The sequence below is a fragment of the Mesorhizobium sp. WSM4832 genome, from assembly GCF_055811115.1.
In genome coordinates this window covers 84,912-133,448 of record NZ_JBVVQH010000004.1, presented here as the reverse complement: position 1 = coordinate 133,448, position 48,537 = coordinate 84,912, and the positions used below count along the sequence as shown (strand labels likewise).

At 64.2% G+C, this 48,537-nt stretch carries 43 protein-coding genes and 2 tRNA genes (1 of these 45 cut by a window edge); 17 read left to right on the top strand and 28 right to left on the bottom strand.

Annotated elements, in window-relative coordinates:
* Positions 1–163: 163 nt before the first annotated feature.
* Positions 164–1,741: a trimethylamine methyltransferase family protein gene (locus AC0L2L_RS07665; protein ID WP_473577270.1), complete on the bottom strand. Its 1,578-nt coding sequence runs from the start codon at positions 1,739–1,741 to the stop codon at positions 164–166.
* A gap of 297 nt (positions 1,742–2,038) precedes the next feature.
* Here AC0L2L_RS07665 and AC0L2L_RS07660 point away from each other — a divergent pair, with 297 nt between their 5' ends.
* The 3 genes from AC0L2L_RS07660 (at position 2,039) to AC0L2L_RS07650 (ending at position 6,928) form a co-directional block, all read left to right on the top strand.
* Complete coding sequence (locus AC0L2L_RS07660) at positions 2,039–3,199, top strand: MFS transporter (RefSeq protein ID WP_473577526.1); 1,161 nt, start codon at positions 2,039–2,041, stop codon at positions 3,197–3,199.
* 73 nt (positions 3,200–3,272) lie between these two features.
* Positions 3,273–5,342, top strand: a complete 2,070-nt coding sequence (locus tag AC0L2L_RS07655) for a prolyl oligopeptidase family serine peptidase (protein WP_473577268.1) — start codon at positions 3,273–3,275, stop codon at positions 5,340–5,342.
* Between the two features lie 206 nt (positions 5,343–5,548).
* Entirely contained in the window at positions 5,549–6,928 is a 1,380-nt protein-coding gene (locus AC0L2L_RS07650; RefSeq protein ID WP_473577266.1) for an aspartate aminotransferase family protein, read from the top strand.
* 309 nt (positions 6,929–7,237) lie between these two features.
* On the opposite strand, the gene mmsB is transcribed toward AC0L2L_RS07650, so the two are convergent.
* Both mmsB and AC0L2L_RS07640 read right to left on the bottom strand, forming a co-directional pair.
* The gene (gene mmsB, locus AC0L2L_RS07645; protein ID WP_473577264.1) at positions 7,238–8,122 is read right to left on the bottom strand and encodes a 3-hydroxyisobutyrate dehydrogenase; all 885 of its coding nucleotides are present in this window, start codon (positions 8,120–8,122) and stop codon (positions 7,238–7,240) included.
* A 22-nt stretch (positions 8,123–8,144) separates the two neighbouring features.
* The gene (locus AC0L2L_RS07640) at positions 8,145–9,311 is read right to left on the bottom strand and encodes an isobutyryl-CoA dehydrogenase (protein ID WP_473577262.1); all 1,167 of its coding nucleotides are present in this window, start codon (positions 9,309–9,311) and stop codon (positions 8,145–8,147) included.
* Positions 9,312–9,450: 139 nt separating this feature from the next.
* Here AC0L2L_RS07640 and AC0L2L_RS07635 point away from each other — a divergent pair, with 139 nt between their 5' ends.
* Complete coding sequence (locus tag AC0L2L_RS07635) at positions 9,451–10,056, top strand: dimethylsulfonioproprionate lyase family protein (protein WP_473577260.1); 606 nt, start codon at positions 9,451–9,453, stop codon at positions 10,054–10,056.
* Positions 10,056–11,531 carry a cobyric acid synthase gene (locus AC0L2L_RS07630; RefSeq protein WP_473577258.1) on the top strand — a complete coding sequence of 492 codons (1,476 nt, stop codon included), beginning with the start codon at positions 10,056–10,058 and terminating at the stop codon, positions 11,529–11,531. Before AC0L2L_RS07635 ends, AC0L2L_RS07630 begins: the two co-directional genes overlap by 1 nt.
* Before the next feature lie 136 nt (positions 11,532–11,667).
* Here the strand turns inward: AC0L2L_RS07630 and AC0L2L_RS07625 are convergent, their stop codons facing one another.
* The 4 genes from AC0L2L_RS07625 to AC0L2L_RS07610 form a co-directional block, all read right to left on the bottom strand.
* Positions 11,668–12,087 carry a VOC family protein gene (locus tag AC0L2L_RS07625; protein ID WP_473577257.1) on the bottom strand — a complete coding sequence of 140 codons (420 nt, stop codon included), beginning with the start codon at positions 12,085–12,087 and terminating at the stop codon, positions 11,668–11,670.
* A gap of 77 nt (positions 12,088–12,164) precedes the next feature.
* On the bottom strand, positions 12,165–12,998 hold the full coding sequence (locus AC0L2L_RS07620; RefSeq protein ID WP_473577255.1) for a helix-turn-helix domain-containing protein: 834 nt from the start codon (positions 12,996–12,998) through the stop codon (positions 12,165–12,167).
* A 139-nt stretch (positions 12,999–13,137) separates the two neighbouring features.
* Complete coding sequence (locus tag AC0L2L_RS07615; protein ID WP_473577254.1) at positions 13,138–13,308, bottom strand: hypothetical protein; 171 nt, start codon at positions 13,306–13,308, stop codon at positions 13,138–13,140.
* A gap of 51 nt (positions 13,309–13,359) precedes the next feature.
* Complete coding sequence (locus AC0L2L_RS07610; RefSeq protein WP_473577252.1) at positions 13,360–14,145, bottom strand: TSUP family transporter; 786 nt, start codon at positions 14,143–14,145, stop codon at positions 13,360–13,362.
* A 105-nt stretch (positions 14,146–14,250) separates the two neighbouring features.
* Here AC0L2L_RS07610 and AC0L2L_RS07605 point away from each other — a divergent pair, with 105 nt between their 5' ends.
* On the top strand, positions 14,251–14,682 hold the full coding sequence (locus tag AC0L2L_RS07605) for a TerB family tellurite resistance protein (RefSeq protein ID WP_027167173.1): 432 nt from the start codon (positions 14,251–14,253) through the stop codon (positions 14,680–14,682).
* 1 nt (position 14,683) lies between these two features.
* Here AC0L2L_RS07605 and AC0L2L_RS07600 read toward each other — a convergent pair whose 3' ends face one another.
* The 5 genes from AC0L2L_RS07600 to AC0L2L_RS07580 all read right to left on the bottom strand — a co-directional run bounded on the left by AC0L2L_RS07600 (position 14,684) and on the right by AC0L2L_RS07580 (position 21,028).
* Complete coding sequence (locus tag AC0L2L_RS07600) at positions 14,684–16,306, bottom strand: ABC transporter ATP-binding protein (protein ID WP_473577251.1); 1,623 nt, start codon at positions 16,304–16,306, stop codon at positions 14,684–14,686.
* Positions 16,303–17,172, bottom strand: a complete 870-nt coding sequence (locus AC0L2L_RS07595; RefSeq protein ID WP_473577249.1) for an ABC transporter permease — start codon at positions 17,170–17,172, stop codon at positions 16,303–16,305. The genes AC0L2L_RS07600 and AC0L2L_RS07595 overlap by 4 nt, the downstream gene beginning before the upstream one ends.
* Positions 17,169–18,116 carry an ABC transporter permease gene (locus AC0L2L_RS07590; RefSeq protein ID WP_473577247.1) on the bottom strand — a complete coding sequence of 316 codons (948 nt, stop codon included), beginning with the start codon at positions 18,114–18,116 and terminating at the stop codon, positions 17,169–17,171. Before AC0L2L_RS07590 ends, AC0L2L_RS07595 begins: the two co-directional genes overlap by 4 nt.
* Positions 18,117–18,153: 37 nt before the next feature.
* Positions 18,154–19,635 (bottom strand): ABC transporter substrate-binding protein, encoded by a 1,482-nt coding sequence (locus AC0L2L_RS07585; protein WP_473577246.1) that lies wholly within the window; start codon positions 19,633–19,635, stop codon positions 18,154–18,156.
* 115 nt (positions 19,636–19,750) lie between these two features.
* Positions 19,751–21,028 carry an acetylornithine deacetylase/succinyl-diaminopimelate desuccinylase family protein gene (locus tag AC0L2L_RS07580; protein WP_473577245.1) on the bottom strand — a complete coding sequence of 426 codons (1,278 nt, stop codon included), beginning with the start codon at positions 21,026–21,028 and terminating at the stop codon, positions 19,751–19,753.
* A gap of 262 nt (positions 21,029–21,290) precedes the next feature.
* Between AC0L2L_RS07580 and AC0L2L_RS07575 the strand changes: the two genes are divergently transcribed.
* On the top strand, positions 21,291–21,722 hold the full coding sequence (locus AC0L2L_RS07575; protein ID WP_473577243.1) for a L,D-transpeptidase: 432 nt from the start codon (positions 21,291–21,293) through the stop codon (positions 21,720–21,722).
* 24 nt (positions 21,723–21,746) lie between these two features.
* Here AC0L2L_RS07575 and AC0L2L_RS07570 read toward each other — a convergent pair whose 3' ends face one another.
* The 9 genes from AC0L2L_RS07570 to AC0L2L_RS07530 all read right to left on the bottom strand — a co-directional run bounded on the left by AC0L2L_RS07570 (position 21,747) and on the right by AC0L2L_RS07530 (position 29,308).
* Positions 21,747–22,739, bottom strand: a complete 993-nt coding sequence (locus tag AC0L2L_RS07570; protein WP_473577242.1) for a lipid A biosynthesis lauroyl acyltransferase — start codon at positions 22,737–22,739, stop codon at positions 21,747–21,749.
* Between the two features lie 6 nt (positions 22,740–22,745).
* Positions 22,746–23,774 carry a zinc-binding dehydrogenase gene (locus AC0L2L_RS07565; RefSeq protein ID WP_473577240.1) on the bottom strand — a complete coding sequence of 343 codons (1,029 nt, stop codon included), beginning with the start codon at positions 23,772–23,774 and terminating at the stop codon, positions 22,746–22,748.
* A gap of 38 nt (positions 23,775–23,812) precedes the next feature.
* Positions 23,813–25,084, bottom strand: a complete 1,272-nt coding sequence (locus tag AC0L2L_RS07560; protein WP_473577239.1) for a beta-ketoacyl-ACP synthase — start codon at positions 25,082–25,084, stop codon at positions 23,813–23,815.
* A 74-nt stretch (positions 25,085–25,158) separates the two neighbouring features.
* Positions 25,159–26,346, bottom strand: a complete 1,188-nt coding sequence (locus AC0L2L_RS07555; protein WP_473577238.1) for a beta-ketoacyl-ACP synthase — start codon at positions 26,344–26,346, stop codon at positions 25,159–25,161.
* Between the two features lie 36 nt (positions 26,347–26,382).
* Positions 26,383–26,664, bottom strand: coding sequence for an acyl carrier protein (locus tag AC0L2L_RS07550; protein WP_473577237.1), 282 nt, complete (start codon positions 26,662–26,664; stop codon positions 26,383–26,385).
* Between the two features lie 234 nt (positions 26,665–26,898).
* A complete protein-coding gene (locus AC0L2L_RS07545; RefSeq protein ID WP_473577235.1) occupies positions 26,899–28,044 on the bottom strand; it encodes a slipin family protein in 1,146 nt (381 codons plus the stop codon).
* 347 nt (positions 28,045–28,391) lie between these two features.
* Positions 28,392–28,461 (bottom strand) — tRNA-Arg (locus AC0L2L_RS07540).
* A gap of 2 nt (positions 28,462–28,463) precedes the next feature.
* Positions 28,464–28,538, bottom strand: a tRNA-OTHER gene (locus tag AC0L2L_RS07535).
* 221 nt (positions 28,539–28,759) lie between these two features.
* On the bottom strand, positions 28,760–29,308 hold the full coding sequence (locus AC0L2L_RS07530) for a histidine phosphatase family protein (RefSeq protein WP_473577234.1): 549 nt from the start codon (positions 29,306–29,308) through the stop codon (positions 28,760–28,762).
* A gap of 164 nt (positions 29,309–29,472) precedes the next feature.
* Between AC0L2L_RS07530 and AC0L2L_RS07525 the strand changes: the two genes are divergently transcribed.
* From AC0L2L_RS07525 to AC0L2L_RS07515, 3 genes are all read left to right on the top strand, one after another.
* The gene (locus tag AC0L2L_RS07525) at positions 29,473–30,423 is read left to right on the top strand and encodes an AEC family transporter (RefSeq protein ID WP_473577525.1); all 951 of its coding nucleotides are present in this window, start codon (positions 29,473–29,475) and stop codon (positions 30,421–30,423) included.
* Positions 30,424–30,598: 175 nt separating this feature from the next.
* A complete protein-coding gene (locus AC0L2L_RS07520) occupies positions 30,599–32,056 on the top strand; it encodes an NAD-dependent succinate-semialdehyde dehydrogenase (protein WP_473577233.1) in 1,458 nt (485 codons plus the stop codon).
* A 93-nt stretch (positions 32,057–32,149) separates the two neighbouring features.
* Positions 32,150–33,175, top strand: a complete 1,026-nt coding sequence (locus AC0L2L_RS07515; protein ID WP_473577524.1) for an aldose epimerase family protein — start codon at positions 32,150–32,152, stop codon at positions 33,173–33,175.
* A gap of 45 nt (positions 33,176–33,220) precedes the next feature.
* On the opposite strand, the gene AC0L2L_RS07510 is transcribed toward AC0L2L_RS07515, so the two are convergent.
* Positions 33,221–34,138: a sugar kinase gene (locus AC0L2L_RS07510; protein WP_473577231.1), complete on the bottom strand. Its 918-nt coding sequence runs from the start codon at positions 34,136–34,138 to the stop codon at positions 33,221–33,223.
* 162 nt (positions 34,139–34,300) lie between these two features.
* On the opposite strand from AC0L2L_RS07510, the gene AC0L2L_RS07505 reads away from it, so the two are divergent.
* Positions 34,301–34,744, top strand: a complete 444-nt coding sequence (locus AC0L2L_RS07505; RefSeq protein WP_473577230.1) for a FixH family protein — start codon at positions 34,301–34,303, stop codon at positions 34,742–34,744.
* A gap of 7 nt (positions 34,745–34,751) precedes the next feature.
* Positions 34,752–35,960, top strand: coding sequence for a cytochrome-c peroxidase (locus AC0L2L_RS07500; RefSeq protein WP_473577229.1), 1,209 nt, complete (start codon positions 34,752–34,754; stop codon positions 35,958–35,960).
* Here the strand turns inward: AC0L2L_RS07500 and AC0L2L_RS07495 are convergent.
* A complete protein-coding gene (locus AC0L2L_RS07495) occupies positions 35,957–36,409 on the bottom strand; it encodes an Lrp/AsnC family transcriptional regulator (RefSeq protein WP_027167193.1) in 453 nt (150 codons plus the stop codon). The two genes, AC0L2L_RS07500 and AC0L2L_RS07495, sit on opposite strands and share 4 nt — an antisense overlap.
* Positions 36,410–36,573: 164 nt before the next feature.
* Between AC0L2L_RS07495 and putA the strand changes: the two genes are divergently transcribed.
* Positions 36,574–40,182, top strand: coding sequence for a bifunctional proline dehydrogenase/L-glutamate gamma-semialdehyde dehydrogenase PutA (putA, locus tag AC0L2L_RS07490; protein ID WP_473577227.1), 3,609 nt, complete (start codon positions 36,574–36,576; stop codon positions 40,180–40,182).
* Positions 40,183–40,445: 263 nt separating this feature from the next.
* On the opposite strand, the gene AC0L2L_RS07485 is transcribed toward putA, so the two are convergent.
* Positions 40,446–41,510: an alcohol dehydrogenase catalytic domain-containing protein gene (locus AC0L2L_RS07485; RefSeq protein WP_473577226.1), complete on the bottom strand. Its 1,065-nt coding sequence runs from the start codon at positions 41,508–41,510 to the stop codon at positions 40,446–40,448.
* Between AC0L2L_RS07485 and AC0L2L_RS07480 the strand changes: the two genes are divergently transcribed.
* The gene (locus AC0L2L_RS07480; protein ID WP_473577225.1) at positions 41,487–42,194 is read left to right on the top strand and encodes a TetR/AcrR family transcriptional regulator; all 708 of its coding nucleotides are present in this window, start codon (positions 41,487–41,489) and stop codon (positions 42,192–42,194) included. The two genes, AC0L2L_RS07485 and AC0L2L_RS07480, sit on opposite strands and share 24 nt — an antisense overlap.
* Positions 42,195–42,303: 109 nt before the next feature.
* Here the strand turns inward: AC0L2L_RS07480 and hmuQ are convergent, their stop codons facing one another.
* From hmuQ to AC0L2L_RS07460, 4 genes are all read right to left on the bottom strand, one after another.
* Positions 42,304–42,618 carry a heme-degrading protein HmuQ gene (gene hmuQ, locus AC0L2L_RS07475; RefSeq protein WP_027167195.1) on the bottom strand — a complete coding sequence of 105 codons (315 nt, stop codon included), beginning with the start codon at positions 42,616–42,618 and terminating at the stop codon, positions 42,304–42,306.
* Positions 42,619–42,651: 33 nt separating this feature from the next.
* A complete protein-coding gene (locus AC0L2L_RS07470) occupies positions 42,652–43,524 on the bottom strand; it encodes an energy transducer TonB family protein (RefSeq protein ID WP_473577224.1) in 873 nt (290 codons plus the stop codon).
* Positions 43,525–43,757: 233 nt separating this feature from the next.
* The gene (locus AC0L2L_RS07465; RefSeq protein ID WP_473577223.1) at positions 43,758–44,222 is read right to left on the bottom strand and encodes a hypothetical protein; all 465 of its coding nucleotides are present in this window, start codon (positions 44,220–44,222) and stop codon (positions 43,758–43,760) included.
* A 6-nt stretch (positions 44,223–44,228) separates the two neighbouring features.
* Positions 44,229–46,442, bottom strand: coding sequence for a TonB-dependent hemoglobin/transferrin/lactoferrin family receptor (locus AC0L2L_RS07460; protein WP_473577222.1), 2,214 nt, complete (start codon positions 46,440–46,442; stop codon positions 44,229–44,231).
* Positions 46,443–46,640: 198 nt separating this feature from the next.
* Between AC0L2L_RS07460 and hemP the strand changes: the two genes are divergently transcribed.
* The 3 genes in view from hemP to AC0L2L_RS07445 are tightly spaced (at most 48 nt apart) and all read left to right on the top strand, a layout consistent with a single transcriptional unit that may run on beyond the window.
* Positions 46,641–46,847, top strand: coding sequence for a hemin uptake protein HemP (gene hemP, locus AC0L2L_RS07455; RefSeq protein WP_040981784.1), 207 nt, complete (start codon positions 46,641–46,643; stop codon positions 46,845–46,847).
* 48 nt (positions 46,848–46,895) lie between these two features.
* Positions 46,896–47,957 carry a hemin-degrading factor gene (locus AC0L2L_RS07450; RefSeq protein ID WP_473577221.1) on the top strand — a complete coding sequence of 354 codons (1,062 nt, stop codon included), beginning with the start codon at positions 46,896–46,898 and terminating at the stop codon, positions 47,955–47,957.
* Between the two features lie 10 nt (positions 47,958–47,967).
* A protein-coding gene (locus AC0L2L_RS07445; RefSeq protein ID WP_473577220.1) for a heme/hemin ABC transporter substrate-binding protein crosses the window boundary here: on the top strand, positions 47,968–48,537 show its 5' portion. It continues 318 nt past the right edge of the window; only the first 570 of its 888 coding nucleotides appear in the window; its start codon is at positions 47,968–47,970; the stop codon falls past the right edge of the window.

Genomic DNA, 48,537 nt, shown 5'->3' with positions numbered 1-48,537 from the left:
CCCGCTGGTGGTGTTGTTTTGTGTTGTTTGGGGTAAATCCGCCCGCGCTCTGCATCCCCTGTGGTTGGGGGGTTGTGGTGTTTTGTTACGGCTGGTGGTTGTGGGGGTCGACCGTTCATCAATTCCATACGAATGATCAGCTCATCCAGCCCAACAAAAACGATCAGAAATCCGTCGGCGCGCCGCCTTCGGCGCGGCGCTTCTCGACGAAGTCGTTGAGCTCCTCGCGGATCGCCGGATCCATATAAGGCTCGTCGTAGGAGGCAAGACGTTCCTTCCAGACCTTGTTGGTGCGCTCCATCGCCGTCGGCGAGCCCGCCTCGGCCCAGGTCTCGAAGTTGCGCCAGTCGGAGACGATCGGCGAGTAGAAGGCGGTCTTGTAGCGCTCCTGCGTGTGCTGGGTGCCGAAGAAATGGCCGCCCGGACCGACCGACTGGATGGCGTCGAAGCCGAGCGCGTCCTCGGAGAGATCGAGCGGGGTGAGGAATTCGGCCACCATCTGCAGCAGATCAATGTCGAGGATGGTCTTTTCGTAGGAGCAGCGCAGGCCGCCTTCCAGCCAGCCGGCGCCGTGCATCATCAGATTGCCGCCGCCCTGGATGGCGCCCCACAGCGAAAAGACGCTTTCATAGGCCGCCTGCGCGTCGACCGTGTTGGCGGCGCAGGTGTTCGACGTGCGATAAGGGATGTTGTAGCGGCGGGCGAGCTGGCCGCCAACGAGCTGCGCCTTCATGTATTCGGGCGTGCCGAAGGCCGGCGCACCCGACTTCATGTCGACATTGGAGGTGAAGCCGCCATAGCCGACCGGCGCGCCCTTCCTCACCATCTGCGCGAAGGCGATGCCGGAGAGCGCCTCGGCGTTCTGCTGCACCAGCGCGCCGGCGACGGTGACGGGCGCCATGGCGCCCGAGAGCGTGAACGGCGTGACGATGACGACCTGACCCTTGCTCGACATCTGGATGATGCCTTCCATCATCGGCACGTCGAGCTTGAGCGGCGAATTGGTGTTGATGATGGTGAAGACCGACGGTTGCTCGAGCAACTGCTCGTGGCTGATGCCGCGCGCGATGCGGGCGATCTCGATGCCGTCGACGTTGCGCTCCTTGCCGAGCGAGTAGATGTGGAAGACCTTGTCGGTCAGCATGGCGAGGTCGCGGATGCATTCGAGGTGCCGGACCGAGGGATGGATGTCGATCGGCTCCACCGGATAGCCGCCGGTGCAATGCAGGATGTTGTGCATCTGCGCCAGGCGCAGGAAGTTGCGGTAGTCGGCCTGGTTGCCGGGCCGGCGACCACGGTCGAGGTCCGAGCAGTTGGGCGCCGAGGCCATCATCGACAGGATGACGTTGTTGCCGCCGAAACGCAGATTGTGCGCCGGGTTGCGGGCATGCATCGTGAATTCCGACGGGCAATGTGAGACGAGCTCGAGGATCATGTCGCTGTCGAAGCGCACGCGCTCGCTGCCTTCGCGCACATCGGCGCCATGTGCTTTCATGATGCGGCGGGCTTCATCATGCAGGACGTCGACGCCGATTTCCTTGAGCACGCGCAGCGAGGCGAGGTGGATCGATTCCAATTCGTCGTCGGAGACCAGCCTGGTCGGCGTCAGCGGGTTCTTCAGCTGCCGGAAGGCGGGCTGCTCGAAGGCAGCCGAGCCGCCGGCGCGCTTGCCGGCGCGGCCGCCACGGCGGGCGCGATCGGTAGCCACTGTCGGTTCGGCTGGATGGAGGGCGGCAGTCATGGGAAGCCTCGTGAGGATGCGAATTGGCGGCATAATGGACTGGCGGCCAGGTTGCCGGTGAGGAGGCGGCGACCACTAGGGCGAGGGAAGCGACATGCCGGAAGGGCAGGCGGTTGGCTCGCCAAGTTGCCGCTCCTACCCGGGGCAATTGCTGGACTGCACGCGCTGCTGGTGGCCGTTCTTCGCAGCGCAGATGCTCCTGACAGCAAGTGGCTGGAATATGCGCTTTCGCCGCCGGTTGGCTCTTACGGCTGTCATTGGTAGCGGCTAAGCCTCCAGGCGAATGGAGCAGGAATGATGGCTCTGGCGAAATCACAGACCGGCGAGACGGTGCAGTGGGCCGCGATCACCGGCGTGATCGCGACCGTGTCAGTGTTCGCCATCGCGCAAGGACTTTCCTATCCGCTGCTCAGCTTCATCCTGCAGCGGCAAGGCGTTTCGCCTGCGGTGATCGGGCTGTCGGCGGCGATGACGCCGGTTGGGTTCATCCTCTCTTCACCGCTGATCCCGGGATTGGCGCACCGGTTCGGGGCAGGGCGGACCGCGCTCATTTGCGCCGCGCTCTCGGCGCTGGTGCTGGCGCTGATCGGCTGGATGCAGGATGTCTATCTGTGGTTCCCGCTGCGCTTCCTGATCGGCGTGGTGACCAACCCGCTTTATGTCTTGAGCGAAATCTGGGTGATCGCGCTGGCGCCCCCGGCGCGGCGCGGGCGCGTCATGGGCGTCTATTCCACCATCATCTCGGCCGGCTTCGCGGCCGGGCCGCTCTGCCTGCTCGCCGTCGGCACCGAAGGCTGGCCGCCTTTCCTGGTCGGCATCTTCGCCTTCCTGTTCTGTGGCGCCTGCCTCGCGGTCGTGGTGCGGCGATTGCCGAAGGTCGAAGAGGCCGAAAACAAGGTTTCGGTGCTGGGCTTCATACCGCTGGCCTGGCTGCTTCTGTCGGCGGTTGTCGTCGCGGCCGGTTTCGAACAGGCGATACTGGCGCTGCTGCCGGTCTATGGCACGCATCACGGCATTGCCGAAGCACGCATGTCGGCGCTGCTTTCGGTGATGATCGCGGGCAACATCGCCATGCAGGTGCCGCTCGGCCTGCTTGCCGAAAAGCTGACGGCGCGCCTGGTGCGCTTTGGCTGCGTGGCTGTGACCGTCCTTGGATGCGTGCTGTTGCCGGCGCTGATCGATACGCCGCTGATCTGGGCCTGCGTCTTCATCTGGGGCGCCGTTTCCTACGGCATCTACACGATGTCGATCATCGAGCTCGGCGAGCGTTTTACGGGTTCGGCGCTTGTCGCGGGCAACGCCGCCTTCTCGCTGATGTGGGGCCTCGGCGGCATCATCGTGCCGCCGCTCACCGGCGGCGTGATGGATGTGATCGGCGCCGCGGGGTTGCCGGTCACGCTGGGTGCGATCTGCGCGGCGCTGGCGGCGACGACGGTCGTACGCAGGCGGGTTTTATAGTCAGTCCCGCCGCGGCTCTTGAATATCAACGCAGCGAACGCGATGTAGGCGGGGCCGCGAGATGGAGACCCGCATGACCAGCACGATGACCAAAACACAGACCGAATCGGCGGCGGACGATCCCTTTCTCTGGCTGGAAGACCGCAACAGCAAACAATCTCTCGATTGGGTCCATCGCCAGAATGCGCAGACTGTCGCCGAACTGCAGGGCGATCCTTCCTATCAGCCGGCATTCGAGACTGCGCTCGACTTGATGACCGCCGAGGACAATATGCCGGTTGGGGCGGCGCTGGCCGGTTACGTCTATAATTTCTGGCAGGACAAGACCAATGCGCTTGGCCTGTGGCGCCGCACGCCCGTCGCTTCCTACAAGACCGCCAAGCCGGACTGGGAGACGATCATCGATTTCGATCAGCTTTCGGCGAAGGAAGGCGTCAAATGGGTGTTCGGTGGAGCGAGCCGGCTCTATCCCGATTTCAATCGATGCCTGCTCTACATGTCGCCGGACGGCGGCGACGCCAGCGAGATGCGCGAATTCGACATCGACACGAAATCCTTCGTCGATGACGGTTTTCGCGCACCGGCCTCCAAGTCGGGCTTTTCCTGGCTGGACCGGGACACGGTGATCGTCTCGGCGGCTTTCGAGGAGGAAGACAAGACCCAGTCAGGCTATCCACGCGTGATCAAACTCTGGCGGCGCGGCACCAAGCTCGAGGAAGCGCCCCCGATTTTCGAAGGCGAGAAGCACGACCTCGCGGTCGGCGGCGGCGTCGAATATGACGGCGACAAGCGGCATGTGCTGCTCGGCAAGACCATCGACTTCTTCGCCTCGCATAGTTTTCTGCGGCTGGCTTCGGGCGAGAACCGGTGCATTCCGCTGCCCGACGACGCCACCGATACGGCGATCTTCAAGGGCCAGTTGATCTTCGGCGTGCGCAGCCCGTGGACGGCGCCCGACGGCACGCGCTGCCTGCCCGACGGACTCTATTCGGTCGATTTCGACCGTTGGATCGACACCGGTGCGTTCGGTCCGTTCCAAACCGTGCTCGAACCGGCGCGTCGTGTTTCGATCGCCGGGCTTGCAAGGACGCAGGAGCGGCTGTTCATCAACCTGATGGACAATGTGCGCGGCAAGGTCATCGCCTGCGACCGCACCGCCGATGGCTGGTCGCTAAAGCCGGTGGCGCTGCCCGACAACGGCAATGTCGGCATCAGCCATGTCGAGCGTGTCGGTTCGAGCGTGTCTTTCTCCTTCACCGACTTCCTGACGCCGAGCTCGATCATCTGGTCGGACGACGATGGCGAGACGCTGCAAACGGTGAAATCGCAGCCGGCCCGCTTCGATGCCTCGCCTTATGTTTCGGAGCAGTTCGAGGCGCGCTCGAAGGACGGCACGATGATCCCGTATTTCGTGGTGCGGCGCCGCGACCAGAAAGGGCCGGTACCGGCGCTGCTCTATGGCTATGGCGGCTTCGAAGTGCCGCTGCTGCCCGGCTATGCCGGCATTCGCGGCAAGCTCTGGCTGGACAAGGGCAACGCCTATGTCCAGGCCAACATCCGCGGCGGCGGCGAGTTCGGCCCGGCCTGGCACCAGGCGGCGCTCAAGGGCAAGCGCCAGAACGCCTTCGACGATTTCGCGGCGGTGGCGCAGGATGTGGTCCGGCGCGGCATCACCACGGCGGCTCAGCTCGGCATCCAGGGCGGCTCGAATGGCGGCCTGCTCACCGGCGCGTCGCTGACACAGCGGCCGGAACTGTTCGGCGCCGTCATCATCGACGTGCCGCTACTCGACATGCTGCGCTACACGGAATTGCCGCCCGGCGCCTCATGGATGGCGGAATATGGCGACCCGTCGAAGCCGGAGGATGCGGCCTGGCTTGGCGCTTATTCGCCCTATCAGCACGTCGCGGCGAATGTTGCCTATCCGCCGGTGCTTCTGATGACGTCCACTGCCGACGACCGCGTCCATCCGGGACATGCGCGCAAGATGGCGGCGCGTCTGCAGGAGGCAGGTCACGGCAGGACGCTGTTCTTCGAGGAGACCGAAGGCGGCCATGGCGGGCGCGGCGATCGCCGGCCGCAGGCGGCACAGACGGCGATGCGCTACATGTTCCTGCAGCGGGCGCTGACCGGAACGGCTTGAATTCCAGGCCCGAGGCGGCATAAGCTGCCGTCATGGTCTATATCAGCACATCGGGCGCCTTCGGGGTTGCGGTGACGCCGTCACCGCGGACCCTTCGCGCCGAGCTGTTGCGGCTATGCGCCCGCATCGGTTATTCGCCGCCCGCCTTCCTCTGACGAATCCGCCCCGGCCGTTGCCGGATTGATTCAAGAGGAAAGATCAAATCCATGACTTATCAGAACTATTCGCTGAAGCAGCTTCAGCAGATCGATGCCGCGCATCACCTTCATCCCTTCACCGACCACAAGGAACTGCGTGAAACGGGCTCGCGCATCATCACCCATGCCAACGGCCCGTTCATCTACGATGCCGACGGCACGGAAATCCTCGACGGCATGGCGGGCCTTTGGTGCGTCAATGTCGGCTATGGCCGCGACGAATTGGCCGAGGCCGCTTACGCGCAGATGAAGGAGCTGCCTTACTACAACTCCTTCTTCAAGTGCTCGACGCCGACGCCGGTGCTGTTGTCGAAGAAGTTGGCGGAGCTGGCGCCCCGGCATGTCAGCCAGGTTTTTTACGGCTCGTCCGGCTCGGAGGCCAACGACACCGCGCTCAGACTCGTCCGCCACTACTGGGCGCTCGAAGGCAAGCCCGAGAAGAATCGCGTCATCTCGCGGAAGTCGGCCTATCACGGCTCGACGATTGCCGGCACGTCGCTGGGCGGCATGGAGCCGATGCACAAGCAGCTCGGCGGCGCCGTGCCCAACATCGTCCATGTGATGATGCCCTATGCCTATGAGCTCGCGCTGCCCGGCGAAAGCGACCATGATTTCGGCATCCGCGCGGCAAAGGCGGTCGAGGACGCGATCCTCGAAGCCGGCGCCGACAAGGTCGCCGCCTTCATCGGCGAGCCGGTGATGGGCGCCGGCGGGGTCAAGATCCCGCCGATGAGCTACTGGCCGGAAGTCGAGCGCATCTGCCGCAAATACGATGTGCTTTTGATGCTGGACGAGGTCATCACCGGCTATGGCCGCACCGGCGAGTGGTTCGCGGCACAGACTTTCGGCATCGAGCCCGACACCATCACCACCGCCAAGGCGCTGACCTCCGGCTACCAGCCGCTGTCGGCGCTGCTGGTCGGCGACCGCGTGGCCAAGACGCTGGTCGACAAGGGCGGTGAGTTCTATCACGGCTACACCTATTCCGGTCATCCGGTAGCCTGCGCGGTGGCGCTCAAGAACCTCGAGATCATCGAGCGCGAAGGATTGGTCGAGCGCGTCAAGAACGACACCGGCCCATATTTCGCGCAAGCACTGCAGGAGCATCTTGCCGGCCACAGGCTAGTTGGCGAGGTGCGCTCGATCGGCCTGATGGGCGCGATCGAGATCGTCAAGGACAAGGCGACCAAGGAACGCTATTTGCCGTCGGGAAGTGCTGCGGTCATCGTGCGCGACCATGCGGTCGCGCAGGGCATGATGCTGCGGGCCACGGGCGACACGATGATCTTGTCGCCGCCGCTGATCTGGACGCGCGACACGATCGACATGGCCTGCGAGCGCATCGCCAAGGCGCTCGACCTCGCGGATGCCGATTTGCAAAAGCGGTAATTGGACTTCGGGCGCTCTTCGAACAGGGGCGCCCGCTCGATCTTCGATGTCCCAGAAACGCAAAAACCGCGTCCCGACGGGAACGCGGCTTTGCCAGATACACATGGCATTTCGCTACAAGAATACTTGCGAAACTTACGGGCTCCGGTACGCGAGACCTGATCCGGAGCGCCGGGCGGACGCGATGTCCGCCTCGCAATCCGTTTTAAAGGCACATCGTTACCGGTGAGTTAGCGAGACCTTAAGCAAATCTAAATTTGCCGGCTTCGTACCGGCAAATTCTGAAAATAACCTTTGAAAAGCAGTGGCTTACGCCAGGTTACCGCGCAGGAAATTAATAATACCGGAAAAATCGGCGCCGGCGTGCCCTTGCGCGTTGAACAAGCCATAAAGCTGTGTGGCTTCGGCGCCGAGCGGGGTCACGGCGCCGGCGCCAAGTGCTGCTTCCTGCGATAATTTCAGGTCTTTCAGCATGAGCGCCGCGGCAAAGCCAGGCTTGTAGTCGCGGTTGGCCGGCGAGGACGGAACGGGGCCGGGCACCGGGCAGTAAGTGGTGAGCGACCAGCACTGGCCCGACGACGTCGAGGCGACGTCGAACAGCGCCTGGTGCGACAGGCCGAGCTTTTCGGCCAGAACGAAGGCTTCGGCGACGCCGATCATCGAGATGCCGAGGATCATGTTGTTGCAGATCTTGGCGGCCTGTCCGGCACCGTCGCCGCCGCAATGGACGACGCGCCCGGCCATCGGCTTCAGGACCGGCTCGGCGGCCGCGAAAGCATCATCGGAGCCGCCGGCCATGAAGGTCAGTGTGCCGGCCGTGGCGCCACCGGTGCCGCCGGAAACCGGGGCGTCAATCGATGGCAGGTTGTGTTTGGCGGCAATGGCATGGGCCTTGCGCGCAGAGTCTACATCGATGGTCGATGAATCGATGAACAACGCGCCTTTCTTCGCCTTGGGCGCGATATCCTCGTAGACCGACAACACATGCTTGCCGGCCGGTAGCATGGTGATGACCACATCTGCGCCTTTAACCGCCGCAACGGCGTTAGCCATGACAGTTACGCCATGCTCCCTGGCGACCGTGAGATTCTCAGGCACGAGATCGAACCCCTGCACGGTGTGCCCCGCCTTGACCAGATTGGCGGCCATCGGATTGCCCATGTTGCCAAGGCCGATAAAGGCAATCGTTGCCATTGTTTTCTCCTGAATTAAGCCGTCAGCGCCCGATCAGCGCCCGCGCGATGATGACTCGCATGATCTCGTTGGTGCCTTCGAGGATCTGGTGGACACGCAGGTCGCGCACCAGCTTCTCGACGCCGTAGTCGTGCAGGTAGCCATAGCCGCCATGCAGTTGCAGCGCCTCGTTGGCGATGTCGAAGCCGATATCGGTGACGAAGCGCTTGGCCATTGCCGACCATTTGCCGGCGTCCGGCGCCTTGCGGTCGAGCTTCGAGGCCGCGGCGTAGAGGAAGATGCGGGCCGCCTGCAGCTCCGTCTCCATGTCGGCCAGCCTGAACTGCAGCGCCTGAAACTGGTTGATCTTGGACCCAAAGGCCTTGCGCTCGGCCGTATAGGCAAGGGCCTTGTCGAGCGCCGACTGCGCGCCGCCCAGCGAGCAGGCGGCGATGTTGAGCCGGCCGCCATCGAGCCCGGCCATGGCGATGCCGAAGCCGGCGCCTTCCGCTGCAAGCAGGTTCTCGGCAGGGATCTTGCAGTCCTCGAAGATGACCTGCCGGGTCGACTGCATGTGCCAGCCCATCTTGTGTTCGTTGGCGCCGAAGGAGAGCCCGGGGGCATCCTTGGGCACGACGAACGTGGAGATTCCCTTCGGACCGTCGGCCCCGGTACGCGCCATCACCACGTAGAGGTCGCTGTCGCCGGCACCGGAGATGAACTGCTTGGCGCCGTTGAGCACATAGTCGCCGCCGCTTTTCGTCGCCCGCGTCTTCAGCGCGGCGGCATCTGAACCCGAGCCGGGCTCGGTCAGGCAATAGCTCGCCAGCCATTCCATCGAGGTCAATTTCGGCAGGAGGCGCTGGCGCTGCTCATCTGAGCCGAAGCGGTCGATCATCGAGGCCGCCATGTTGTGGATGGAAATGAAGGAAGAGAAGGCCGGATCGGCGTGGGCCAGCGCCTCGAAGATCAGCACCGCGTCCAGCCGGCCGAGCGCCGAGCCGCCGACATCGTCGCGGACATAGATGCCGCCAAGGCCGAGCGGTCCTGTCTCCCGGATCACATCGGCGGGGAAGTGCTTTGCGCGGTCCCAGTCGAGCGCATTGGGCGCGACGCGGTCCGCCGCGAAGGCTTGGGCCATCTCCTGGATCGCGCGCTGTTCCTCGTTGAGTTCGAATTGGCCAGCGCCCGCATCGACTGTCGCGTCCATGGCGTGCTCCCTGTCGTTTCAGGCCTTCTGGCCTGTCGTTTTTGGCTTTGCGCGCCGTTCAATCTAGACCAATGATGCCGCCGCGCAACCCGGCTTGCTGCGGACCGGCTGTGCGTGAAATGACGAACGGAGCTCTTGGGTGTCGACAATTTTCGATGAGTTGCTGGACCGGTTTCGCGATTGTCTCGCCGGTATCGACAGCGCGATGGTCGCGGGCGAAGCCGCGCGCATTGGCTGGGATATGCCTGCCCGTTCCCTCGAACCGCGCTCGCTTGGCTGCCTTGGCCATCTCGACCGCATCGCCGGGCTTGCATCGGCGGACACCAAGCCGCTCACCCGGTTCGTTGCCGACCATCGCAATGAGCTACGCTGGGGGCAAACCTATACCGCCGCCGATTTCGGGCAGGGCTTCATCGACAATTACGGCTGGCTAGAGGTGTTCGGCACGCGCGGGCATTTCGTCAATGACGAGGTCGCGGCCGGCCTGTTGGTCCTCGGGCCGGACATCGTCTATCCCGACCACCATCACATCGCCGAGGAAATCTACATCCCGCTGACCGGCGGCACGCAATGGCGGATGGGCGAGGGCGATTTCCACATTCGCGAGGCCGGAGAGGTCATTCGCCACGCCTCCAACGTCAATCATGCCATGCGCACGGGCAAGGAACCGCTGATGGCGCTCTATATCTGGCGCGGTGGGCCGCTGGCGCAAAAGTCGACTATTGGCTCAGGAGGCCGAGGCTGATGGCCAGGGCGATCATGCTGCAAGGCACTGGCTCGGATGTCGGCAAGACCGTGCTGGTGGCGGGGCTTTGCCGCGCGGCGCGGAATCGTGGGCTGAAGGTCAGGCCGTTCAAGCCGCAGAACATGTCGAACAATGCCGCCGTCGCCGACATTCCCGGCGACGACAAGGCCGCCGCCGGTGAAATCGGCCGCGGGCAATGGCTGCAGGCGCTGGCCTGTGGGGTTCGTCCGACGGTGCATATGAACCCTGTGCTGCTCAAGCCACAGAGCGACATCGGCTCGCAAGTGGTGGTGCAGGGCAAGGTGTATGGCGAGGCGCGGGCGCGCGACTACCAGGCGATGAAGGCCGGGCTGATGGACGCTGTTCTCGATTCCTGGGCCAAGGTGGGCGAGGGCGCCGACCTGGTCATCGTCGAGGGCGCCGGCTCGCCAGCCGAGATCAACCTCAGGAGCCGCGACATCGCCAATATGGGTTTTGCGACGCGCGCCAATGTGCCGGTGATCCTGGTCGGCGATATCGATCGCGGCGGTGTCATTGCCTCTGTCGCCGGCACACATCTCATCCTGCCCGAGGAAGACCGGCGCATGATCGCCGGCTATCTGATCAACAAGTTTCGCGGCGACGTTTCGTTGTTTGACGACGGGATAGACGCGATCGGGAAATTCACCGGCTGGCGCTGCTTCGGCGTCGTGCCGTGGCTGAAGGCCGCCGGCCGGCTGCCTTCCGAGGATTCCGTCGTGCTCGAACGTCTCGCTTCCGGCGAGAAACGAGCGCTGAAGGTGGCGGTGCCGATGCTGGCGCGCATCGCCAATTTTGACGATCTCGATCCGCTCAAGGCCGAACCACAGGTCGAGGTGGTGTTCGTGCCGCCGGGCAAGAAATTGCCGGAAGATGCTGGGCTGGTGGTCATTCCCGGCTCGAAATCGACCATCGGCGACCTCCTCAAATTCCGCGAGAACGGCTGGGATCGCGATCTTGCCGCCCATCGCAAGCGCGGCGGTCATGTCGTCGGCATCTGCGGCGGTTACCAGATGCTCGGCCGCGCGGTGCGCGATCCAGACGGCATCGAAGGCAGCGTGACCGAAGCCGAGGGCCTCGGCCTGCTCGACATCGAAACGGTGATGGAGCCTGAAAAGACAGTGCGCAATTCAAGCGCGCATTCGGTACAGTTCGGCCTGCCGCTCGAGGGCTACGAAATCCATCTCGGCCGCACCACCGGCCCGGACACGGCGCGGCCGTCGGCGATCCTCAACGGCGTCGAGGACGGTGCGATTTCCGCCGATGGCAAGGTGATCGGCACCTATCTGCACGGGCTGTTTTCCGCCGACGCTTTTCGCGCCGCGTATCTGGAGAGCCTTGGTGTCGGGGGAGGCGGCATCGACTACCGCGCCGAGGTCGAGAAGGCGCTGGACGAGGTCGCGGCGGAGTTGGAGAGGCATCTCGACCGCGACGCGATTTTTGCGCTGGCTCGCTGATTGCTCGATTCAGAGGCTTTGACGAGTCGACTTCGATGCATTGATGGAGTCGCTGCCTTGGCGATTGGCTGCAACGCCCGTCCCGTGGATGACGAAGTTGGGTCGCTTTCGCCAACCTTGAGCGTTGGCGGAGGACTCAACCGTTCTCCCCGGCCTTCGGCCAATATGTGCCGAACGACCAGACATTGCCTTCCGGATCGAGGCAGATGAACTCGCGGCTGCCATAGTCGCGGTCGATCAGTTCCTGGATGATCTTGGCGCCCGCCTTCTTCGCCTTGGCATAGGCGGCATCGGCGTCATCGACGGCGATATAGATCGACTTGCCTCCACCACCGCCGGGCTCGCCGACCATCTTGCCGTAATCGTCGTCGCGCGCGGTGCCCAGCATGATCATCGAGGAACCGAAGGTCAGCTCGGCGTGGTAGATGATGTCGCCCTCGCCATAGCGGGCGCGGACCTCGAAGCCGAAGGCCTCGCAGAGCCAGTCGATCATTGTCGAGGCGTTCCTGTAGCGAAGGGCCGGATAGAGGCGGGGTGCTTCGTTTGCTGCGGACATGACAATCTCCCTGTGTCGGTTGATGAATGCCAGTCTGCGCGAAGGCGGATTCCGCGTCTTGAAGAAATGTTACCTGCCTACATCAACGCGGTGAGCGCGGTCGGCGTTTCGCCGGCAAGCTGGCGGAATTCGCGAACCAGATGCGCCTGGTCGGCATAGCCGCAATCGGCGGCGATGCCGACCCAGCCATCTTCTTTCTGTTTGGATAGCGAGAGCGCGCGGTTGAAGCGCACGATGCGCGACAATGTCTTCGGGCCTATGCCGATCGCGTCGGTGAATTTTGCCGCCAGATGCTTGCGGCTCCAGCCGATCTCGCCCGCGATCGCCGTAATGCGCGTGCGGCCGCCCGACGCGATGACCGTCTTGTAGGCCCAGGCGATTTCCGGCGAAAGCGCATTCGCCTCCACAAGGCGGCCAGCGATGAAGCCCTCGGCTATGTCGAAGCGCGTGTCCCAATCCGACGCCTCGCCAAGCCGCTCGCGCAGCGCGATGCCGTCAAAGCCCAGCGCATCGTCCAATCCGATCATGCGATCCCGCAACTCGCTCATCGGCAGGCCGAAGAATTGCCTGGCGCCAAGCGGCGTGAAATTGACCTGGACACAGCAGGAGCCGCCGAAGGATTCGATCATCACCGGACCGGCATAGAGGCCAGCGGCGAAGCTGGCGTAGCGGTCGTTGTCGCCCGGGGGGTGGCCGAGCCCGATCGCGAAGGCGTCGGCAAAACTGATCACCAGCGGCACGGTGAGCGAGGCATATTCGACGATGCGGAAATGGCCGGGACATATCTCGCGATAGCCGCAGATATCCGTGACGATGCCGTTGAGCGACACAGGAGCAGCGCGCCGGACCATCTCAAAGTGAAGAGCTGGGGACCGATTGTCTTGCCGATGGCGCTCTGTCTCGTCGGACATGGCGCCAGCCTATCAGACTACGTTCTCAAAAATCAAAAGCGCCCCGCAAGGCCGGGCGCTCCGAGTTGCCTGAGATTGCCTAAAGTGATTCACGCAATTCCGGACGGAAAACCGCTGCACACTTTTCCTGGAATTGCTTTCAAGCGCCGCGCATCAGGCAGCCGGCGGCGAGCACGATATAGGCGATGAGCATGATCCACACCGCCGCGAGAGGAATGAATGCAAGAACACCAACAGCGGCGAGAAGGCCGATGATGGCAATGACCAACGAAATAATGAACACGAGCTGGGTGGGTGCACTGAGATTCATGTCTATCCCTCCAACATGATTCGCAACGCACGAACTGTACCAGCAGGAGCCTCACACACCAATGAGCTGTCGCAATGGATTGGCCGGGTCGGCCAGCAGCTTGATCGCCAGCGCCACGCACACGATCACCAGCAACGGTTTGATCAGCTTCGCGCCGATCCGGATGGCCAGGCTTGCGCCGACACGGGCGCCGATGAATTGCGCCACGCCCATCATCAGGCCGATCTTCCAGTCGATGACGCCGACGGCGGCGAAGATAATGAAGCCGCCGATGTTGGAGGCGAAGTTGAGCAGCTTGGTGTGCGCCGTCGCCTTGAGCACGCCATAGCCGGCGAGCGTGACGAACGCGAGCATGTAGAAGGAGCCGGCGCCGGGACCGAAGACGCCGTCATAGAAGCCGACCAGCGGCGGGATGATCAGCCCAAACAGGAAGGGCGACAGCCGCTCGGCGCGGTCGACGTCGTCCATGTTCGGCTTCAGGGCGAAGTAGAGCGCGATGGCAATCAGAAGCAGCGGCAGCAGGGCGCGCAGGAAATCGCCGGGCACGACCGTCGCCAACAGGGCGCCGACCGCGCCGCCGACAAGCGCCAGCAGCGCCGACGGCAGCTGGCGGCGCAGGTCGACCTGGCCGTTGGCGGCATAATGGATGGTGGCCGAGCCGGAACCGAACATGCCCTGCAATTTGTTGGTGCCGAGTGCTGCGACCGGCGAAAAGCCGGCGAGCAGCAGGGCCGGGATCGTGATCAGCCCGCCGCCGCCGGCGATCGAATCGACTAAGCCGGCGGCAAAGGCGGCTGCGATCAGTATCAGGACGGTCTGCAGGCTAAGGTCGATCATCGGGGAGGGTCGCGAGGAGGGAGGCCGCAGCTTCCATCACGCTCTCCCCGTTTGCGCAAGAGCAATTCCACGCTAACAATCAGGTGGAATCGCAAAGGGGAGCTGATGGCGATGGCGCTGCTCGATCAGATACGTTCGATCTTCGACGGTGACCCGGGTGTGCGCAAGGTGGCGGACGACCCTGTGCTGTCGGCGGAACTTTTGATGCTGTTCCGCATGATCCTGGCCGACGGTTCGGTCTCGGAGAGCGAGATGGTTGTGTTCCGGCGTATCTGCAAGGAAGCCTTCGGCATCCCGGAGACCTCGATCGACAGCGTCGTCGAATATCTCAACGATTTTGGCTACGAGACCAACGGCTCGCAGGCGATCGCGCTGTTCCGCGACCTCGATGTCGAGCGTCGGAAACTCCTTGCGCGCCACATGGCCGAGATCGCCAAGGCCGACGCCAAGCTCGCCGAAAGCGAGGTGAAGCTTCTGCGCCGCACGCTTGACCTGCTCGATATCAGCCCCGTCGATTTGGTGAAGCCGGAGGGCTGAGCTACCCCTGTTCCTGCATGCGCCGCGCGATGGCGCGATGAAGGTCGGGTGCTGCAGCGACCAACGCCTGCGCCGCTTCCGAGCGGGGATGGTCGAGCACGTCGGCGGTCCGGCCGCGCTCGACGATTTGGCCCTCGTGCATCACCAGCAACTCGTCGGCCATTGCGCGGGCGACCGTCAGGTCGTGGGTGATGAAGAGATAGGCGATGCCTAGCTTCTGGTTGAGCTCGGCGAAAAGATCGAGGATCTGGGCGCGGATCGAGACATCCAGCGCCGAGACCGGCTCGTCGGCCACCACCAGTTTCGGCCGCGTGATAATGGCGCGGGCGATCGACAGGCGCTGGCGCTGGCCGCCCGAGAATTCATGCGGATATTTGTCCATGTCGCGCGGGCCGAGACCCACCTCGTCGAGCGCATGCGCGACCATCTCGCGGCGTTCCGTTTTGGACGGCTGCTTCTCTAGAAGATGCAGCGGTTCGGCTATCAGTTTCTCAACCTTCTGGCGCGGGTCGAAGGAGCCATAAGGATCCTGGAACACGACCTGCATGTCGCGCCGGGCCGGCCTTAGCGCCGACTCCGGCTTGCCCGTGATGGCCTCGCCGCGAAATCGGATCGTGCCCGCCGTCGGCTTGTCCAATGCCAGGATCATGCGGGCGAGCGTGGACTTGCCGCAGCCCGAACGGCCGACGAGCGCCACCGATTGCGCAGGCTCGATAGTCAGCGAGACATCGTCGACGGCGCGGATCGGCTGCGCCGGCCGCAACAGGGACTTGCGTCGACCCGGATAATCCCGGCCGACGCCTTCGACCTCGAGCAAGGGCTTTGCCGACCCGGCAAGGTGCGGTTTCGGGCGCGCCGGCACATGCATGGAGGCAAGCGCCAGCTCACGCGTGTAGGGATGCTGCTGCTCGGACAGCGTGCGCGCGGTGTCGCCGGCCTCCGTCACCTCGCCATGGCGCAGAATGGTCAGGCGACTGGCCATCTCGGTCACCACGGCAAGGTCGTGCGAGATGAGCAGAAGGCCCATGCGGTTTTCGCTGACCAGATCGCGCAAAAGGTCGAGGATCTGCGCCTGCAGCACCACGTCGAGCGCCGTCGTCGGCTCGTCGGCAATGAGGAGCTTCGGCTTCAGCGCGCAGGCAATGGCGATGACGACGCGCTGGCGCTGGCCGCCGGACAGTTCATGCGGGTAGCGCGACATTGGGAACTTCGCTTCCGGCAGGCCCACGCGGTCGAGCATTTTTCGCGCGCGTTGCTCGGCTTCGGCGCGGCCGGCCTTGGTGTGCCAGCGAATGCCTTCGGCGACCTGTTCGCCGATGGTCTTGACCGGGTTGAGCGCCGTCATCGGCTCCTGGAAGACCATGCCGATATCGTCGCCGCGCAACGCGCACATCTGATCCTCGGTTGCGCCAAGGAGGTCGATGCCGTCGAAGGCGACGCGGCCTTCGGCGCGCGCCAGATGCGGCAGCAGCCGCATGATTGTCAGCGCCGTCATCGACTTGCCGGAGCCGGATTCGCCGACCAGGCCGACCACCTCGCCGGGCGCGATTGTCAGCTCCACGCCTTTGAGGATCGGTGTGGCGCCGATCGCCAGCGACAGGTTCTCGATCTCGAGCAGGCTCATCTGCGCCGCCGCGATTTCGGATCGAGGATGTCGGCGATGCCGTCGCCGAGCAGGTTCAGCCCGAGCACGGTGATGACGATCGCCATGCCGGGAAAGATCGCCATCCAGGGCGCGGTCACCATGCGCGTCTGCGCATCGAACAGCATGCGGCCCCAGCTCGGCATCGGCGGCTGGGCGCCGAGGCCGACATAGGAAAGCCCGGCTTCGGCCAGGATGCCCAGCGCGAACTGGATCGTGCCCTGGACCAGCAGCAGCGTCACGATGTTGGGCAGGATGTGCTCGATGCTGATCCGCGTCATTCCCTTGCCGGCGGCGCGCGCGGCGAGGATGAATTCGCGCGGCCAGATGGCCAGCGCGCCGGCGCGGGCGACACGGGCGAAAACCGGGATGTTGAAGATGCCGATGGCGATGATGGCGTTGACGGCGCCCGGACCGAAGATCGCGGTGATCATGATTGCCGAGAGCAACGCCGGAAAGGCGAAGACGAGGTCGTTGACGCGCATCAGCGCCTCGTCGGCCATTCCGCCGCGCGCGGCGGCGAAGGCGCCAAGCGGCACGCCGATGCCCATGCCGATGCCGACCGCGACCAGCGCCACGGCGATCGAATTGCGGGCGCCGACCATGATCATCGACAAGATGTCGCGGCCGAAATGGTCGGTGCCGAACCAATGCACCTGCGAGGGACCTTGCGTCTTGTCGGCAATCACCAGCCTGGTAACGTCGTAAGGCGTCCAAAGGAACGAGACGAGCGCGACGGCCACGATCAGCAGCGTGATGACGAGCCCGATCAGGAAAGAGCGGTTGCCGAAGGCCTTGGCCAGCACGCCGGCAAGGGTTTCTTCGGGCAGCTCGATGCGCATGGTCATTGCCGGCCTCGCAGGCGCGGATCGACGACGGCGTAGGAGAAATCGACGATGAGGTTGATGAGGATCACGGCGGCGACCAGCAGCATGACGATGCTCTCGACCACGATCAGGTCGCGCTGGGTGATGGCCTGGAAGATCAGCCGGCCGAGGCCGGGCAGGTAAAAGACATTCTCGATGATGATGGTGCCGGCGAGCAGGAAGGCGAATTGCAGGCCGAGGATAGTGAGCACCGGGATCATGGCGTTGCGCAGCGCGTGGCGCCAGAGCACGGCGCGATAGGGCAGGCCCTTGGCGCGAGCGGTGCGGATATAATCTTCGTTGAGCACCTCGATCAGCGCCGAGCGAGCGACGCGCGCCAGGATCGCCGCCTGCGGCAGCGCCAGTGCCACGGCCGGCAACAGCAGGGACTTCAACGCCGTCCAGATACCGGAACTCCAACCGGGAAAACCGCCGGCGGGGACCAGATGCAGCCACACGGCAAACAGGTAAATCAGCATCAGCGCGAACCAGAAATTCGGCACGGCGACGCCGAGCTGGGCGGCGCCCATGGCAAGCGTATCGCCGGCCCGGCCCTGGCGGCTGGCGGAGAACACGCCGACGGGAATGGCGATGATGGTCGAGAGCGCCAGCGCAATCAGCGCCAGCGGCAGGGAAACGGCAATGCGTTCGCGCACCAGGTCGATGACAGGCACCGAATAGGTGTAGGAGCGGCCGAAATCGAGGCTGAGCAGCCCGCCCGCCCAACGCAGGTAGCGCAGGACCAGCGGCGCGTTCAGCCCCATCTGGTTGCGCAGCTGTTCAACCTGATCGGCGCTGGCATTCAAGCCAAGCATCAGGCGCGCCGGGTCTCCGGGCAGGATCTCCATGACAGCGAACACCACCATCGAGGCCAGCACCAGGGTGAGGGCCGCGATGATGAGGCGTTTTACGAGGTAGGCGGTCATGGGAAGCGATCGGGCGATCGCGCCTATCGGCCAACCCTCAGTCCGTCCATTTCACCTTGGTCAGGTCATCCGCCTCGATCGGCCAGTTCGTCCACATGCCCTGCAGCTTAGCGTCCCAGACGCCGATCTTCGGCAGCTCGAACAGATAGACGGCGGGCACGTCGTGCGCGAGAATCTTCTGTGCCGCGCCCAGCAGCTCCAGCCTCTTGTCCTTGTCAACCGTGGCGCCGAGCTCCTTGATGACATCGTTGAACTTCGGATTGTCGTACTGGAAATAGTAGCCGGGCCGCGAATAGATATCGATGTCGTTTGGCTCGACATGGGAAACAATCGTCAGGTCGTAGTCTTTGTTGGTGAAGACCTGGCTCAGCCACTCCGCCCATTCTACCGGAATGATCTGCAGATTGACCCCGATGTCCTTCAGTTGGGACTGAATTACCTGGCCGCCGTCGCGTGCATAGGGCACGGGCGGCAGCTTGATCGTGGCCGAGAAGCCGTTCTCCAGCCCGGCTTCCTTCAGATACTCCTTGGCCTTGGCGATATCGTGCGGATAGACGCCGGTGAGATCGACATAGCCCGCATCGCCTGGCGAGAAATGAGAGCCGATGGGTTTTCCAAGACCGTTCGAGGCTGCGTCGATGATGGCACTGCGATCAATCGCCGAGGCGAGCGCCTGCCGCACCGCAAGCTTGTCGAAGGGCGGCTTCTTGTTGTTGATCGACAGGATTGTCTCGCCCTCGGTCGAGCCGACCACGACGCTGAAGCGCGGATCGGACTGGAGCTGCTCGAGCGCGTCTTGTGCGGGCATGTTGGCGAAAGCCTGGATGTCGCCCGAGAGCAAGGCGGGGACAGCCGCGGCGGCGTCGGGAACGATGCGGAATGTCGCCTTGTCGAGTGCGGCGGGTGTACCCCAGTAGTCCGGGTTCTTGACGAGCGTGATCTCGGAACCCTTGGCCCAGTGATCGAGCTTGAACGGACCGGTGCCGATCGGCTTGTCCTTATTGCCGTCGGCCGATCCTTTCCCCACGATCACCGCCGCAACCTGGCCCATGTCGTAGAGGAAATTGCCCTGCGGACCCTCGAGGGTGACCTTGACTGTCGCTGGATCGACCGCCGTGACATCGGTGATGTGCGCAAAGAGCGGCTTTTGCGGATTGAGCGAATCCTTGGCGCGCGCCCGGTCCAGCGAGAATTTCACGTCGTCGGCGCCGAAGGCTGAGCCATCGTGGAACTTCACGCCGGAATGCAGCTTGAACGTGTAGACCTTGCCGTCGTCGGAGACGGCCCAGCTCTCGGCGAGACCGGGCTGAACCTGGCCGTTGTCGTCGATGCGCGTCAGCCCTTCAAAGACATTGGCATAAGTGATTTCGCCGATGGCCGCGGCCGCGCCGGCGGTCGGATCGAGATGCGGTGGCTCGAGCACGATGCCGAGCGTGAGATCGGTGCGCGCGGCAAAGGCCGACGTGGCGGCGGCAAGCGACAGCACAGCCGCGGCCAGGATGGTCTTCCACAGTTTCATCGCTGAACTCCCATTGCTCAAACCTGCTCAAGCCGGCGGATAGAAGCGTGATTTCGCGTGCGAGTAAATTTCGTTTCGTGCTGCCCGGCGGCGCCAGGCGGAATGTTTTTACCTGTCATCCGGTCGTGCCGCGTAAGAGCACATTGAGACCGATCGCCATTACCTTGGCCGATTCCACCATGTCGGCGATACCTACCCATTCGTCCGGCCGGTGGGCGAGGTCAAGAATGCCGGGGCCATAGGCGATGCAGTCATAGAGGTGGCCGATGCGCGCGACATGCTTCTGGTCGTAGGTACCGGGCGAGATCACGTAGTCGGGCTCGCGGTCGAACACCTCCATGATCCCTTTTGCGACAGCCTTCACCACCGGAGCGTCGCGCTCGGTCATCAGCGGCAGCACCTCCATCAGGTCGCGGATCTCGTAGTCGAATTTTTTGCGCTCCCGCTTCAGCCGCTCGAGGATATGGGTGACTTCGCCTTTGACGGTGGCGATGTCCTCTTCCAGCAGGAAGCGCCGGTCGATGGTGAGGCGGCACCAGTCCGGCACGTTGGGCGAAGGGAGCCCCGGCCGGAAATCCTCGGTCTGGCCGCCATGGATCGAGTTGATGTTCATCGTCGAGCGCTTGGCGCCTTCCGGCACCACCGGCATGCGCGTCATCTTGCGATCGAGCGCCGGGAATAGCTCGTCCTCGAAAGCCTGCAGGACGGCGCCCATATGGCGCACGGCATTGTCGCCGAGGAACGGCATCGAGCCATGCGCGATCTCGCCCTTGGTCTCGATCTCGGCCCACCAGACGCCACGATGACCAAGGCAGATGCGATCCTTGTTCAGCGGTTCCGGGATGATGACGTGGTCGACCTTCGGCTTCGAGAAATAGCCGAGCCCTGCCAGATGGGCGACGCCGCCGAAACCGCCCGATTCCTCGTCTGCGGTGCCCGATATCTCGATGGCGCCGGGAAAGTCGGGATAGACTTCCATGAAGGCTTCGGCGGCGATGACCGAGGCCGCCAGACCGCCTTTCATGTCGCAGGCGCCGCGACCATAGACCCTGCCGTCCTTCACCACGCCGGCAAAGGGATCGACGGTCCAGCCGTCGCCGGCCTCGACCACGTCGATATGCGAGTTGAAATGCACGCAGGCGCCGGGCGAGCGGCCGTCGAAGCGGGCGACGACATTGACGCGCGGATAGCGATCGCTGTCGCCGGGCGCGCCTTCGGCGCGGATGAACTCGGTTTCGAAGCCAAGCTTCCTGAGACGCGCGCCGAGATACTCGGCGCATGGCCGGTAGGCTTCGCCTGGCGGGTTGACGGTCGGGAAGCGGATCAGGTCAGCGGTCAGCGCAACGAGGTCGTCGACCCTGTCCTCGACCGCCTTGAGAAGTCGTTCATTCATCCGGCGGATTGAAGAAGGAACGCGGCGCTTTTGCAAGCGACCAGTCGTTCATTGCCACACGACGATCCCGGCATGGCCCAACGCTCGTGCCTAAACTCCAGAGGGTGCGTGTCGCGGCGGCAACTATGCCGGGAAAATCGTTCAAATTCATCGTATTGGATTGGCGAAATCGTCAAGGAGTGTGTGGTACTTAACGCAACTGCCGGCAAAAAGATGGAAAAACCGCGCGAATGGCAGGGGGCAATCAAAGGGGTTTGGTCGCATGAAAAAGTTCGTTCTCATGGCAACCGTGCTGGCAACCGCGTTGTTCGGCATGTCTATCGCAAGTCGGGCCGCCAACCTGGTGGCCAATATCGACGTCTCGTCGCAGACCATGACCGTCACCAAATACGGCCAGGTGCTCTACCGCTGGAACGTGTCGACTGCGCGCAAGGGCTACTTCACGCCGCGCGGCAACTACCGGCCGCAATGGACGGCCCGGATGTGGTATTCGCGCAAGTATGACAACTCGCCGATGCCCTATTCGGTGTTCTTCCACGGCGGCTACGCCATTCACGGCACCGGCGCGGTCAGAAATCTCGGGCGGCCGGCGTCGCATGGCTGCGTGCGCCTGCATCCGGCCAACGCCGCGACCTTCTATGCGATGGTCAAGGAAGCCGGCTTCGGCAACACGCGGATCGTCGTCGCCAACTGATCCCGAGAACGCAAAGCCGGCCAGTTACCGGCCGGCTTTGGCCTTGGCCTGTCCGCGCTTGCGGCGGCGGCCGCTGATTTCCCAGCGCTTGTGGAACCACATCCACTGGCCGGGGTCCTCGCGCACCCAGCGCTCGACGACATCGGTGAGAAGCTGGGTGGCGGCATCGACGTCGACGCTGCCGTCTTGAGTGCGCGGCAAGGTCAGCTTGTCCTCGACTTCCAGACGGAAGCGGTTGCCCGGCAGCCGGACGCAGCGCGCGGGGTAGACATCGCAGTCATAGTGGCGGGCGAGTATGCCAAGCATCGGATTGCTCTGGCATGGGCGTCCGAAGAAAGTCGTCTCCACACCGCCTGAAAATTTCTGATCGACCAGCACCCCGATATTGCCGCCATTCTCCAGGATCGCGGCAAGGGCGAACGACGCACCGGTGGAGGAGGGCAACAGCGCACCCATCGATGAGCGGCGCGTCGAATGGATGTAGTCGGCGAGGTAGGGGTTGTTCGGCGGGCGAAACAGCGCCGTGATGTTCATGCCGAAAGTGGCTGCGGCCACCGGCAGCAGCTCGAAATTGCCGAGATGGCCGGTGAACAGGATGTGCGGCTTCTTCTCGCCGGCGATTTCGGCGAAATGCTCGACCCCGCGGACCTCGACCCGGCCCGGCTTCGAAGCGTTCGGATCGAAGTCGAACAGCGCGTCGAGGAAGATGTACTCGGCGGCCAGGCGAGCCATGTTGCCCCACATGTCGAGCGCGATGGCCTCGATCTCGGCGTCGCTCTTTTGCGGATAGGCAAGGCGCAGATTGTCGACCGCAACCCGATGCCGGCCGACCAGCGGACCGATGCGGCGGGCGGCGCGGTCGGCGAAGTTGAGCGCGCTGTCCGGCGGCAAAAGACGCAGCAGCGAGAGCATCACCATGGCAAGCCTGGCGACCAGCCAGTGCTCCAGCTGGCGCAGCCGCCGGCCGTAGCGGAACATGAAGTCCCGGCGGGCTTTCCTGAACACCTTGCCGACCATCTTGCTTCAGGAGACGCGCAGGATGATCTTGCCGAACACGTCGCGGCCTTCCATGCGCTTCAGCGCAGTGTCGATACCGTCGAAGCCGACTTCGGTGTCGATGACCGGCGCAACCTGTCCCGCCGCCATCTTCTGCATGGCATTGGCCATGTTCTCCATGCGGCAGCCGAAGGATCCGAGCAGCTTCAGCTGCTGCTGGAAGAGCTGCATCAGGTTGATTTGCGTCGACACGCCGGAGGTCGAGCCGCAGGTGACGAGGCGGCCGCCGCGCTTCAAGCATAGCATCGAGCCGGCAAAGGTGTCGGCGCCGACATGCTCGAACACAACGTCGACGCCCTTTTTCTTGGTCAGCTTGCGCACCACGCCTTCGAAACGATCCTCGCGGTAGTTGATGACTTGGTCGGCGCCGAGCGCCTTCGCCTTGTCGATCTTGTCGTTCGACCCAACCGTGGTGATGACCGCGCAGCCCATCTTCTTGGCGAGCTGGATCGCTGCGCTGCCGATGCCGGAGCCGCCGGCATGGACAAGTATGGTCTCGCCCGGTTCCAGCTTCGCGTTATCGAACAGCATATGCTCGACCGTGCCGAAGGTGACGGGCGCGACCGCCGCGCCGATTTCCGTGACGCCGGGAGGGGCGGGCACCAGGAGGCGCGCGGGCAGGTTGATCTTTTCCTGGGCAAAGCCGTCAAGGTGGAAGCCGTGGACGCCCGATACGTGCTCGCAGAGATTGTCGCGGCCTTCGCGGCAGGCACGGCACAGCCCGCAGGTGCGCGCGCCGTAGATCGACACCAATTGTCCCGGCAGGAGATTGGAAACGCCCGGTCCGACGGCCTCGACCTCGCCGGCGGCTTCGGCGCCGACGACCAGCGGCAGCTTGCGCTTGGCAAAAGCCATGCCGCGCCAGCCCCAGACATCGATATGGTTGAGCGCCACAGCCTTGATGCGCAGCGTCACTTCGCCGAGTGAAGGCGGCGGGGGCGGCGGCAGGTCCACCGTTTCGAGACGGCGGTCCTCGATAAGTTGCAATGCGCGCATTTGGCCTGTCGGTATTGTGGAAGCGGAAAAACGACCGCTTAGACCGGTTCCCGCGCCATGACAAGGCAAGTGTTCTGGCCGCCGAAGCCGAAGGAATTCGACAGAACCGTGCCGACTTCGGCGTTGCGCTTCTCGTTCGGCACGACATCGAGCACAATGGCGGGATCGGGATTGTCGTAATTGATCGTCGGCGGAATGACGCTTTCGCGCATGGTCATCAGCGAGAACGCGGCTTCCACCGCACCGGCGGCCGACAGCGTGTGGCCGATCATCGACTTGTTCGACGAGATCGGCATCGAGCCGATGCGCTCACCGAACACGGTCGACAGCGACAGGTGTTCCATCTTGTCGTTTTCCGGCGTCGAGGTGCCGTGCGCGTTGACGTAGTCGATCTCGTCTTCGCCAAGGCCCGCATCGGCAAGGGCGGCACGTACGGCCGCGATCGCCGGCGAGCCGTCGGGCTTGGAGCGGGTGCGATGAAAGTCGTCGGCCTTTTCGCCGCAGCCGCGCATGATGCCGAGGATCGTCGCGCCGCGCGCAAGGGCCGCTTCCAGCGATTCCAGCACCAGCGCGCCGGACCCTTCCGCCAGCACAAAGCCGTCGCGGTCCTTGGAGAAGGGTTTTGATGCCTTCCCGGGGATATCATTGTGGGTGGAAAGCGCCGAGAGCAGCGAGAAGCGGATCAGCGCCTCGGCGGTGGCCGAGCCGTCGGCGCCGATCGACAGCGCCTTGTCGCATTCGCCGCGCTGGATTGCCTCGACGCCGAGCTGGATGGCGGTGGCGCCGGAGGCACAGGCCGTCGAGAGCGTGATCGGCAGGCCGCGCGTGCCGAAGCGGTCGGCGAGACGGTCGGCGATCGAGCCGAACTGGGTGGTGTCGAAAATGTCGAGTTGCTTCAGGCCGCGCGCGACCCTGAGCAGCCTTTCGGCGCCCGCATCCTGCTTGTCCGAATTGTAGAGCGAGAAACGGTCGGCCCAGTCGAGTTCGACCGGCGGCGAGGCCAGGAACAGCGGTCCGCCGAAATCGCCCGAATCCAAACCAGCTTCCGAGACGGCCTCCTGGGCGGCGGTTTCCGCCAGTTCGTAGGTGAGGTGACTGGCACCCTTCGAACTTGACGGCAGGAAGTCGACCATGCCGGAAATGCGCGTATTGAGGTGATCGACCGGAAAGCGGGTGATCGGGTGGATGCCGGATTTGCCCGAGGTCAGCGCTGTCCAATTGTCTTTTTTGCCGATGCCCAGCGACGTCACGACGCCGATGCCGGTCACGGCGACGATCGGCCTGCCCATGTGGTCGCGGAGATTGGCCATGCTTTGTCTGCCTCGTTATCGAGCAATTCCAGGAAAAGTGTGTAGCGGTTTCCTGGAATTGCGGAAAAACCGTTCTAAGCGGCTTTAACCAGCCCCAGGCCCTCGAATTGGTGATAGCCGATTGCGGTTGCAAGGACGGAATTTGGGGCGCCTTCGAATGGGCGCTCCACTGTGGCATCGAAGACAGGGTAACCCGCCCTGCGGTCGACGGCCATTGCCGCGAGCGCAACCGCAAAGGGGAATTGGGCTTCCTTCATATGTCCGGTCAGCGTCGAGAAGGCGCGCACGGCGAGCGACGGATTGGCGTCGAGCACCGCCTTTTCTGCGGCCGTGGCTGCGTGGGCGCCGGAGGCGGCGGAAATCGTAAGCAGTTCGCCGTCGGGAAGGGCCGCCTGTTTCAGCAGCGCGGCGATCTCTGCGTTCAACTCGCCGTGCCGGCGCCTGGCGCGGCCGGACAGGACGGGGCCAAGCTCGGCGTAGATCTTGCGGCCCCTGCTCTTCGCGTGCTCGCGCTGCTCCAGCACCAGGAAGGCGCCGCCGGAGCCCGTCACCACGCCGCCGCCTTCGCTGCCCTGGCGTTGCCAGACCGGCTTCCAGGCACCGCGATGCAGGTAACCGGCGAGCTCGTAGCCAAGCAGCATGTCGTAATGCGCGGTCTGGAAGGCGCCGCCGACCAGCACATGGGTCGACTGGCCGGAACGGATGCGCGCGGCCGCCGTCTCGACGGCCGAGACGCCTGCGCCTTCCTCGCCCATGAAGGTGCGGGAGGAGCCGGTGACCTTGTGGACGATCGAGATGTTGCCGGCGAGCAGGTTGGAGAGCTGGGCGAGGAACAGCGTCGGCCGCAATTCCGTTGTCAGTTTCTCGTTGAGCAGCACGTCGCGGTCGTTGCGGCTCTCGGAGGCCGCAAGGATCGCGGCGTCCACGGCCTCGTCGCGCTCGCCGCCGCCGGCCGCCACCACCATGTCCATGGTCGCGCAAAGCACGTCGTTACCCTTGATGCCGGCGTCGTCCAGCGCAAGGCCGGCGACATAGGTGCCGAGGCGCTGCCAGGTTTCCATCTGGCGCTGGTCGCCGCGCTTGGCGATCTGCAGGTTCCAGTCGATCTCGGGCAAGGGATGAATGGTATAAGGCGCGAAGCGCTCAGCCTCCAGGACAGGCTCAAGGCCGGGCTGTGTAAGCTTCCGCCAATGCGCGTCCGGGCCTTCTCCCAGCGAAGAGACAAGGCCTATGCCGGTGATGACGACGTCGTGGGAACTCATGGGCGCCTGTTATGGGGGGACGGCTGCTGTTGTGGGTCAGGCGGCCTTGGCCGCGATCAGGGCGTCGATCTTGGCGCAAAGGTTCTTCATGACGAAGTAATCGTCGGTCGACGCCTTGCCGTCATTGACCTCCTGCGTCCACTTCTCGAGCGGCACCTTGATGCCGAATTCCTTATCGATGGCGAAGACGATATCGAGGAAATCGAGGCTGTCGATGCCGAGGTCGTCGATGGTGTGGCTTTCCGGCGTGATGGTGTCGATATCGATCTCGCTGGTGTCGGCAATGATCTTGGCGACTTTCTCGAACGTGGTGGACAAGGGCTCTTCCTTCGGTTGCGGGCGGAATCTGTCCGCATCTTGTTTGGGCGCTGTCTAATCGGTTTTTCCCGGCAGGAAAAGGCCTGATGCGCCGGGCGCAGATGGGTAGCGGGCTTGGGAAACGCAAGAAGGGCCGCCGGTCGGCCCGGCGGCCCTTCCATTTAACGTCGCGTCAGTCTTTGTTTCGATGCATGTCACTATCCCAAAACCGGAACCACTTTTGGGCGACATGCATCAGCTGTCGCGGAGCTTGACCAGATCGTTGAGCAGCCCGCCCGTCCCGTTGTGGACGGTGAGCCGCTCGACCTTTCCGGCGATGGCTTCGAGAGCCTCAAGCTCCTTCAGCCGCAGCATCACCGGGTTCTCGGCCATTACCTTGGCCGTGTTGAGCAGCGAACGCGTGGCGTTCGTCTCCTCACGGCGGCGGATGACGTTGGCCTCGGCCTGCTTTTCGGCCGAAACCACCTGGTTGAGGATCTCGCGCATATCGCCTGGCAGGATGACATCCTTGAGGGCGATATCGCTGACCTCGACGCCGATCGCGGCCATGTCTGCACGCACCTTGGCCGCCGCCTCATCGTCGACCGTCACCTTCCTGTCGAGGATCTGGTCGAGCGTGAGCGCGCCAAGCGTCTTGCGGAAGGCATACTGCAGGGCGCGGTAGAGGGCTTCCGAGAAGTCCTTCACCGTGCTCACCGCCTTGACCGGATCGACGACCCGATATTCGGCGGCGATGTTGATACGGATCGTCACGCGATCCCTGGTCAGCATTTCCTGCCCGGCGACATCGAGCGACTGGCGCTTGATATCGACGACCTTCACCTGCACCATGCGGCCGACATTCCAGAAGGCGTGCACGCCCGCTTCAAGCGTGCGGGCAAGCACGCCGTCCACGAACAGCAGCCCGACCTGACCGTCGACGACCGGATGGACGGACATCAGTTCCGTCTTCCGGGCCTGGCCGAGGCGGCGCATGACCGGCGGATCGATCGCTAGTTCAACGGCCGTTTCGACCAGCGTCACCTTCCACGGCCCGGCATCGGTCCACAGCACGAGCTTGTGGTCCGGAGCCAGAATGGCGTGCAGATTGCCGTCGCGCTCGATGACGGCGATGTCGGTGCGCCCGGTGCGAACGACGGTGAAGTGACGCTCGGCCACGTCCGGGAGCTTGTCGAACAATGCCTTCTCGTACGCCGAAACGAATTCCGGGTTCTTCAGGTCGTGCCTGGAGATTTCCAGGTTGCCCCGCCGGTTGGCGAGCCAATGCTCGCCCGGCATCAGGACAGCCTGGATCTCGCCCTTGTGGAGGGCGACGGCGCGTTCGTTTTCCTTCACGAGGACGCGCTGGCGTCCGAGAAGCTTTTCGAGAATGGTCTTCATTGTCTTGCTCCTGTCGGGCATGGCCCCATGCGAGGCGTCACGTCATGCGTCGATCATCCTTTCGTTTCTCGTTTCACGTCGTCGTACTTCATGTTCCCGGGGCACGAATGATCCGGGGACCGGTGGCATCGATCCGCAGCGGGCCTTCGGGAGCGGATCGCGGGGCGGCGAAGCGGGCGCCGAAAGCCGAAGCTTCCCTTGCCGGCCGCGCCGCGCCTTGATCGTCACCGCGGGCCTGGCCGCGAGCCAATGGCGCAGGACATCGCGGGCGGGCGAGGCCGAAGCCCTGCCGTCCTTGAAGTCCCCGCATTCCGGTCCCCGGACCGTTTTTCAGATGGCTTAACAGGCCAGTGGAGAAGGAATCGAACCTTCGACAATCAGATTCGGGGTCTGACGCTCTAACCAAACTGAGCTATCCGTGGTGCTGATGAAGGGACTCGAACCCCTGACCTCCGGACCCAAATCCGGCGCTCTAACCTCTGAGCTACATCGGCGATCCCAACACCCGAAACGGCTCCGTACACAGCGCGGCAAAGCCGGCTGCGCGGGCGGAGGCGAAAGCTCCAACCGTTGTGCTCGCTTCGGTTTTCGTGACCGGGAGCGCGCCTATAGACCCTGCGACGGGTTGTCGCAAGCGGCATTGTCACAGCGGATTTGCGGCGTCCTTTGGTTGTGGCAATTTAGCCACAGCACTGATCGGTGCAGGCTGATGCCGTCAGAAAGTGACGCGGCCGAGCACCTTGAGGCCATCGCCTTCCGGCGCCACCACCACGGCTTCGCCCTCGCGTGGCGCTACGCCGGTGAGCGCCTCGATGTCTTCGAGATGCGTGACGAGCACCAGATTGTCGGAACCCGAATAGCCGCGGATCTCCTTCATGATCGCAGCGATTTGCGCGGCTTTCTCGGCGGGGTCGACTTTCAGCAGATCGAGCGGCGCGAAGGGCTGCGGCTCGGACTCGAAAGCGATGCGGGCGGTGTCGAGGCAGCGGCAGTAGCGGCTTGAGAGCACGTGATCGATCGGGGCCGCGCGGGCCGCGAACAGCGCGCCGATGCGGCTTGCCTGCTGCTTGCCGCGCTCCGACAGGTTGAGCTGGGTCGCGCAATTGTCGATGGCGAAATTCGCCGGGTCGGCAGCGCCGGTGACGAAGGCGTGGCGAAGCAGCACGACATGGCCGCCATCACGCAGCAGCGCCCAGCCGGCGTCGGTCGCGTGGGCAAGGCTCGGAGCAGCAAGGAGAAAAAGCGCCAGAGCAATTCGCAGCATCAGAAGTCCTTTGGCGGCGGCCCGGCGGGACCAAGGCCGTGATTGGCATATAGGGACCGCAAAGCCGGACGGAAAACAAGCGGAGGAGCTGGCAAATGGTGCGCGGCGCAATTGCACGGCGGCCAGGGCTCGCCTATCACGGGAAAAATGTCTCCGCCCAAAAGATGACTCCGCTCACAGAAACCGTCCTTTTCGTCTTCAGCCTTGTGGCGCTCGGCTATCTGGCCGGGTTCACCGGCTATTTGAAGCCGGCAAGCGGGGAGGGCATTTCCGAATTCGCCATCAACGTGGCGATGCCGCTGCTCCTGTTCCAGACGATGGTCAAATCGGACTTCCACGGTGTGACGCCGTGGTCGCTGTGGGGCGCTTATTTCGCGGCCGCCGCCATCACCTGGGCGGCGGGCCACCTGGTCACGACGCGCGTCTTCGGCCGGGACGCCCGCGCCGGTGTCGTCGGCGGCGTGTCGTCGGCGTTTTCCAATGTCGTGCTGCTCGGCGCGCCCTTTATCCTCGGCATATTCGGAGCAGATGGCTTTGAGGTACTGTCTCTGCTGGTGGCGGTGCATCTGCCGATCATGCTGATGGCCTCGATCGTGCTGTTCGAAGTGTTCGGCCGCGGCAGCGGCGAACACGTGCATCCTTTGCGCGTTATCCGTAACTTCCTCAGGCGGCTGTTCGTCAATCCGTTGGTCATCGGCATTCTGGCGGGGCTTGCATGGCGCATCACCGGCGTGCCGCTGCCTCGTGTCGCCATGCGCCTGGCCGATGCGCTGGCCGGCACGGCGGGGCCGGTGGCGTTGTTCGGCATGGGGCTCAGCCTGCGCCGCTTCGGCATTTCGGGCAATGTCAGGCCGGCGCTGGCGCTGTCGGTCCTGAAACTGTTCCTGATGCCGGCCCTGGTCCTGGTTTTCGTCTGGCTGCTCGGCCTGCCACCCTTGACGGCCAAGGTGGCGGTGATGGTGGCCGCGATGCCATCCGGCGTCAATTCCTATCTCATCGCGGTGCAGTTCAACACTGGCCAGGCGCTGGCCTCGAACCAGATGACCCTTGCCACGGCAAGCGCGGTGCTGACCACGTCGTTCTGGCTGACGGTGGTCGTCCATATTTTCGGGTAGGCGCACCGGACGCTCGCGCGCTCGATTTCGCTGGCCCAACCCCTATATGCCATCTTGTGATTGCTTGCCCGCCTTTCCCTAGGTAAGAGCAATGCGCCGGCGTGCTGCTCTTGAGCACGCCCCAACAGATATCCAGAAAAACGGCCCGATCAGCGCGCCGAACGGAGGCCAGACCATGCTTCAGAAAACCGCTCATTTCATGCGCCAGGCCAATCTCATCAATGGCGAATGGGTGCAGGCCGACAGCGGCCAGACCATCGACGTCAACAATCCGGCAACGGGCCTCAAGATCGGCACCGTGCCGAAGGCCGGCAGGGCCGAAACCCGCCGCGCCATCGAGGCCGCCGAGGAAGCCTTCAAGAGCTGGCGCAAGACCACCGCGCTCGAGCGCTCGAAGCTCTTGCGCAAGCTGCATGACGCGATGATGGACAATCAGGACGTGCTCGCCGAGTTGCTCACCATCGAACAGGGTAAGTCGCTGTTCGAATCCAAGGGCGAGATCGGTTCCGCCGCGGCCTACATCCTTTGGTTCGCCGAGGAAGGCCGCCGCACCTATGGCGACATCGTGCCGTCGCCATGGGGCGACCGCCGCATCCTGGTGACCAAGGAGCCGGTCGGCGTCATCGCCGCCATCACGCCGTGGAATTTCCCGTCCTCGATGCTGGCCCGCAAGATCGGCCCGGCTTTGGCCGCCGGCTGCACCGCGGTGGTCAAGCCGGCCTCGCAGACGCCTTATTCGGGCCTTGCCTGGGGCGCGCTTGCCGAGGAAGTTGGCTTCCCGAAGGGGGTCGTCAATGTCGTCACCGGTTCGGCCGCCGAGATCGGCGACGAAATTTGCGCCAATCCGCTGGTCAAGAAGATCACCTTCACCGGCTCGACCGAGGTCGGCAAGATCCTGATCCAGAAGTCGGCCTCGACGGTCAAGAAAGTGTCGATGGAGCTCGGCGGCAACGCGCCGTTCCTGGTCTTCGACGATGCCGACGTCGAGCGTGCGGTGGCCGGCGCCATCACTGCCAAGTACCGCAATTCCGGTCAGACCTGCGTCTGCACCAACCGCTTCCTCGTGCAGGCCGGCATCTACGACAAGTTCGTCGAGAAGCTCGCCGCGGCAAGCAACAATCTGAAGGTCGGCTCGGGCCTGGAGGAAGGCGTGCAGCAGGGACCGCTGATCGATGAGAAAGCGGTCGAAAAGGTCGAGGAACTGATCGCCGACGCAACGTCCAAGGGCGGCAAGGTCGTCGCCGGCGGCAAGCGTCATGCGCTGGGCGGCTCGTTCTTCCAGCCGACCGTCATCGCCGGCGCCACCCCGAAGATGCGCTTCATGAAGGAAGAGATTTTCGGGCCGGTGGCGCCCGTATTCAAGTTCGAGACCGAGGAAGAGGCGGTGGCTTTGGCCAACGACACCGAGTTCGGCCTCGCCGCCTATTTCTACACCAGCGATCTCGGCCGCGCCTTCCGGGTCATGGAAGGCCTGAAATACGGCATGGTCGGCGTCAATGAAGGCCTGATCACAACGCCGGAGGCGCCGTTCGGCGGCGTCAAGGAATCGGGTCTCGGCCGCGAAGGCGGGCATCAGGGCATCGACGACTATCTCGACACCAAATATGCCTGCTTCGGCGGCCTCGGGCTCTAACGGCCATCCAGAAAGAGGGGCAGGCGTCCGGCCTGCCCTTGCCGGACGAGGCGCCGCCGGCCTAAACACGGATCTGCAATCGAGGTTTCGGGCATAGCGATGAAAGACGGCGAGGTCTTCGGCACGACACAGGCGGGCGAGGCCGTGCGCCGGTTCACAATCCGGGGCGGCGGCCTCACCGCCAACATCATCGGCCTCGGCGCGATCGTCCAGGACCTACGTCTCGCCGGCCACGATGCGCCGCTGGTGCTGGGCTACGACCGCTTCGAGCCCTACGAGACCGACCGCGCCTTTTTCGGGGCGGTCGTCGGCCGTTTCGCCAACCGCATCGGCGGCGGCCGATTCACCATTGCGGGCAAGCGCTACCAGACCGAGCGCAACTTTCTCGGCAAGCATACGCTGCATGGCGGCTCTGAAGGCTATTTCCACCGGCCATGGAGCGTCTCGCTGCACGGCCGCGATTTCGTGACGCTGACCTTGCACGATCCGGACGGCGCGATGGGCTTTCCCGGCGCGCTCGATGTCACGTGCACCTACCGGCTGAAAATCCCCGGCACGCTCAGCATGGAGCTGACCGCGACCTGCGAGGAGCCGACGCTGTGCAATCTCGCGCAGCATTCCTATTTCAATCTCGACGATGGCGGAACCGGCGACATCCTCGACCATCGGCTGATGCTCAATGCCGGCGCCTACACGCCCGTCGATGACGAGATGATCCCGACCGGCGTGGTGAAGCCGGTCGACGACACTCCTTACGATTTCCGGCAGGCGCGGCCGCTGCGCATGGAAATGGAAGGCGAGCAGCTTCGCTACGACCAGAATTTCTGCCTGGCCTCCAACCGAGGACCGCTGCATCAGGCGGCCTGGGTGCAAGGCGCCAGTTCCGGCGTCGAGATGGAAGTGTGGACCACCGAGCCAGGCCTCCAGCTCTATATCGGCCAGTATGTCGCGCCGACATCGGCGGGACTCGACGGCCGCCGCTACAAGGCGTTTTCGGGCCTCTGCCTCGAAGCGCAGACCTGGCCGGACGCGCCCAACAGGCCCTATTTCCCGCAAGCGACGCTATGGCCCGGGCAGATCTACCATCAGGTGACGGAATACCGGTTCCGTCTGCCCTAAGGTTTGGCAATATTGAAGCGACATCCGCCTAAGCTTCGACAGCGCTTAACTGTCGAAGGCCTTCTTTAGCGTGTCGAACGGAGCGAGCGCGCCGCGAACCTGCACAACCGCGGCGGCGACTTTGTGCGCACGGCGCGCCGCGTCGGCGGGCGCATGGCCGGCAAGCCTGGCGGCGAGATAGCCGCCGTTGAAGGAATCGCCCGCGCCCGTGGTGTCGACAGGGGCAGCCACATGCACCGCGTCAACAGTCTGTGAAGCGCCGTTCAGCGCAATCAAGGCCGGCTGCTCGCCATTCTTGACCACGACCTCGCCGGTCAGCCTGCCAAGGCGCAACGCCGTCGCCTGCGGCGTCGGATCCCCGAACAGCATCTGCTCGTCCGGAAAGGTCGGCAACGCGATGTCGGCCACAGCGAGCGCCTCCAGGATCGCGGCCTGTGCCGCCTCGCGGTTCGGCCAAAGGCGCGGCCGGTAGTTCGGGTCGAAGGCGACGAGCGAGCCGGCCTTGCGGGCAGCCGCTACGGCCGACAGGAGGGTTTTGCGCGCCGCCGGGTCCAGAATTGCCAAGGTGATTCCAGAAAAGTAGACAAGCGCCTGGTTTTCAAGGCTTTTTGCCAGCGCCGCCGGATCGGAGGCGAGCTGGCGCGCCGCCGCGTCGCTTCGCCAATAGGTGAAGGCGCGCTCGGCGCCGGTGAGTGTGATGGCGTAAAGGCCGGGGCGTGCGCCGGTAATGACTGGACTGTAGCCGATGCCTATGCCGTTCTCGGCAAAGAAGGCAACCTGGTCGCGCGAGAAGGGATCGTCGCCGAAGGCCGAGACATAGGTCGCGGGCCGATCCGGGCTCAGCGCGTGCAATGCCCAGAGCGTGTTGAAGGTGTCGCCGGCAAAGCCCATGCGCCAGTTCGAACCGGTGTGGCCCGACAGTTCCAGCATGCATTCGCCGACCGACGCGATACCATTGGTCATGCGGCTTATCCCATCCCTTCCTAAGACCTTGTTGCTGTAGCTTTTTGCGGCGGGCAGCGCCATGCTTGGCGAAGGCTGAATTTTGCGCCAGAAGCGATTTCCCACAGGCAGGGCGGGACGCGATACGCGGCCCGTGACGTTAGCAGCCGAAGAGGAACGGGCTTGGCATCGATATGGCGTTACATTCTAGCGGGTCTTGGTCTGGCTGCCCTGCTGGTCGGTATCGTGGCCGCCGTCTATCTGACGCTGCCGCATCCGGCGTCCGGTCCGGACACCTCACGCTCGAAAAAGACGGCGAACGGCCTTTTCGTCGCGAGCTTCGAGCCGGAGCGCGGCGTGGTTCGGCAAGGCGAGCTGCAATCCTGGCTGCTGACGCTGAAGACCGCCGCCGGCGCGCCGGTAGAGGGGGCGGCCATCACCGTTTCCGGCGGGATGCCGCAGCACGATCACGGCCTGCCGACCAGTCCGCAGGCGACCGATTATCTGGGCGGCGGGCGCTACCGCATAGACGGCGTGAAGTTCACGATGAGCGGCTGGTGGCAATTGCGCTTCGCCATCTCGGCGACAGCCGGTTCCGATTCCGTCGTCTTCAACGTCGTGTTGTGAGCCGGCAATGAGGCGTCTGGCCAACGTCGTAAGCCTGCTGGCTCTGGCCGCTCTCGCCTTGCTGGGCGGCTGCGGCAAGCCTCAGTTCAGCGACGCCGAGAAGAAGACCATCGCGTCGCTGGCGCTGAACACGCTGCCTGCGCCCAAAGCGGACACGACGAACCGGTATGCGGACGTGCCGGCGGCTGCCGCGCTTGGCTCGACGCTGTTCTTCGATGTCGGCATGAGCCGCGACGGCACGGTGTCCTGCTCGACCTGCCACAAGATCGACCGCCAGTTCCAAGACGACCTGCCGCAGGCGGTCGGCATCGGCCACACCAACCGGCGCACCATGCCGCTGGCCGGCGTGGCGCGCAATCCGTGGTTCTTCTGGGACGGAAGGCGCGACAGCCTGTGGGCGCAAGCGCTGACGCCGCTTGAAAATCCGCTGGAGCAGGCCGGCAACCGGGCCGCTTTCGCGCATTACATCAAGAAGCGGTTCGGCGAGCGCTACGAGCGCATCTTCGGGCCGCTGCCCGATCTTTCGACCGTGCCGGCCAATGCCAGCCCGCTCGGCAGCGAGACCGAGAAGGCGGCGTGGAACGCCATGCCCGCCAGCCAGCAAGAGGACGTCAATCGCGTCTATGCCAATGTCGGCAAGGCGATCGCCGCCTTCGAGCGCTCCATCGAACCGCAGCAGACGCGCTTCGACCGCTTTGCCATCGATCTCGCGACAGGCGCAGCGCCGCAAGGCCACGCTGCTTTCTCGCCGGAAGAGATTCTCGGGTTGAAGCTGTTCATCGGCAAGGCCAATTGCGTGACCTGCCACAACGGCCCGCGCTTCACCGACAATTCCTTCCACAACACCGGTGTGCCGCCGGTCGACGGGCTGCCGCTGGACCGTGGCCGGGTGGATGCCGTGGCGCAAGTTCAGGCCGACCCGTTCAACTGTCTCGGTAAATTCCGCGACGGCGATGAAAGCGCCTGCCGCGAGTTGCGTTTCATGGTGAAGGACGGGCCGCAAACCGTGCGCGCCTATAAGACGCCTTCATTGCGAGGCGCCGCAGGCCGACCGCCTTACATGCATGCCGGGCAGTTCTCGACGCTCGACGAGGTGGTGGCGCATTATTCAAAGGCGCCGCCTGCCGTTGAAGGCGTCTCGGAAGTCCATCCGCTCGATCTGTCCGACCGTGAGCGGGCGGCCCTGGTGGCGTTCCTCAAAACGCTGTCGGATTAGCGGTCCTTCACGGTCTCCATTGCCACGAAGGTCGAGGTCTGGGCGACATGGGGCAGGGCCGAGATGCGCTCGCCGAGCACGCGGCGATAGGCGGCGATGTCGGTGGTGCGGACCTTCAACAGATAATCGAAGCTCGACGCCATCATGTGGCATTGCTCGATTTCCGGCACAGCTTGCACCGCGCGATTGAAGGCATCGAGCGCTGCCGAGCGCGTGTCGGACAGCTTCACCTGAACGAAGGCGACATGGCCTTCGCCCATGCGTTCGCGGTCGATGACGGCGCGGTAGCCTCTTATGTAGCCGTCCTTCTCCAACCGCTTGACGCGTGCCTGCACCGGCGTCTTCGACAGGCCGACCTTCAAAGCCAGTTCAGACATCGAAAGCCTGCCGTCGCGCCCGAGCGCGGACAGGATGTTGCGGTCAATGCGGTCCAATTGGTCTTCGGTCATCGAAATCGTGGTCGAAATGAGACGGCTCTGGCCCATATGATAGATCGGTCGGACTATCTTGTCGATTTCTTTGGACCGACTGAAATCCGCAGCTGTGCTAGCTTGCGGCAATCGGTCCGGCAGTGGCCAGACCGCTCCCTAACGCTTGCTTTCATGGACCCGACATGCCGCTCGACGCCATCCGCCAGCAGATCCGCGCCAATTATTTGCCCGACGAAGATGAGGCGATGAAGCGGCTTTCAGCGGCGGCCGGGCTTTCGGGAGAAGAGCGAAAGGTGATCTCGGCCCGCGCGGCCGATCTGGTGCGCGCGGTGCGCGGCTCGTCCGACCCCAGGCTGATGGAGGTCTTTCTCTCGGCCTATGGCCTGTCGACCAAGGAAGGCGTGGCGCTGATGTGTCTCGCCGAGGCGCTGCTGCGCGTGCCCGATGCCGAGACGATGGACGATCTCATCGCCGACAAGATCGCGCCGCATGACTGGTCGGCGCATTCGGGCGGTTCGAGCTCGATTTTCGTCAACGCCTCGACCTGGGCGCTGATGCTGACCGGCCGCGTGCTCGACGAAGGCGAGGGCGGCATCGAAGGCACGCTGCGCGCCATGGTGAGACGGCTTGGCGAGCCGGTGATCCGCAAGGCGGTCGCGGCGGCAATGCGCGAGATGGGCGAGCAGTTCGTGCTCGGCCGCAGCATCGCCGAGGCGGTCAAGCGCGGCCGGCCGATGACACAGAAAGGCTATCTCTATTCCTTCGACATGCTAGGCGAGGCGGCCCGCACCGAAACCGACGCGCTGCGCTATCACCGGGCCTATGCGGATGCGATTTCCTCGCTCGATTCCGGGTCGAACGGTCCCGACATCCGCTACAATCACGGCATTTCGGTCAAGCTCTCCGCGCTGCATCCGCGCTACGAGGTGGCGCAGCGGGAGACGATGCTGCCGGTGATGGCCGGGCGGCTCTTGTCGCTGGCACTCGCAGCGCGGCATTCGCGCATGGGCCTCAACATCGACGCCGAGGAAGCCGACCGGCTTGACCTGTCTCTCGATGTCATCGAGCGGGTTCTCGCCGAGCCGGAGCTCGCTGGCTGGGACGGTTTTGGTGTCGTCGTCCAGGCCTATGGCCCGCGCGGGGCTTTCGCCATCGACTGGCTCTATGCGCTGGCGAAAAAATACGACCGCCGGATCATGGTGCGGCTGGTGAAGGGCGCCTATTGGGACACCGAGATCAAACGGGCGCAGGCGCTCGGCCTCTCGGGCTATCCGGTCTTTACCCGCAAGGCCAATACAGACGTTTCCTACCTCGCCTGCGCGAAAAAGCTGCTGTCGATGACCGATCGCATCTATCCGCAGTTCGCCACCCACAACGCGCATACAGTCGCCGCCATCCTGTCGATGACGAAGGATCGCGACACCTTTGAGTTCCAGCGCCTGCACGGCATGGGCGAGGCGCTGCATGAGACGGTGCGCAAGGCCGAAGCCACACGCTGCCGCATCTATGCGCCGGTCGGCGCGCATTCGGACCTGCTTGCCTATCTGGTGCGACGGCTCCTGGAGAATGGCGCCAACTCCTCCTTCGTGCACCAGTTGACCGACGAGGAGGTCGAGCCGGAGGAGATCGCGCGCGACCCGCTTGAGGCCGTCGAGACACAGGGTCCCGCCGCCAATCCGGCGATCGCGCGCCCGGCGGCGATCTTCGGCAACGGCCGCCTCAACTCGAAAGGCTTCGACATCACCGATCCGGTGACGCTCGCGGCCATTGATAGAGCGAGGGCGGAGTTCGCTGGAGCGGATCGCTGGCATGCCAAGCCGGTCACGCGTGCCGCCGGCTACGGTAAGCCGCGCCAGATCGTCAATCCGGCCAAGCCGGACGAGATCGTCGGCACGGTGCATGAGGCGGCGGCCAAGCAGGTGGCGACCGCCGTTCGCATTGCCGTCGACGCACAACCGGCCTGGGCAAAGCGCCCGGTTGCCGAGCGCGCCGCGATCCTCAACCGCGCTGCCGACCTCTACGAGGCCAACGCGGTCGAGTTCTTCGCACTGGCCACGCGCGAGGCCGGCAAGTCGCTGGCCGACGGCGTGGCGGAAGTGCGCGAGGCGGTCGACTTCCTGCGCTACTACGCGGCCGAGGCACAGAATGCCGAGGTGGGCACGCAAGCGCGCGGCGCGATCGTGTGCATCTCGCCGTGGAATTTCCCGCTGGCGATCTTCACCGGCCAGATCGCCGCGGCTTTAGTCACCGGCAATTCGGTGATCGCCAAGCCCGCCGAGCAGACGCCGCTGATTGCCTTCCGCGCCGTCGAGATGCTGCGCGCGGCGGGCGTGCCGGAGGATGTCATCCAGCTTTTGCCCGGCGACGGCCCGTCTGTCGGTGGACCTTTGACCGCCGACCCGCGCATCGCCGGCGTCTGCTTCACCGGCTCGACCGAGGTCGCCAAGCTGATTGAAAGGCAGCTGGCGGAAACCGCGGCGCCCGACGCCATGCTGATCGCCGAGACCGGCGGGCTCAACGCCATGATCGTCGATTCCACCGCGCTGCCGGAGCAGGCGGTGCGCGATATCCTCGCCTCTGCCTTCCAGAGCGCCGGCCAGCGCTGCTCGGCGCTGCGCGTGCTCTATGTGCAGAAGGACGTCGAGAAGAAGATGCTGGAGATGCTGAAAGGCGCGATGGAAGCGCTCAAGGTCGGCGACCCCTGGCTGATCTCGACCGACGTCGGTCCGGTCATCGACGACGAGGCTCAAGGTGCGATCAGCGACTACTGCAAGAAGAAGGGGCTGGAGGGCCGGCTGATCGCCAGACTAGAGGCCCCGAAGGATGGTCGTTTCGTCGCGCCGCATGTTTTCCGCGTCAAGGGCATCGAGGAGATGGAGCGCGAGGTGTTCGGCCCGGTGCTGCATGTCGCCTCCTTCGATGCCGACGAGATCGACGCGGTGATCGCGGCCATCAACCGCAAGGGCTACGGGCTGACCTTCGGCCTGCACACCCGTATCGAGGGCCGCGTCCAGCATTTCGTCGACGGCATCCATGCCGGCAACATCTACGTCAACCGCAACCAGATCGGCGCCGTCGTGGGCTCGCAGCCTTTCGGCGGCGAGGGGCTTTCGGGCACCGGCCCGAAGGCCGGCGGACCGCACTACCTGCGCCGCTTCCGCAAGGGGCCGGAGGCCGGCACCGAACTTGGCGAGGGTCACAAGGTGACGGCGACCGAGCTTGCCGACAATCTGCCGGATCCGGCGCTGGGCGGCTGGTCGACGCGGCCGGACCGCGTGGCGATCCTGCGCAAGCATCTGCGCGGCAAGGGCGCGGCTGCGATCGCCGCCGCGGCCAGCCTCGATTCCGGCCAGGTCGACCTGCCCGGACCGACCGGCGAGGCCAACACGCTGTCGCTGGCGCCGCGCGGCCGGGTGCTCTGCCTCGGCCCCGATGCCGAGACGCTGCTTGCGCAGACGATCCAGGCACTCGCGGCCGGCAATGCCGTGCTCGCCGTGGCGCCCGGCGCGCCGGCAGCGCTGTCGGCGCTGACCGGCAAGGGGCTGCCGCTCGCGGCCATCGACGGCCGACCCGATCCGGTCGAGGCGCGCTCGCTGCGTGTCGATGTCGTCGCTTTTTCGGGCACGCCGGAGGCGGCGCGAATCGTGCGCAAGGTGATTGCCGAGCGCTCCGGGCCGATCGTGCCGCTGGTCAGCGAGGTGCTCAATCCGGCGGCCTATGCGCATGAGCGCGCGGTCTGCGTCGACACGACGGCGGCGGGAGGCAACGCCAGCCTGCTGGCCGCGGCCTAGCAAACCGGCAGCCAGAGACACACTGGCCTAGCGACGAAAACTTCCGTGCTCCGCCACGAGAAGCGCTCGTCGTAGCTGCCGTAGATCGAGCGCAAGGTCTGGCATCGGCTCGCCTCGCGCTCCCTGCCTAAACCAGTCAATCGGAAATGTGGGCTCGGCGCGGTCGAGCCCTTGCGCAGAACGCCCCGCGACGGCACGTTATTTCTATCATGCCGGGCGGGGCGCTTTCTGAATGACGACGCCGGGTACTGTTCAGCCCGCATCTATTCGATCGCAAAGTCAATCGCGGCGATGCCAACCACGCCGTAGTCGGCCATCGACTCGAGAACGCCGGTCACGCCGTCAAGATCGACCGTTTGCCGGACGAGCTTGCCGGGGTCGAGGCGTCCAGCTCCGCACATCGCGAGAACCGTATCGTAGCGATGCCCCTGTAAACCGAATCCGCCAACCAGCTTCAGTTCCCTGAGGAGGATCTCGTCGATGGGAAGCGGCACATACCCCTTCTCAATGCTGGTCGTGTGCCCGATCTGGACGTGCCGTCCTCGGCGACGCAGTGAGAGAACGGAGTTGAGACAGGTTTCAGCGATACCGAGGGCGTCGATGGAGACGTGGGCGCCACCATTCGTAAGTTGACGGATCGCCTCGACGGGGTTGGCTTCGGCCGGATCGACGGCATGCTCGGCACCGATTTCCCGAGCGAGCTCGCGCGCGCCCCGGGAAGAATCGACCGCGATTACCCTCGCGCCAAGGGCGACCGCTACCTGTACGGCAGACATTCCCATGCCGCCGCAACCATGGACGGCAACCCACTCCCCAGGTTGCGTTGCTGCCTGGTCGACCACGGCCCGGAACGATGCAACGTAACGGCAACCCAGGCTAGCCGCACTTAGCAAAGGCATGGTCTCCGGCACGCGGACGAGGTTTACGTCAGCGTGGCGAACAACGCTATACTCGGCGAAGGCACCCCAGAACGATACACCTGGCACCAACTGCTCAACGTGCTCGCAGACGTTTTGATGCCCGTCCCGGCACTGCCAACACGTGCCGCAGCCCGGGTTCATGGGATAGACAACGCGGTCGCCGTGCTTCCAGCCCCTCACCTCGCTTCCTATTTCCTCGACAATGCCCGCGAACTCATGGCCGAGCACGAACGGAGGCTGGATTGCGATCCCGCGCCACGCCCAGTCATCGGTCCAAAGATGCCAATCTGTGCGGCATATCCCGTTTGCACCAATCCGAATGACGGCGCCGTCCGGGGGACATTCGGGTTCGGGAATAGAGCGCACCACGAGGGGTTTTCGGAGTTGTTCGATGACGGCGGCTCGCATGAGCAATCCCTTTCTTTGTTGATCACTCAAGAATGCAGTCTTGCACGCGGCAGTCAAGCGATTTATTGTCGATCGACAAAGAAAGAGAAGGAGTCTGGGATGGCTGGCCGGCCGAGAGAGTTTGACCGCGGCGAGGCGCTGGCCAAGGCCCGCGACCTGTTCTGGGCCCGTGGCTACGAGGGTGTTTCGATGGCCGACCTCGTCGGGGAATTGAACCTAGCATCCGCCCGCATCTATGCAGCGTTTGGGTCGAAGCAGGCACTTTTCCGAGAGGCGGTTGGCCAGTATCAAGCGAATGAGGGCGGGTTCGCGCTGCGCGCGCTGGAGGAGGCGCCGAGCGCTCGCGCCGCCGTCGAGCGCATCCTGATGGACGCGATCGAGCTTTACACCCGTGACAGCGACGCGCCGAAAGGTTGCATGATCGTCTCGGCGGCGGTCAACTTCGCTTCGGAGAACGAGGCAGTCCGTGATCTGCTCGCCGATCATCGGCGAGCACAGACTGCAGCCCTCATCGCGCGTTTCCAGCGGGCAGTTTCAGAAGGTGAGCTTGAACCGGATGCAGATGCAGAAGCGCTTGGCGATTTTGTCGCTCTAGCGCTGCACGGCTTATCCGTTCAGGCCCGTGATGGCGTCAGCAGAGAACGGCTGCTGGCGACGATTCCGATGGTGATGGCCGCCCTCTGAGCTTAGCAGCGAAGCCTCGAAAGCTGTAGGTGACCGTTCGGCAATGAGCTACGTGGCGCTCCGTTTTTGCTAGCTGGCGCGAAACAATCTTGTTTGTCGCAGGCCTGTGCTATGCGCCTTCGACGACGGAAAACCCCTCGAACTGGGGGTGGCCGAGATAGTGGACTTTCGAGGTGCCGGCATTGCGATGGGCGGCGCGGAAATTCTCCGATTTCGTCCAGGCGACGAAATCCTCCTGGCTTGCCCAGACCGTGTGCGAGGCAAACAGCGTGTAGCCTTCGGTCTCATTGACCGGACCGCGCAGCAAATGGAATTCCTTGAAACCCTGCATTTCGGAAAGGCTGGAGTCGCGGTTCTTCCAGACGTCCTCGAAGGCTCCTTCCGAGCCGTTCTGGACCTTGAAGCGGTTCATGGCGATATACATTGGCTTCCTTTCGAAATGGACGAATTCCGACGTTTAGGGTGGCGAAGGCCTAAAAGGGCCGATCCGGGCTCTGAACACCCAACTCGACCTCCCGGTCTCGGGTGGAATGGGAGGGAATGGCGCTTGCTTGCGCACCAGGGTCAAAGCGAACTGATCGAGCTCGGCGGAGCCTGAACTTTCGGCAAGCTGCAGGTCGCTGACGCTGCCATCGGCCGCGACGACGAAAACCACCCTGGCATTGTTGCGAGCCTTGGCCTGGATGGATTTCGAAACGCGACGGTTGGCGCGGGCCAGCTTCTTCTGGATTTCACCGCTGTAGCGGGATTCCAGGGCATTGCCGGCGGCCTGTTTCTTGCCCTTGCTGGCGATGACCGGCGCATCCCGCGCATCGCCATCCGCCGCGCCGCGCTGTTCTATGGTTTCGCTTGGCCCCGCCGATCCGGCTGGCGCGCTCGATGTCGCGCTCGCGGCCGGTGGCTGCTCGGGCTCGGCAGGGATCGCTTGTGTGCTCTGCGGCTCGATCGCCGGCGTCGGTTCGCTGCCCGTGAGGACACTTTGGTCGTCCTGGCGCGGCGTGGCGGCCGCCAGTATATCCGGCGTGGCGGTAGGTACCTTGGCGGTGTCCGGCGCAGGCTGAGGCGTCGGCGGCTCGCTTGCCGGCTGCGGCGCCTCGGCCAGCGGAGCGGGCCGCACGGCCTGGCGCTTCGGCGGTTGCGGATCCGGCACCAAGGTGACATCCACCGCGCCGGACGCCTGTTCATCCAGGGCGCTGCCGATGACGTTGGCGCCGGATTGGTCGGCGCCCTCGGCTCGTATCGCGTCCGCAGAATCGAATGTTCCGGCGGGCGCGATCAGAAACGCCGCCGCAGCGGCGCCGTGGAGCAGGCCGGAGGCGATGATCGCCACCGTCCATCTGCGGTCTCCGGCCGATTGCCGCGCCTGCATGAGCGGTTCAGCCGGCGTGATCGCCAGGTCACTGCCTGCGTGGGAGAGGTTGTTGATGTCGTGCATGTCTCGCGCCGAGACCTGCCGCGCGCGATATGGGATTGTCAAATCAAGATCGGTTGCCGCCCATGGCGGCGGACCGGATGCAGGCCACGCCATGGCGTCATGCGGGAGGGCCGGATGCAACCCCACCTCTATATGCCGAAAGCGATGGCGGTCCTCGTCGACGTCTTCAGCGCGCGCATGCAGGCCGCCGGCTCGAGGCCGTTGCCGGCGCATTCGGTCGCGCTGTTGATCAGCACGCGGCTGAGTTTGTTGCAGTCGGCGCCAGCAAGGTCGAAGCGCGTGACCTTGGTCTTGCCGGCCGGCAGGTTCTTGAAATCGAGCACGGTGAGGCGGTCGACGACGCCGGCCTCGTTGAACAGCGCGATCTCGAAAGCCGCCTTCGACAGGTCGGCGCCGAGCGCGTTGTTGACGACGAAGGTCAGCCGGCAGCCTTTTTCCGAAGGCTGCGCGGCATTGAGCTCAAGGCTCAATACGGGACCTTGGGCCGGATCTGGGGCAGGGGCCGGCGCGGACTGGGCCCACGCCGGCACCAGGCCAAGCGACATCGCCAGCGCCGAGGTCAAGAGACGAAGCGATGTCATCAGCCTGCGCATCTCGGCTCAGCCTCCAAAGCGCATGGTCGCCGCAAGCTTCAGCGTGATGCCGGGTTCGTAAAGGACGGCGGTCGTGCTTCCGTTGAGCGGATTGGTGTATTTGACGTCGAACAGATTGTCGGCGCGGAAGTCGAGCTTGAGATTGTCGGCCGCCTGGTAGCTGGCGAAGGCGTTGACCAGCGTATAATCCTTGGCCACCGGATTGCCCTTGGGCTTGCCGTTGTATTGCACTTCGCCGCCGACGGTCAGCTTGTCCTCGAGGAAGCGGAAGCCAAGCTGGGCCGTCACCTGCGAGGAGGGGATCGTGGCCAGGTCGGCCCGCTCGCCTTCGTAGGAGATGGTGTGGCCGTTGATGATGGATGCCGACAGTCCGGCATAGCCCCAGCCGGCATCGTAGACGCTTTCCAGCTCGAAACCGTTGATCTTGGCCTTGGCGAAGTTCTGGTACTGGAAACAGATCGGAATGCCGGGGCCGAACGGGCAGCCGCTGGTCGGGTCGAAGGGCGAGAGCGTCACGCCGTCGATGTAATCGTCGACATTGTTGTTGAAATATGCTGCCTTCAAACGGAATGCGTCGCCGCCCTCGATGATGTCGTTCTGCTTGTAGTTGACGCCGAACTCGACGGTCTTGCCGGTCTCGGGCTTCAGGTTCGGATTGGGCAGGAACGGGAAGCTGACGCCGGCCGGATGGTTGCCGCTGATCAGCGTCTCTGTCAGCGACGGCGACCGGTAACCTTCCGCATAGGTGCCGTAGAACTGCAAACCGGCCAGGCCGGCGCTTTCGAAAGGCGAAACACCGACGGTGATGCGCGGCGAGACCCGGTCGCCGGAGGTCTCATTGGTGTCGTCCGTCAGGCTGTAATTGTCGTAGCGCAGGCCCGCTATGACTTCGAGCCATTCCCAGGTCAGCTTGTCCTGGACGTACGCGCCCGAGACGTTGCGCTTGCCCGACGGCGTGTAGAAGGAGTCGCCGCCGGCCGTGCCGCCGGTATCGACATCGTCGCCGACCCAGTCGCCGCCATAGGTCAGTTCATGCGCGACGCTCGCCGTCTCGAAGCGCGACGTGTTCCAGATGTCGATGCCGGCCGTGCCAACATCGAAGGTGGACAGCGAGCCGACCGGCAGCACCACGGGCAGGCCGGTGACCGGATCGAAACGGTTCTGCGGGACCAGCGTGGTCAGGTCGAGAACCGTCTTGTTGTAGGAGGCGTTGATGTGGAGGTCGAGCCAGCTCCTGGCATCGTCGGTGATGCTGTAGCGGGCGGTAAAGGTGTTCGACTTCAGGTCGACGTCATTGGCCGGCACGCCGCCGCTGGTCTCCGTCCATCCGTCGCTGGAGCCGACCCAGCCGAGCTTCAATTCGCTGTTTTCGGTCGGGCGGATGGTGGTCTTGAGCAGGCCGCTCAGCACATCGAAGCCGGTGCCGGCAACGGTGTCTCCGCCGCCGTTCTTGTAGTCGCCATAGTCGCGGTAGACGATGTTGCCCAGAACGTCCCAGTTCTCGTTGATCCGGTAGGCGCCGGTGGCGCTGGTGGTCCAGCCTTTGCCGTTGCTCTCATAGCGCCCCGTCAGCGACCCGGCCCATGTCTCATCCGGCTTGAGGAAATCCTCGGCGTCCTTGGTGTCGAAGAAAACGACGCCACCGATGGCGCCGGAGCCGTAGGTGTTGGCCACCGGGCCACGGATGACGTCGACCGACTTGATGAGCTCGGGATCGACATAGAAGGTCGACTGCGTGCCATGGTCCGAGCGCTGGAAATCCTGCCGGGCGCCGTCGACGATCACGGCGACACGGCCGAAATCCTGCAGGCCGCGGATGTTGATGCTGGAGGAGACACGCCGCGCGTCGGCCTGCACGGCGACGCCGGGAACGCCGAGCAGCATTTCGTTCGGCGTGGTCGCCATGCGGCGCTCAAGCTGCTCCTGATCGACATGGCTGGCGGAGGCCAGTGACTGGATCGCCGTTTCGCCGGTGCGGCTGATGACGAGAATCTTGTCGAGCAGGGTAGTGTCTCCGGATGCTTTCTCGTCGGTTTTCTTCTTTTGGTCAGCCCGCTGATCGGTCGGCTGTGCAGCCTGCTGCGCTTTTGCCGCGGGTGCGCCAAGCGCGATTGCCGCCGAACCGGCCATCAATATAGCCATTGCCCGTGCCAACGATCGGAAGCCCGGGCCTGCGCTGTCGCCCGCCAGGCCCGTCCGTCCCCAAGTCACCAACCCCATGCCCCAACTCCAGATTCAGGCTCGTAGCTGGCTGGCCCGGGGCTCGCTCGCATTTTTGATCATATCCGGCGTCTTAAATGTTGACTCATTTAGTCCGGTAATGCACTGACTAGTAAACATGATCATTCTAGTCAAGAAATGAATCGGCATTTTATGAGGCTGCGGCCAAGATGGCCGTCAGAGGAAAGGGACCGACCGATGAACACGCACAATCCCAATGATTTCCGCTATCGCGTTCGCCGTCCGGAGGACACGCAGATGCGTTACGAACGGGTGCCGTTGGCGGTGAGGACGCTCTCCAGCAACACGCTGTTCCAGGGCGAGCATGAGATCGGCATCGAGCATCATGGCGCGCTCTACCGCCTGAAGATCACCCGCCAGGGCAAGCTGATCCTCAACAAATGACCGCAATCGGCGGGCGATGAACGAACATCAGGCATTACAGGTGACGATATGGACCAGCGCGTGAAGCCGTCGCCGGAGGAAATCCGGCGGGCAAGGCAGGATAATCCGAAAATGCGGGAGCGCGATCTCTCGGCGCAACTGGGCATTTCGGAAGCGGAACTGGTCGCGGCGCATTGCGGCGTCGGCGCCGTGCGCGTCGAGCCGCGCGTCAACGATCTGCTGACCGGCCTCGATGCGGTCGGCGAGGTGATGGCGTTGACCCGCAACGAAAGCGCCGTGCATGAAAAGATCGGCGTCTACGACAAGGTCGTCACCGGCAATCACAACGCCATGGTGCTGGGCGAAAACATCGACCTGCGGATCTTCCCGAAGGTCTGGGCGCATGGTTTTTCCGTCGAAAAGCGCGATGGCGGCGAGATCCGCCGCAGCCTGCAGTTCTTCGACGCGGGGGGCGAGGCCGTGCACAAGGTGCATCTGCGGCCGGCGTCGAACCTCTATGCCTACCAAAAGCTGGTGGCGGGCCTCGAATCGTCGAACCAGGAACCGACCGTCGCGATCCTCCCAAGCGCCGCGGATGGAGAGGGCGAGGCCCAAGGCTCGGCTGCAACGATCGACGACCTGCGCGACCGCTGGAGCCGGCTCACCGACGTGCATCAGTTCTTCGGCATGCTGAAGACGCTGAAGCTCAGCCGCCGCGAGGCGGTGCGGATGGTCGGCCAGGACTATGCCTGGCTGCTCGACAATGACGCGGTGGGCGCCATGTTCCACCACGCGGCCGAAGGCGGGATGCCGATCATGTGCTTCGTGGGCAACCGCGGCTGCATCCAGATCCATTCCGGCCCGATCCGGTCGGTCAAGCCGATGGGGCCGTGGATCAACGTGCTCGACGAGACCTTCCACCTGCATCTGAGGACCGATCACATCCACGAAGTCTGGGCGGTGCGCAAGCCGACCAAGGACGGCCATGTCACTTCGCTCGAGGCTTATGACGCCAATGGCGGGATGATTATCCAGTTCTTCGGCAAGCGCCACGAAGGCGAAAGCGAGCGCGAGGACTGGCGCTTCCTCGCCGAGAACCTGCCCCGCATTCCCAATCCGACCGCTGCATAGGTAAACCCCAATGCGTGTTGTTTTCCGTTTTCGCGCGGCGCTTGCGCCGATGCTCGGTGTTTTGCTTGCTGCCTTGCCGGCCGGCGCCAACGAAGGCGCGACCGTGTTTTCCGATGCGTCGCGGATCGCATCCATCGGCGGCTCCATCACAGAGATCGTCTATGCGCTGGGCGAGGAAGGGCACCTGGTGGCGCGCGATTCGACCAGTTCCTACCCCAAGGAGGCGCTGAAGCTCCCCGATGTCGGCTATATGCGCGCGCTGTCGCCGGAGGGTGTGCTGTCGGTCAATCCGAGCGGAATCCTGGCGTTGCATGGCAGCGGCCCGAAGGAAGCGATCGACGTGCTGAAGAAGTCGAGCGTGCCTTTCATCGAGGTGCCCGAGCACTACAGCCATGAAGGCATAATCGAAAAGATCCGTATCGTCGGCAAGGCGCTCGGCGTCGACGCCAAGGCCGAGAAGCTGGCAGCCGAGATGGATGCGAAGCTGACGGCGGCCGAGAAACAGACGGCCTCGATCAAGGAGCGCAAGCGCATCCTGTTCGTGCTTTCGACGCAGGGCGGCAGGATCCTTGCCGCGGGC

Bases quoted from the DNA above. Each gene is read 5' to 3' on its own strand.
- AC0L2L_RS07665 (WP_473577270.1), bottom strand. From the start codon at position 1,741: ATGACTGCCGCCCTCCATCCAGCCGAACCGACAGTGGCTACCGATCGC.
- AC0L2L_RS07660 (WP_473577526.1), top strand. From the start codon at position 2,039: ATGGCTCTGGCGAAATCACAGACCGGCGAGACGGTGCAGTGGGCCGCG.
- AC0L2L_RS07655 (WP_473577268.1), top strand. From the start codon at position 3,273: ATGACCAGCACGATGACCAAAACACAGACCGAATCGGCGGCGGACGAT.
- AC0L2L_RS07650 (WP_473577266.1), top strand. From the start codon at position 5,549: ATGACTTATCAGAACTATTCGCTGAAGCAGCTTCAGCAGATCGATGCC.
- mmsB (WP_473577264.1), bottom strand. From the start codon at position 8,122: ATGGCAACGATTGCCTTTATCGGCCTTGGCAACATGGGCAATCCGATG.
- AC0L2L_RS07640 (WP_473577262.1), bottom strand. From the start codon at position 9,311: ATGGACGCGACAGTCGATGCGGGCGCTGGCCAATTCGAACTCAACGAG.
- AC0L2L_RS07630 (WP_473577258.1), top strand. From the start codon at position 10,056: ATGGCCAGGGCGATCATGCTGCAAGGCACTGGCTCGGATGTCGGCAAG.
- AC0L2L_RS07625 (WP_473577257.1), bottom strand. From the start codon at position 12,087: ATGTCCGCAGCAAACGAAGCACCCCGCCTCTATCCGGCCCTTCGCTAC.
- AC0L2L_RS07620 (WP_473577255.1), bottom strand. From the start codon at position 12,998: ATGTCCGACGAGACAGAGCGCCATCGGCAAGACAATCGGTCCCCAGCT.
- AC0L2L_RS07615 (WP_473577254.1), bottom strand. From the start codon at position 13,308: ATGAATCTCAGTGCACCCACCCAGCTCGTGTTCATTATTTCGTTGGTC.
- AC0L2L_RS07610 (WP_473577252.1), bottom strand. From the start codon at position 14,145: ATGATCGACCTTAGCCTGCAGACCGTCCTGATACTGATCGCAGCCGCC.
- AC0L2L_RS07605 (WP_027167173.1), top strand. From the start codon at position 14,251: ATGGCGATGGCGCTGCTCGATCAGATACGTTCGATCTTCGACGGTGAC.
- AC0L2L_RS07600 (WP_473577251.1), bottom strand. From the start codon at position 16,306: ATGAGCCTGCTCGAGATCGAGAACCTGTCGCTGGCGATCGGCGCCACA.
- AC0L2L_RS07595 (WP_473577249.1), bottom strand. From the start codon at position 17,172: ATGACCATGCGCATCGAGCTGCCCGAAGAAACCCTTGCCGGCGTGCTG.
- AC0L2L_RS07590 (WP_473577247.1), bottom strand. From the start codon at position 18,116: ATGACCGCCTACCTCGTAAAACGCCTCATCATCGCGGCCCTCACCCTG.
- AC0L2L_RS07585 (WP_473577246.1), bottom strand. From the start codon at position 19,635: ATGAAACTGTGGAAGACCATCCTGGCCGCGGCTGTGCTGTCGCTTGCC.
- AC0L2L_RS07580 (WP_473577245.1), bottom strand. From the start codon at position 21,028: ATGAATGAACGACTTCTCAAGGCGGTCGAGGACAGGGTCGACGACCTC.
- AC0L2L_RS07575 (WP_473577243.1), top strand. From the start codon at position 21,291: ATGAAAAAGTTCGTTCTCATGGCAACCGTGCTGGCAACCGCGTTGTTC.
- AC0L2L_RS07570 (WP_473577242.1), bottom strand. From the start codon at position 22,739: ATGGTCGGCAAGGTGTTCAGGAAAGCCCGCCGGGACTTCATGTTCCGC.
- AC0L2L_RS07565 (WP_473577240.1), bottom strand. From the start codon at position 23,774: ATGCGCGCATTGCAACTTATCGAGGACCGCCGTCTCGAAACGGTGGAC.
- AC0L2L_RS07560 (WP_473577239.1), bottom strand. From the start codon at position 25,084: ATGGCCAATCTCCGCGACCACATGGGCAGGCCGATCGTCGCCGTGACC.
- AC0L2L_RS07555 (WP_473577238.1), bottom strand. From the start codon at position 26,346: ATGAGTTCCCACGACGTCGTCATCACCGGCATAGGCCTTGTCTCTTCG.
- AC0L2L_RS07545 (WP_473577235.1), bottom strand. From the start codon at position 28,044: ATGAAGACCATTCTCGAAAAGCTTCTCGGACGCCAGCGCGTCCTCGTG.
- AC0L2L_RS07530 (WP_473577234.1), bottom strand. From the start codon at position 29,308: ATGCTGCGAATTGCTCTGGCGCTTTTTCTCCTTGCTGCTCCGAGCCTT.
- AC0L2L_RS07525 (WP_473577525.1), top strand. From the start codon at position 29,473: ATGACTCCGCTCACAGAAACCGTCCTTTTCGTCTTCAGCCTTGTGGCG.
- AC0L2L_RS07520 (WP_473577233.1), top strand. From the start codon at position 30,599: ATGCTTCAGAAAACCGCTCATTTCATGCGCCAGGCCAATCTCATCAAT.
- AC0L2L_RS07510 (WP_473577231.1), bottom strand. From the start codon at position 34,138: ATGACCAATGGTATCGCGTCGGTCGGCGAATGCATGCTGGAACTGTCG.
- AC0L2L_RS07500 (WP_473577229.1), top strand. From the start codon at position 34,752: ATGAGGCGTCTGGCCAACGTCGTAAGCCTGCTGGCTCTGGCCGCTCTC.
- AC0L2L_RS07495 (WP_027167193.1), bottom strand. From the start codon at position 36,409: ATGACCGAAGACCAATTGGACCGCATTGACCGCAACATCCTGTCCGCG.
- putA (WP_473577227.1), top strand. From the start codon at position 36,574: ATGCCGCTCGACGCCATCCGCCAGCAGATCCGCGCCAATTATTTGCCC.
- AC0L2L_RS07485 (WP_473577226.1), bottom strand. From the start codon at position 41,510: ATGCGAGCCGCCGTCATCGAACAACTCCGAAAACCCCTCGTGGTGCGC.
- hmuQ (WP_027167195.1), bottom strand. From the start codon at position 42,618: ATGTATATCGCCATGAACCGCTTCAAGGTCCAGAACGGCTCGGAAGGA.
- AC0L2L_RS07465 (WP_473577223.1), bottom strand. From the start codon at position 44,222: ATGCGCAGGCTGATGACATCGCTTCGTCTCTTGACCTCGGCGCTGGCG.
- AC0L2L_RS07460 (WP_473577222.1), bottom strand. From the start codon at position 46,442: ATGGGGTTGGTGACTTGGGGACGGACGGGCCTGGCGGGCGACAGCGCA.
- hemP (WP_040981784.1), top strand. From the start codon at position 46,641: ATGAACACGCACAATCCCAATGATTTCCGCTATCGCGTTCGCCGTCCG.
- AC0L2L_RS07450 (WP_473577221.1), top strand. From the start codon at position 46,896: ATGGACCAGCGCGTGAAGCCGTCGCCGGAGGAAATCCGGCGGGCAAGG.